52 protein-coding genes and 4 tRNA genes (1 of these 56 cut by a window edge) are annotated in these 56,443 nt (G+C 58.4%); 28 read left to right on the top strand and 28 right to left on the bottom strand.

Features of this window, described 5'->3' with window-relative positions; all coding sequences use genetic code 11:
- From ACP7BO_RS01655 to ACP7BO_RS01635, 5 genes are all read left to right on the top strand, one after another.
- Positions 1-547 carry the final stretch of an ABC transporter substrate-binding protein gene (locus ACP7BO_RS01655; protein ID WP_397455760.1) on the top strand. The gene continues 1,049 nt to the left of window position 1, outside the view, so only the last 547 of its 1,596 coding nucleotides appear in the window; its start codon lies beyond the left edge, outside the window; its stop codon occupies positions 545-547.
- Positions 548-622: 75 nt separating this feature from the next.
- Positions 623-1,633 carry an ABC transporter permease subunit gene (locus ACP7BO_RS01650; protein ID WP_003443789.1) on the top strand — a complete coding sequence of 337 codons (1,011 nt, stop codon included), beginning with the start codon at positions 623-625 and terminating at the stop codon, positions 1,631-1,633.
- Positions 1,634-1,643: 10 nt separating this feature from the next.
- Entirely contained in the window at positions 1,644-2,555 is a 912-nt protein-coding gene (locus ACP7BO_RS01645; protein ID WP_003443791.1) for an ABC transporter permease subunit, read from the top strand.
- A 10-nt stretch (positions 2,556-2,565) separates the two neighbouring features.
- Positions 2,566-3,534: an ABC transporter ATP-binding protein gene (locus ACP7BO_RS01640; protein WP_060690709.1), complete on the top strand. Its 969-nt coding sequence runs from the start codon at positions 2,566-2,568 to the stop codon at positions 3,532-3,534.
- On the top strand, positions 3,534-4,508 hold the full coding sequence (locus tag ACP7BO_RS01635) for a peptide ABC transporter ATP-binding protein (protein WP_397455759.1): 975 nt from the start codon (positions 3,534-3,536) through the stop codon (positions 4,506-4,508). The genes ACP7BO_RS01640 and ACP7BO_RS01635 overlap by 1 nt, the downstream gene beginning before the upstream one ends.
- A gap of 219 nt (positions 4,509-4,727) precedes the next feature.
- Here ACP7BO_RS01635 and ACP7BO_RS01630 read toward each other — a convergent pair whose 3' ends face one another.
- Positions 4,728-5,021, bottom strand: coding sequence for a hypothetical protein (locus ACP7BO_RS01630; RefSeq protein ID WP_426208295.1), 294 nt, complete (start codon positions 5,019-5,021; stop codon positions 4,728-4,730).
- A 217-nt stretch (positions 5,022-5,238) separates the two neighbouring features.
- Positions 5,239-6,822: a peptide chain release factor 3 gene (locus tag ACP7BO_RS01625; protein WP_060690705.1), complete on the bottom strand. Its 1,584-nt coding sequence runs from the start codon at positions 6,820-6,822 to the stop codon at positions 5,239-5,241.
- 342 nt (positions 6,823-7,164) lie between these two features.
- Between ACP7BO_RS01625 and ACP7BO_RS01620 the strand changes: the two genes are divergently transcribed.
- From ACP7BO_RS01620 to ACP7BO_RS01600, 5 genes are all read left to right on the top strand, one after another.
- Entirely contained in the window at positions 7,165-7,881 is a 717-nt protein-coding gene (locus ACP7BO_RS01620) for an ABC transporter permease (protein WP_029612199.1), read from the top strand.
- Positions 7,882-7,906: 25 nt separating this feature from the next.
- Positions 7,907-8,809, top strand: coding sequence for a glycine betaine ABC transporter substrate-binding protein (locus ACP7BO_RS01615; RefSeq protein ID WP_397455758.1), 903 nt, complete (start codon positions 7,907-7,909; stop codon positions 8,807-8,809).
- A 15-nt stretch (positions 8,810-8,824) separates the two neighbouring features.
- Complete coding sequence (locus tag ACP7BO_RS01610; RefSeq protein WP_003443798.1) at positions 8,825-9,478, top strand: ABC transporter permease; 654 nt, start codon at positions 8,825-8,827, stop codon at positions 9,476-9,478.
- A complete protein-coding gene (locus tag ACP7BO_RS01605) occupies positions 9,475-10,632 on the top strand; it encodes a betaine/proline/choline family ABC transporter ATP-binding protein (RefSeq protein ID WP_397455757.1) in 1,158 nt (385 codons plus the stop codon). Before ACP7BO_RS01610 ends, ACP7BO_RS01605 begins: the two co-directional genes overlap by 4 nt.
- Positions 10,633-11,077: 445 nt before the next feature.
- On the top strand, positions 11,078-12,241 hold the full coding sequence (locus ACP7BO_RS01600; protein ID WP_060690702.1) for a type III PLP-dependent enzyme: 1,164 nt from the start codon (positions 11,078-11,080) through the stop codon (positions 12,239-12,241).
- Between the two features lie 109 nt (positions 12,242-12,350).
- Here the strand turns inward: ACP7BO_RS01600 and ACP7BO_RS01595 are convergent, their stop codons facing one another.
- Both ACP7BO_RS01595 and ACP7BO_RS01590 read right to left on the bottom strand, forming a co-directional pair.
- Entirely contained in the window at positions 12,351-13,100 is a 750-nt protein-coding gene (locus ACP7BO_RS01595; protein WP_426208290.1) for a tetratricopeptide repeat protein, read from the bottom strand.
- A 2-nt stretch (positions 13,101-13,102) separates the two neighbouring features.
- The gene (locus ACP7BO_RS01590; protein WP_426208288.1) at positions 13,103-13,783 is read right to left on the bottom strand and encodes a Fe2+-dependent dioxygenase; all 681 of its coding nucleotides are present in this window, start codon (positions 13,781-13,783) and stop codon (positions 13,103-13,105) included.
- Positions 13,784-14,001: 218 nt separating this feature from the next.
- On the opposite strand from ACP7BO_RS01590, the gene ACP7BO_RS01585 reads away from it, so the two are divergent.
- Together ACP7BO_RS01585 and ACP7BO_RS01580 are read left to right on the top strand one after the other, a co-directional pair.
- Complete coding sequence (locus ACP7BO_RS01585; protein WP_426208286.1) at positions 14,002-16,305, top strand: TonB-dependent receptor; 2,304 nt, start codon at positions 14,002-14,004, stop codon at positions 16,303-16,305.
- Positions 16,306-16,587: 282 nt separating this feature from the next.
- On the top strand, positions 16,588-19,122 hold the full coding sequence (locus ACP7BO_RS01580; protein ID WP_426208284.1) for a PepSY domain-containing protein: 2,535 nt from the start codon (positions 16,588-16,590) through the stop codon (positions 19,120-19,122).
- A gap of 90 nt (positions 19,123-19,212) precedes the next feature.
- Here ACP7BO_RS01580 and ACP7BO_RS01575 read toward each other — a convergent pair whose 3' ends face one another.
- From ACP7BO_RS01575 to ptsP, 3 genes are read right to left on the bottom strand one after another with little or no spacing between them, the layout of a single operon-like run.
- On the bottom strand, positions 19,213-20,949 hold the full coding sequence (locus ACP7BO_RS01575; RefSeq protein WP_397455752.1) for a PTS fructose-like transporter subunit IIB: 1,737 nt from the start codon (positions 20,947-20,949) through the stop codon (positions 19,213-19,215).
- Between the two features lie 11 nt (positions 20,950-20,960).
- Complete coding sequence (gene pfkB / locus ACP7BO_RS01570) at positions 20,961-21,902, bottom strand: 1-phosphofructokinase (protein ID WP_426208282.1); 942 nt, start codon at positions 21,900-21,902, stop codon at positions 20,961-20,963.
- A complete protein-coding gene (gene ptsP / locus ACP7BO_RS01565) occupies positions 21,902-24,763 on the bottom strand; it encodes a phosphoenolpyruvate--protein phosphotransferase (RefSeq protein WP_426208280.1) in 2,862 nt (953 codons plus the stop codon). The genes pfkB and ptsP overlap by 1 nt, the downstream gene beginning before the upstream one ends.
- Positions 24,764-25,107: 344 nt before the next feature.
- On the opposite strand from ptsP, the gene cra reads away from it, so the two are divergent.
- Positions 25,108-26,103, top strand: coding sequence for a catabolite repressor/activator (gene cra / locus ACP7BO_RS01560; RefSeq protein WP_397455750.1), 996 nt, complete (start codon positions 25,108-25,110; stop codon positions 26,101-26,103).
- 2 nt (positions 26,104-26,105) lie between these two features.
- The gene (locus ACP7BO_RS01555; RefSeq protein WP_397455749.1) at positions 26,106-26,894 is read left to right on the top strand and encodes a TatD family hydrolase; all 789 of its coding nucleotides are present in this window, start codon (positions 26,106-26,108) and stop codon (positions 26,892-26,894) included.
- Positions 26,895-26,933: 39 nt separating this feature from the next.
- Here the strand turns inward: ACP7BO_RS01555 and ampE are convergent, their stop codons facing one another.
- The 3 genes from ampE to ACP7BO_RS01540 form a co-directional block, all read right to left on the bottom strand.
- A complete protein-coding gene (ampE, locus tag ACP7BO_RS01550) occupies positions 26,934-27,770 on the bottom strand; it encodes a regulatory signaling modulator protein AmpE (protein WP_060690693.1) in 837 nt (278 codons plus the stop codon).
- A complete protein-coding gene (gene ampD, locus ACP7BO_RS01545) occupies positions 27,767-28,330 on the bottom strand; it encodes a 1,6-anhydro-N-acetylmuramyl-L-alanine amidase AmpD (protein ID WP_397455748.1) in 564 nt (187 codons plus the stop codon). The genes ampE and ampD overlap by 4 nt, the downstream gene beginning before the upstream one ends.
- A gap of 98 nt (positions 28,331-28,428) precedes the next feature.
- A complete protein-coding gene (locus tag ACP7BO_RS01540) occupies positions 28,429-29,910 on the bottom strand; it encodes a DUF1631 family protein (protein ID WP_426208276.1) in 1,482 nt (493 codons plus the stop codon).
- A gap of 234 nt (positions 29,911-30,144) precedes the next feature.
- On the opposite strand from ACP7BO_RS01540, the gene nadC reads away from it, so the two are divergent.
- Entirely contained in the window at positions 30,145-30,993 is an 849-nt protein-coding gene (gene nadC / locus ACP7BO_RS01535; RefSeq protein ID WP_426208274.1) for a carboxylating nicotinate-nucleotide diphosphorylase, read from the top strand.
- Positions 30,994-31,103: 110 nt separating this feature from the next.
- Here nadC and ACP7BO_RS01530 read toward each other — a convergent pair whose 3' ends face one another.
- From ACP7BO_RS01530 to ACP7BO_RS01520, 3 genes are all read right to left on the bottom strand, one after another.
- Positions 31,104-31,601 (bottom strand): methylated-DNA--[protein]-cysteine S-methyltransferase, encoded by a 498-nt coding sequence (locus tag ACP7BO_RS01530; protein WP_426208272.1) that lies wholly within the window; start codon positions 31,599-31,601, stop codon positions 31,104-31,106.
- Positions 31,598-33,094 (bottom strand): AlkA N-terminal domain-containing protein, encoded by a 1,497-nt coding sequence (locus ACP7BO_RS01525; protein ID WP_426208270.1) that lies wholly within the window; start codon positions 33,092-33,094, stop codon positions 31,598-31,600. Before ACP7BO_RS01525 ends, ACP7BO_RS01530 begins: the two co-directional genes overlap by 4 nt.
- Before the next feature lie 160 nt (positions 33,095-33,254).
- The gene (locus ACP7BO_RS01520; RefSeq protein WP_073509470.1) at positions 33,255-33,656 is read right to left on the bottom strand and encodes a pilin; all 402 of its coding nucleotides are present in this window, start codon (positions 33,654-33,656) and stop codon (positions 33,255-33,257) included.
- Positions 33,657-33,866: 210 nt separating this feature from the next.
- Here ACP7BO_RS01520 and ACP7BO_RS01515 point away from each other — a divergent pair, with 210 nt between their 5' ends.
- From ACP7BO_RS01515 to yacG, 4 genes are read left to right on the top strand one after another with little or no spacing between them, the layout of a single operon-like run.
- Positions 33,867-35,084 (top strand): type II secretion system F family protein, encoded by a 1,218-nt coding sequence (locus tag ACP7BO_RS01515; protein WP_426208268.1) that lies wholly within the window; start codon positions 33,867-33,869, stop codon positions 35,082-35,084.
- A gap of 2 nt (positions 35,085-35,086) precedes the next feature.
- Complete coding sequence (locus ACP7BO_RS01510) at positions 35,087-35,935, top strand: prepilin peptidase (protein ID WP_426208266.1); 849 nt, start codon at positions 35,087-35,089, stop codon at positions 35,933-35,935.
- A 13-nt stretch (positions 35,936-35,948) separates the two neighbouring features.
- On the top strand, positions 35,949-36,572 hold the full coding sequence (gene coaE, locus ACP7BO_RS01505; protein ID WP_397455741.1) for a dephospho-CoA kinase: 624 nt from the start codon (positions 35,949-35,951) through the stop codon (positions 36,570-36,572).
- Positions 36,569-36,772: a DNA gyrase inhibitor YacG gene (gene yacG, locus ACP7BO_RS01500; protein WP_003443840.1), complete on the top strand. Its 204-nt coding sequence runs from the start codon at positions 36,569-36,571 to the stop codon at positions 36,770-36,772. Before coaE ends, yacG begins: the two co-directional genes overlap by 4 nt.
- A gap of 58 nt (positions 36,773-36,830) precedes the next feature.
- Here the strand turns inward: yacG and ACP7BO_RS01495 are convergent, their stop codons facing one another.
- On the bottom strand, positions 36,831-37,517 hold the full coding sequence (locus tag ACP7BO_RS01495; protein WP_073509466.1) for an energy-coupling factor ABC transporter permease: 687 nt from the start codon (positions 37,515-37,517) through the stop codon (positions 36,831-36,833).
- A 125-nt stretch (positions 37,518-37,642) separates the two neighbouring features.
- Between ACP7BO_RS01495 and ACP7BO_RS01490 the strand changes: the two genes are divergently transcribed.
- The 4 genes from ACP7BO_RS01490 to ACP7BO_RS01475 all read left to right on the top strand — a co-directional run bounded on the left by ACP7BO_RS01490 (position 37,643) and on the right by ACP7BO_RS01475 (position 40,390).
- Positions 37,643-38,272, top strand: coding sequence for a DUF1780 domain-containing protein (locus ACP7BO_RS01490; RefSeq protein ID WP_060690683.1), 630 nt, complete (start codon positions 37,643-37,645; stop codon positions 38,270-38,272).
- Positions 38,269-38,796, top strand: coding sequence for an MOSC domain-containing protein (locus tag ACP7BO_RS01485; RefSeq protein ID WP_426208262.1), 528 nt, complete (start codon positions 38,269-38,271; stop codon positions 38,794-38,796). Before ACP7BO_RS01490 ends, ACP7BO_RS01485 begins: the two co-directional genes overlap by 4 nt.
- 55 nt (positions 38,797-38,851) lie before the next feature.
- A complete protein-coding gene (locus ACP7BO_RS01480; RefSeq protein ID WP_060690681.1) occupies positions 38,852-39,025 on the top strand; it encodes a DUF3094 family protein in 174 nt (57 codons plus the stop codon).
- A gap of 63 nt (positions 39,026-39,088) precedes the next feature.
- Positions 39,089-40,390, top strand: coding sequence for an NAD(P)/FAD-dependent oxidoreductase (locus ACP7BO_RS01475; RefSeq protein ID WP_426208260.1), 1,302 nt, complete (start codon positions 39,089-39,091; stop codon positions 40,388-40,390).
- A 73-nt stretch (positions 40,391-40,463) separates the two neighbouring features.
- On the opposite strand, the gene ACP7BO_RS01470 is transcribed toward ACP7BO_RS01475, so the two are convergent.
- Positions 40,464-41,861, bottom strand: coding sequence for a glutamate decarboxylase (locus tag ACP7BO_RS01470; RefSeq protein ID WP_426208258.1), 1,398 nt, complete (start codon positions 41,859-41,861; stop codon positions 40,464-40,466).
- Positions 41,862-42,035: 174 nt separating this feature from the next.
- Here ACP7BO_RS01470 and glsA point away from each other — a divergent pair, with 174 nt between their 5' ends.
- Together glsA and ACP7BO_RS01460 are read left to right on the top strand one after the other, a co-directional pair.
- A complete protein-coding gene (glsA, locus tag ACP7BO_RS01465; RefSeq protein ID WP_426208256.1) occupies positions 42,036-42,980 on the top strand; it encodes a glutaminase A in 945 nt (314 codons plus the stop codon).
- Positions 42,981-43,008: 28 nt separating this feature from the next.
- Entirely contained in the window at positions 43,009-44,538 is a 1,530-nt protein-coding gene (locus ACP7BO_RS01460; RefSeq protein ID WP_426208254.1) for an amino acid permease, read from the top strand.
- Positions 44,539-44,751: 213 nt separating this feature from the next.
- Here ACP7BO_RS01460 and ACP7BO_RS01455 read toward each other — a convergent pair.
- From ACP7BO_RS01455 to rluD, 7 genes are all read right to left on the bottom strand, one after another.
- A tRNA-Pro gene (locus ACP7BO_RS01455) sits at positions 44,752-44,828 on the bottom strand.
- Between the two features lie 95 nt (positions 44,829-44,923).
- Positions 44,924-44,999 (bottom strand) — tRNA-Lys (locus ACP7BO_RS01450).
- A gap of 5 nt (positions 45,000-45,004) precedes the next feature.
- A tRNA-Pro gene (locus ACP7BO_RS01445) sits at positions 45,005-45,081 on the bottom strand.
- Positions 45,082-45,090: 9 nt separating this feature from the next.
- Positions 45,091-45,166: transfer RNA gene (locus tag ACP7BO_RS01440), tRNA-Asn, on the bottom strand.
- 301 nt (positions 45,167-45,467) lie between these two features.
- Positions 45,468-48,035, bottom strand: coding sequence for an ATP-dependent chaperone ClpB (clpB, locus tag ACP7BO_RS01435; protein ID WP_060690676.1), 2,568 nt, complete (start codon positions 48,033-48,035; stop codon positions 45,468-45,470).
- Between the two features lie 124 nt (positions 48,036-48,159).
- Positions 48,160-48,891, bottom strand: coding sequence for a peptidoglycan editing factor PgeF (pgeF, locus tag ACP7BO_RS01430; RefSeq protein ID WP_426208252.1), 732 nt, complete (start codon positions 48,889-48,891; stop codon positions 48,160-48,162).
- Entirely contained in the window at positions 48,888-49,850 is a 963-nt protein-coding gene (rluD, locus tag ACP7BO_RS01425) for a 23S rRNA pseudouridine(1911/1915/1917) synthase RluD (protein WP_003443864.1), read from the bottom strand. The genes pgeF and rluD overlap by 4 nt, the downstream gene beginning before the upstream one ends.
- A gap of 148 nt (positions 49,851-49,998) precedes the next feature.
- Between rluD and ACP7BO_RS01420 the strand changes: the two genes are divergently transcribed.
- Both ACP7BO_RS01420 and ACP7BO_RS01415 read left to right on the top strand, forming a co-directional pair.
- A complete protein-coding gene (locus ACP7BO_RS01420) occupies positions 49,999-51,012 on the top strand; it encodes an outer membrane protein assembly factor BamD (protein ID WP_060690674.1) in 1,014 nt (337 codons plus the stop codon).
- Positions 51,013-51,131: 119 nt separating this feature from the next.
- The gene (locus ACP7BO_RS01415; RefSeq protein ID WP_397455737.1) at positions 51,132-51,362 is read left to right on the top strand and encodes a PP0621 family protein; all 231 of its coding nucleotides are present in this window, start codon (positions 51,132-51,134) and stop codon (positions 51,360-51,362) included.
- A 62-nt stretch (positions 51,363-51,424) separates the two neighbouring features.
- On the opposite strand, the gene thiO is transcribed toward ACP7BO_RS01415, so the two are convergent.
- Genes thiO through pilV form a run of 5 tightly spaced genes read right to left on the bottom strand, consistent with a single transcriptional unit; the run spans position 51,425 to position 54,689 of the window.
- A complete protein-coding gene (gene thiO, locus ACP7BO_RS01410) occupies positions 51,425-52,537 on the bottom strand; it encodes a glycine oxidase ThiO (protein WP_426208249.1) in 1,113 nt (370 codons plus the stop codon).
- 32 nt (positions 52,538-52,569) lie between these two features.
- A complete protein-coding gene (locus ACP7BO_RS01405) occupies positions 52,570-52,971 on the bottom strand; it encodes a type IV pilin protein (protein WP_426208247.1) in 402 nt (133 codons plus the stop codon).
- A gap of 10 nt (positions 52,972-52,981) precedes the next feature.
- Positions 52,982-53,524 (bottom strand): pilus assembly PilX family protein, encoded by a 543-nt coding sequence (locus ACP7BO_RS01400; protein ID WP_426208245.1) that lies wholly within the window; start codon positions 53,522-53,524, stop codon positions 52,982-52,984.
- 8 nt (positions 53,525-53,532) lie between these two features.
- Entirely contained in the window at positions 53,533-54,228 is a 696-nt protein-coding gene (locus tag ACP7BO_RS01395; RefSeq protein WP_426208243.1) for a PilW family protein, read from the bottom strand.
- Entirely contained in the window at positions 54,225-54,689 is a 465-nt protein-coding gene (pilV, locus tag ACP7BO_RS01390; RefSeq protein ID WP_426208241.1) for a type IV pilus modification protein PilV, read from the bottom strand. The genes ACP7BO_RS01395 and pilV overlap by 4 nt, the downstream gene beginning before the upstream one ends.
- 241 nt (positions 54,690-54,930) lie before the next feature.
- Between pilV and ACP7BO_RS01385 the strand changes: the two genes are divergently transcribed.
- Positions 54,931-55,446 carry a GspH/FimT family pseudopilin gene (locus ACP7BO_RS01385; protein WP_426208239.1) on the top strand — a complete coding sequence of 172 codons (516 nt, stop codon included), beginning with the start codon at positions 54,931-54,933 and terminating at the stop codon, positions 55,444-55,446.
- On the opposite strand, the gene ispH is transcribed toward ACP7BO_RS01385, so the two are convergent.
- Positions 55,443-56,390 carry a 4-hydroxy-3-methylbut-2-enyl diphosphate reductase gene (gene ispH / locus ACP7BO_RS01380; protein ID WP_073509460.1) on the bottom strand — a complete coding sequence of 316 codons (948 nt, stop codon included), beginning with the start codon at positions 56,388-56,390 and terminating at the stop codon, positions 55,443-55,445. The two genes, ACP7BO_RS01385 and ispH, sit on opposite strands and share 4 nt — an antisense overlap.
- Positions 56,391-56,443: the final 53 nt, after the last annotated feature.

The raw sequence follows: 56,443 nt of genomic DNA, 5'->3' as shown, positions 1-56,443 counted from the left end.
GGACCTGGACAAGGCCCGTGCACTGCTCAAGGAAGCCGGTGTTCCCGAAGGTACGGTACTCACCCTCTTCACTCGTAATGGCGGCGGTCCGACCAACCCCAACCCGATGCTCGGAGCCCAGCTGCTACAGTCCGACCTGCAGAAGATCGGGATCAAACTCGACATCCGGGTCATGGAATGGGGCGAAATGCTCAAGCGCGCAAAAAGTGGCGAACATGATCTGGTCTCCACCGGATGGGGCGGCGACAACGGTGATCCGGACAATTTCCTGACCCCGCTGCTCAGCTGCGAAGCGGCCAAAAACGGCGAGAACTACGCCCGCTGGTGCAGCAAGGACTTCGAAGATCTGATCACCCGGGCACGCAATATCACTGAACCCGCCGAGCGGGCTGCACTCTATGAGCAGGCACAGGTGATTTTCCATCAGGATCAACCCTGGATTAACGTGGTACACCCTATGCTCTTTGCCGCCATGCGCAAAAACGTCGAGGGCTACACCCTTAGCCCCCTGACCAACAACAACTTCGCCACCACCCAGGTGAAGTAGAACAATAAAACACCCGCCAGTGCTCACCCGGGCTCTGGCGGACCTGCCTAACCGGCTGATGAGGTACACCACACGATGTTTAGTTTTATTGCCCGCCGAGTGGGGTTGTTGATACCCACTTTCTTCGGCATCACCTTGCTGACCTTTGCCCTGATTCGCATGATCCCGGGCGATCCGGTCGAAGTCATGATGGGTGAACGTCGGGTTGACCCTGAGATGCACGCCCAGGCCATGGAACGCCTTGGCCTGAACAAACCGCTCTATGAGCAGTACTTTGACTACATCGGCAAGCTCGCCCACGGTGACCTGGGTGAGTCACTGAGAACCCGTGAAAGCGTATGGACCGAGTTCTCGGCGCTGTTCCCTGCCACCCTTGAACTGTCGATGGCCGCGCTGTTGTTCGCCGGCATCCTCGGGCTTCTGGCGGGGGTCATTGCAGCACTCAAGCGAGGCTCGCTGTTTGACCACGGAGTGATGGGCATCTCCCTGGCGGGATATTCGATGCCGATCTTCTGGTGGGGCCTGATCCTGATCATGTTCTTCTCGGTAACCCTGGGCTGGACCCCGGTTTCCGGGCGCATCGACTTGCTGTACGACATTGAGCCCAGAACCGGCTTCATGCTGATCGACACCTTGCTCAGCGACGAGCCAGAAGCCTTCTGGGACGCGCTGCACCACATGATTCTGCCGGCCATTGTGCTCGGCACCATTCCATTGGCCGTGATCGCCCGAATGACCCGCTCATCCATGCTCGAAGTGCTGCGCGAAGATTACATCCGTACCGCCCGCGCCAAAGGCCTGTCGCCTGCTCGCGTGGTGTTCGTGCACGGCCTGCGCAATGCGCTGATCCCGGTACTGACCGTCGTGGGCCTGCAAGTCGGCACCCTGCTGGCCGGCGCTGTACTGACCGAAACCATCTTCTCCTGGCCCGGCATCGGCAAGTGGCTGATCGAAGCCATTGGCGCCCGGGACTATCCCGTGGTGCAAAACGGCATCCTGTTAATCGCCTGCCTGGTGATTCTGGTCAACTTCGTAGTGGACATCCTCTACGGCTTTGCCAACCCACGCATTCGCCACCAGCGCTGAGATCCTGACCATGAGCACATCTACCAACGCTACCGAAGTGGATCAAAGCCTGCTTTATCCCTCGCCTTACAAAGAGTTCTGGCACGCCTTTTCCAGGAACAAGGGGGCCGTTGCCGGCCTGATGTTCATGTGCCTGATTGTGTTTTGCGCCCTGTTTGCCCCGTGGGTCGCACCCCATAACCCGAGCGAACAATACCGCGACTTCCTGCTGACCCCGCCGGTGTGGCTAGAAGGCGGTCAATGGCAGTTTCTGCTGGGCACCGACGAACTGGGCCGTGACCTGCTGTCACGCCTGATCGAAGGTTCGCGGCTGTCGCTGCTGATCGGCTTGTCCTCGGTGGTCATTTCCCTGATCCCCGGTGTGATTCTGGGCCTGTTTGCCGGATTCTTCCCGCGCATCCTCGGCCCGGGCATCATGCGCCTGATGGACATCATGCTGGCCCTGCCGTCTTTGCTGCTGGCAGTGGCGATCGTCGCCATCCTTGGCCCTGGCCTGATCAATACCGTCATCGCCATTGCCGTGGTTTCGTTGCCCTCCTATGTGCGTCTGACCCGTGCTGCTGTGATGGGCGAACTGAACCGCGACTACGTGACCGCTGCCCGCCTGGCCGGTGCCAGCTTGCCGCGCCTGATGTTCGTCACTGTTTTGCCCAACTGCATGGCCCCCTTGATCGTTCAGGCCACCCTGAGCTTTTCCTCGGCGATTCTCGACGCTGCGGCACTGGGCTTCCTGGGGTTGGGCGTACAACCGCCAACACCTGAATGGGGCACCATGCTGGCCTCGGCCCGGGACTATATCGAACGCGCCTGGTGGGTCGTCAGCCTGCCTGGTTTGACCATTTTGCTCAGCGTGCTGGCAATCAACTTGATGGGCGACGGTCTGCGCGATGCGCTGGACCCGAAACTCAAGAATGCCGCCTGAGGAGATTCGCATGTCACTTTTAGAAATCAAGAATCTCAATGTCCGTTTTGGCGACGCCAAGGCTGTTCCCGTGGTCGACGGTTTGAGCCTGTCTGTGGATAAAGGCGAAGTCCTGGCCATAGTCGGCGAATCAGGTTCCGGTAAATCCGTGACCATGATGGCGCTGATGGGCCTGATCGAGCACCCCGGCATCGTCACCGCCGACGCGCTGAACTTCGACGGTAAAAACATGCTGACCCTGAGCCCCCGTCAGCGTCGCCAAATCGTCGGCAAGGACATGGCCATGGTCTTCCAGGACCCGATGACCGCGCTCAACCCCAGCTACACCGTGGGCTTCCAGATCGAAGAAGTCCTGCGCCTGCACCTGAAGATGTCGAAAAAAGAGGCGCGTAAACGCGCTATCGAGCTGCTGGAAAAGGTCGAAATCCCCGGCGCTGCCAGCCGCATGGAAGCCTACCCGCACCAACTGTCGGGCGGTATGAGCCAGCGCGTAGCCATCGCCATGGCGATTGCCGGCGAACCGAAACTGCTGATCGCCGATGAGCCGACCACCGCGCTGGACGTGACTATTCAAGCCCAGATCATGGATTTGCTGCTTAATCTGCAACGCGAACAGAACATGGGCTTGGTACTGATTACCCACGACCTGGCGGTAGTGGCCGAAACTGCGCAACGCGTGTGCGTGATGTATGCAGGCCAGGCAGTCGAAGTCGGCAACGTGCCGGGTCTGTTTGACGTGCCGGCGCACCCTTACAGCGAAGCCCTGCTGGCTGCGATCCCGGAGCACAGCATGGGTGCTGCCCGCCTGGCGACCTTGCCCGGTATCGTCCCGGGGCGTTACGACCGCCCGCAAGGCTGCCTGCTGTCGCCGCGTTGCCCGTATGTGCAAGACACTTGCCGCCAGCAACGTCCCGCGCTGGAGCCCAGGGCTCACAGCCAGGTGCGCTGCTTCTTCCCCTTGAACCAGGAGGTGGCGTAATGACTGTCGTTCTTACCGCCCGTGACCTTACCCGTCACTACGAAGTGTCCCGTGGCATGTTCAAAGGCCACGCCCTGGTGCGCGCACTCAACGGCGTATCGTTTGAACTGGAAGCGGGTAAAACCCTAGCTGTGGTTGGCGAGTCGGGCTGCGGCAAGTCCACCCTGGCGCGCGCACTGACCCTGATTGAAGAGCCGTCTTCAGGCTCATTGAAAATCGCCGGTCAGGAAGTCACCGGGGCCAACAAGGCTGAACGCAAGCAATTGCGTAAAGACGTACAGATGGTGTTCCAGAGCCCTTACGCCTCGCTCAACCCACGGCAAAAAGTCGGTGACCAGTTGGCCGAGCCGTTACTGATCAACACCACCCTGAGCGCCGGCGAACGCCGAGATAAAGTGCAGGCGATGATGAAGCAAGTGGGGTTGCGCCCTGAGCACTACCATCGCTACCCGCACATGTTCTCGGGCGGCCAGCGCCAGCGGATCGCGCTTGCGCGCGCCATGATGCTGCAACCCAAAGTGCTGGTGGCCGACGAACCGACCTCTGCGCTCGACGTCTCGATTCAGGCGCAGGTACTCAACCTGTTCATGGATTTGCAGCAGGAGTTCAACACCGCCTACGTGTTTATCTCGCACAACCTGGCCGTGGTAAGGCATGTCGCCGATCAGGTATTGGTGATGTATCTCGGTCGACCGGTAGAAATGGGGCCCAAGGAAGAGATCTACACTCGCCCGTTGCACCCCTACACCCAGGCGCTGCTGTCGGCCACCCCGACCATCCACCCGGACCCGAACAAGCCGAAAATCAAAATCGTCGGTGAACTGCCCAACCCGCTGAACCCGCCTTCAGGCTGCGCCTTCCACAAGCGCTGCCCCTATGCGACCGAGCTGTGCAGCACTGAAGAACCTGCCCTGCGCCTGCTGGACAACCGCCAGGTTGCCTGCCATCACGCCGAGCAGTTCTTGAGCGTTTAACACCGGCCAACAACCTGTGGGAGCCGGGGCAACCTTATCGCTGGCAAGCCAGCTCCCACGGGCTATGTAACATCCAACACATAACCCTGTAGGAGCGAGCTTGCTCGCGAGCTTCTCAAGTATGCAGCGCTCGATAAAAAGCTCGCGAGCAAGCTCGCTCCTACATCATGTCACCGCGTCGCCGGGACGGGGTGCAGGGACAAAGCCAGATTCTGACTGTCAGGTCTGGCTATCCCCATCGTCGCCTTCATCACCGTTATCGCCGTTGCCATCGCCATCTGCGCCGCCGTCGCCGTCCGTTTGATCATCATCCCCCGAACTACCACCCTGCCCCTGATCACCAGGCTCCGAATCTGACTTGTAGATGGCATGCACCACCGGGCCAGCAACGCCCGTGGCTGAAACCCCTGCTCCCGGAAGCGTCAGTGGATTGCTTGCCCAAGCGGCTGAAGCACTCACCGTCAGCAAGACCAATACTTTGAGCAACAACACTATGCGTTGAAAAAGTCTCATTGCGAACTCCACTTTGTCGTAGGAAAGACACGATTTAAAACTAGTTCGCCTGCGTCGTTTTTTCCCTGAATCCTTTGGCCGACAATAGACTCATTTGGACTAATGCCTGCCGAAAACCCCTTTGGTTTTGGCGTAGCTGGCGCAGCGGTTACAGGGTTTTCGGGCAAAAAAAAGCGAAACCCTAAGGCTTCGCTTTTTTTACCAGAGCCCTGAGGCCTTAGTGATGTTCACGCGTGGCGCGGAATTTCACATCTGGCCAACGCTCTTCCATCAGTGCCAGGTTAACCCGGGTCGGGGCCAGGTAAGTCAAGTGACCACCGCCGTCAATTGCCAGGTTTTCCACAGCCTTGATCTTGAACTCTTCAAGCTTCTTCTTATCGTCGCAATCAATCCAGCGCGCCGAGTACACGGTGATCGGCTCGTAGGAGCATTCCACCTTGTATTCGCCTTTGAGGCGGCTGGCGACCACGTCGAACTGAAGCACACCAACGGCGCCCAGAATGATGTCGTTGCTGCGCTCCGGGAAGAACACCTGGGTGGCGCCTTCTTCGGCCAGTTGCTGCAAACCCTGACGCAATTGCTTGGACTTGAGCGGATCGCGCAGACGTACGCGACGGAACAGCTCCGGGGCGAAGTGCGGAATACCGGTAAAGCTCAGGCCTTCACCTTCGGTGAAGGTATCGCCGATCTGGATCGTACCGTGGTTGTGCAGACCGATGATGTCGCCTGCATAGGCCTCTTCCAGCTGCTCGCGCTCAGAGGAGAAGAACGTCAGGGCGTCACCGATGCGGATGTCTTTGCCGGTGCGCACGTGGCGCATTTTCATGCCCTTCTCGTATTTGCCCGAGCAAATACGCATAAAGGCGATACGGTCACGGTGTTTAGGGTCCATGTTCGCCTGGATCTTGAACACGAAGCCGCTGAATTTCTCTTCAGTCGGTTCAACCGTGCGCTCGTTGGCAACCCGGGGCAGCGGCTCTGGCGCCCAGTTGACCACGGCGTCGAGCACGTGATCGACACCAAAGTTGCCCAATGCCGTACCGAAGAACACAGGTGTCAACTGGCCATCGAGAAACTCCTGCTGGTTGAATTCATGGCAGGCGCCCTGGACCAGTTCCAGCTGATCGACAAAGCGCTGGTACTCGTCACCCAGGTGCGCGCGCGCTTCATCGGAATCGAGCTTCTCGATGATTTTGACTTCAGTGCGCTCATGGCCATGACCGGCGGTGTACACAATGATGTAGTCATCGGCCAGGTGGTAAACACCCTTGAAATCGCGGTAGCAACCAATCGGCCAGGTGATCGGCGCGGCCTTGATCTTGAGGACGGCTTCAATCTCGTCCAGCAATTCGATCGGGTCACGGATATCGCGGTCGAGTTTGTTGATAAAGCTGACAATTGGGGTGTCACGCAGGCGACAAACGTCCATCAGCGCGATGGTCCGTGGCTCAACACCCTTACCGCCATCGAGCACCATCAAGGCCGAGTCGACCGCGGTCAGAGTGCGGTAGGTATCTTCCGAGAAGTCTTCGTGGCCCGGGGTGTCGAGCAGGTTGATCATGTGGTCGCGATACGGGAACTGCATGACCGACGTGGTAATCGAAATACCCCGTTGCTTCTCCATTTCCATCCAGTCGGAGGTGGCATGGCGGTCGGACTTTCGCGATTTCACCGTACCGGCGATCGCAATCGCCTTACCCATCAGCAACAGCTTTTCGGTGATGGTGGTCTTACCCGCATCGGGGTGGGAAATAATAGCGAAAGTGCGGCGTTTCGCGACTTCGGCGGCCTGGTTGGTCATGGGAAATCGCCTGACGATTGATTCAAAAAAGGGCGCGGATTATAGCTCAAATTAGGCCCATGCAGCCACCGTTGGTGCCATGGCTCGTCGGACAAGGGTGGCAATCTGCCGTAAAAAATGTGAACCTTTTAGGCAGTGGAGGCGTCCACTCTCCTGATACGACAAACCGTCAGGTGCTGAAATATCAGCAAGTTAGCCTGACGAGGCTGCGCTAATGACAGGTGATGGCGGCGCATTTTCGCCCCCCACCCGTTGCTCTTCGCGAACTCATCGTCGGCAGCCAGGAATGGCATTGCCACACGACCATGTGTTCGCCGACCAAGAAAAAAAAGGAGTCCGCCTGTGGCTAATCGCTATGGAAAAGGGCTTATAGGAGGTGTGATTGTTCTCGCACTTCTGGCCCTGTTGGTCCACTGGATCGGCATCAGCACTATCGAACACTATCAAGATGATCTGTTGTTCTACCTGCAAGCCCATCTGTACCTCGTACTCGTTTCAATGTTTGCCGCCCTCCTTGTAGGGATCCCCGCGGGCATTTTCCTCAGCCGACCAAGCATGGCCGGACGTGCGGAACGCTTCATGCAAGTCTTCAACATCGGCAACACCGTGCCACCGCTGGCCGTACTGGCCATTGCGCTTGGTTTTCTGGGGATCGGCAGCGGTCCTGCCATCTTCGCCCTGTTTCTCGCCTCGTTGCTGCCTATTGTGCGCAACACCTATGAAGGCCTGAAAAACGTTCAGGGTTCACTCAAAGAAGCCGCCGTCGGCATCGGCATGACCCCGCGCCAAGTACTCTGGCGGGTCGAAATGCCCAACGCCGTGCCCATCATCATGGGTGGCGTGCGGGTCGCACTGGCGATCAACGTCGGCACCGCCCCCCTGGCGTTCCTGATCGGCGCCAACAGCCTGGGCAGCCTGATTTTCCCTGGCATCGCCCTCAACAATCAGCCGCAACTCATCCTCGGCGCAGCCTGTACCGCGCTGCTGGCATTGCTGCTCGACGGCCTGGTGATCTTCATCAGCCGCCGCTGGCTGGAACGCGGTCTACGACCTGCATAAGGTCTGGCTGAGCAAAGGAATACGCATGAAAAAATTAAGCTTGTTTTTAGGCTGCATCCTGCTGTTCGCAGGAATTGCCCAGGCCGCAGAAAAACCCCTGGTCCGGATTGGGGCGCGGGTTTTTACCGAGCAAACCCTGCTCGCTGAAATCACCTCGCAGTACCTCAACAACAAGGGCTACAACGCTCAGGTAACCGGCGGGCTGGGCAGCAGCCTGGCACGCAGCGCCCAGGAGTCCGGGCAGCTGGACCTGATCTGGGAATACACCGGCGTGTCACTGGTGGCTTATAACCACGTGACCGAAAAACTCGACAGCGAGCAATCCTTCGAGCGGGTCAAAGAGCTCGACGGTAAAAAAGGCCTGGTCTGGCTGCACCCGTCCAAGTTCAGCAACACCTATGCCCTGGCGCTGCCAGAAAATGTGGCCAAGGAACACCCGGAGATCAACAGCATCAGCGATCTGAACAAGGCCCTGCGCGACCCGGCGAATAAAAACGCCCTGGTGTCACTGGATACCGAGTTCGCCAATCGCTCCGACGGTTTGATTGGCATGGCCGAGCTGTATGACATGGACCTGACCCGCAAAAACATTCGGCAAATGGACGCAGGCCTGGTCTATACCTCGCTGAAAAACGGCCAGGTGTTTGCCGGGCTGGTTTACACCACTGACGGTCGCCTGAGCGCTTTCAACCTCAAGCTGCTCGACGACGACAAGCATTACTTCCCGGATTACACCGCCGCTCCCGTGGTACGCAAAGCCTACCTGGACCAGCACCCGGACCTGGCTGAGCTGCTCAAGCCACTGGCGGAACTGTTTGACGACGAGACCATGCGCCAGCTCAACGCCCGGGTTGACGTTGACCACGAAAGCCCGTCCCGGGTAGCCGCAGACTTCCTGCGCCAGCACCCACAGCTTTTAGCTAACTGACCCGGAGGAAAAGACATGGAATTTCTAAACGCCTTTTCCAACATGGACTGGAATCAGGTCATGCACCTGACCCTGCAACACATTGCGCTGGTCGGGATCGCCGTAACCCTGGCCATTGTGGTTGGCGTACCGCTGGGCGTACTGATGACGCGTTTCCCGTCACTGGCCGGTCCCATGCAAGCCAGCGCCACCGTGTTGCTGACCATCCCCTCGATTGCCCTGTTCGGCCTGCTGCTGCCGTTCTATTCCAAGTTCGGCCAGGGCCTGGGCCCGATGCCCGCCATCACCGCAGTGTTCCTGTACTCACTGCTGCCGATCATGCGTAACACCTTCCTTGCCCTGACCGGCGTGGAACCGGGCATACGTGAAGCCGCCCGCGGTATCGGCATGACCTTCGCCCAACGCCTGCGCATGGTTGAACTGCCAATCGCAGTACCGGTGATCCTGGCCGGTGTGCGCACCGCCGTGGTGATGAACATTGGTGTAATGACGATTGCCGCCACCATCGGTGCCGGCGGTCTGGGTGTACTTATTCTTGCTGCAATCAGCCGTAGCGACATGTCGATGCTGATCGTCGGCGCGGTACTGGTCAGCCTTCTGGCCATCTTCGCCGACCTGCTTTTGCAATGGCTGCAACGCACGCTGACTCCAAAAGGATTACTCAAATGATCGAACTTCAAAACCTCAGCAAGACCTTCCAAAGCAACGGCAAAGATGTAAAAGCCGTGGACTCGGTAAGCCTGACCGTCAACGAAGGCGAAATCTGCGTGTTCCTCGGGCCTTCGGGTTGCGGTAAAAGCACCACGCTGAAAATGATCAACCGCCTGATCAAGCCAACCTCCGGCAAGATCCTGATCAACGGCGAAGACACCACCGACCTCGACCCGGTCACCCTGCGCCGCAACATCGGTTATGTGATCCAGCAGATCGGTCTGTTCCCGAACATGACCATCGAGGAGAACATCACCATCGTTCCGCGCCTGCTGGGCTGGGACAAGCAAAAGTGCCATGACCGTGCCCGCGAACTGATGAGCATGATCAAACTTGAGCCCAAGCAGTACCTGACCCGCTACCCGCGTGAATTGTCGGGTGGTCAGCAACAGCGTATCGGCGTGATTCGCGCCCTGGCCGCCGACGCACCGCTGCTATTAATGGATGAGCCGTTTGGTGCGGTCGACCCGATCAACCGCGAGATGATCCAGAACGAGTTCTTCGAGATGCAGCGCGCGCTGAACAAGACCGTGATCATGGTCAGCCACGACATCGATGAAGCGATCAAGCTGGGCGATAAGATCGCCATCTTCCGCGGCGGCAAGCTGCTGCAGATGGATCACCCGGACACCCTCCTCGCCCACCCGGCCGACGACTTTGTCAGTAACTTTGTCGGTCAGGACAGCACGCTCAAACGCCTGTTGCTGGTCAAGGCCGAAGACGCGGCAGACAACGCTCCGTCGGTCAGCCCGGAAACACCGGTGGCCGAAGCACTGGAGTTGATGGACGAACTGGACCGTCGCTACGTGGTAGTCACCTGCGCCGACAACAAGGCCATGGGCTACGTACGCCGTCGCGACCTGCATCGCCAGACCGGCACGTGCGGCCAGTTCCTGCGCGAATTCACCGCCACCGCCGCATCGGACGAACACTTGCGCATCCTGCTGTCGCGCATGTACGAGTTCAACCGCTCGTGGTTGCCGGTAATGGATGCAGAACGGGTATTCCTCGGCGAAGTGACCCAGGAATCCATCGCGGCCTACTTGAGCTCCGGCCGCTCGCGCGGGGCCAAGACCAGCATTGTTTCGCCGGCTGATATTGCCACAGCCTAGACAACCGATCCTGTGGGAGCAGGCTTGCCGGCGATGCAAACAACGCGGTTTTACTGACAGACCGTGCAGATGCCATCGCTGGCAAGCCAGGCTCCCACAGCAGGGCACAGCTCCTCGCTCCCCTCCAAATCTCCTCCTGCGGGAACATCACTCCGTCATCAAGGTCGGTTACTTAAATAGCCGATATTGAGTCCCCGACGAACTCGTGCAAAAACGCGACATTTTTTGTTGATCAATGCGCAATCACGCCCTAAAGTTCGCGCCGAACATCCATGCTGGAAACGATCCATCCGGCTCAAGTACTGACGACGAGACAGCAAGGTCCATTTACCTTATTTGCTTTCGGCGGACATGCCTTGGGAAGTAGGCGAACCAAAGTGGGGATACGGAGGATGTTCAGTTGCGCCCATTTATTTATGACGTTTGCCACTAGGAGTCCCTCAGCATGTCGATTCAGGTCGAAGACTATTACGCGCGCGATACCTTCAATAAAATGAAGGCCTTTGCCGACACCCAGGAAACCCCGTTCGTGGTGATCGACACCGCCATGATCAGCAAGGCTTACGATGACCTGCGCGCGGGCTTTGAATTTGCCAAGGTGTACTACGCGGTCAAGGCCAACCCGGCAGTCGAAATCATCGACCTGCTGCGCGACAAGGGCTCAAGCTTCGACATCGCGTCGATCTATGAACTGGACAAAGTGATGGATCGGGGCGTGTCCCCGGATCGCATCAGCTACGGCAACACCATCAAGAAGTCCAAGGACATTCGCTACTTCTACGACAAAGGCGTGCGCCTGTTCTCCACTGACTCCGAAGCTGACCTGCGCAACATTGCCAAGGCTGCCCCGGGTTCGAAAATCTACGTGCGCATCCTCACCGAAGGCTCGACGACGGCTGACTGGCCGCTGTCGCGCAAATTCGGCTGCCAGACCGATATGGCCATGGACCTGCTGATCCTGGCCCGCGACCTGGGCCTGGTGCCTTACGGTATTTCGTTCCACGTGGGCTCGCAGCAACGCGACATCAGCGTGTGGGACGCGGCTATCGCCAAGGTCAAAGTGATCTTCGAACGCCTCAAGGAAGAAGACGGCATTGTTCTCAAGCTGATCAACATGGGCGGTGGCTTCCCGGCCAACTACATCACCCGCACCAACAGCCTGGAAACCTACGCTGAAGAAATCATCCGCTTCCTGAAGGAAGACTTCGGTGACGACCTGCCGGAAATCATCCTCGAGCCGGGCCGTTCGCTGATCGCCAACGCCGGTATTCTGGTCAGTGAAGTGGTACTGGTTGCGCGTAAATCGCGTACCGCCGTCGAGCGCTGGGTTTACACCGACGTGGGCAAATTCTCGGGCCTGATCGAAACCATGGACGAAGCCATCAAGTTTCCGATCTGGACTGAAAAGAAAGGCGAGATGGAAGAAGTCGTCATTGCCGGCCCGACCTGCGACAGCGCCGACATCATGTATGAAAACTACAAATACGGCCTGCCACTGAACCTGGCTATCGGTGATCGCCTGTACTGGCTTTCTACCGGTGCTTACACCACCAGCTACAGCGCAGTTGAATTCAATGGCTTCCCGCCGCTGAAATCGTTCTACCTGTAAGACCCAGCCCATAAAAAGCCCATGACCTGTCATGGGCTTTTTTGTGCCTGTCACCTGTAGGAGCGAGCTTGCTCGCGAGCTGTTCAAGGGCTCGCGAGCAAGCTCGCTCCTACAGAATTTCGGCTGCCCGCTGCTGGTAAGCCGTGGCCAATGCCCGGATTTGCGGGTGCCGGGCATTCAACAAGGTCACGCTCGCAACCTTGAGAAACTTGAGGTTGCCTCCTGCCAGCGCGCGCTCAAACCAGAACAGTGCCTGATCAATATTCCCCGACTCGGCCAGCACCGAGGCATGGCTGAATTGACCACGAAAGTCCCCCCCTTCAGCCGAGCGCCGGTACCACAGACATGCCGCCTCTTTATCAGCGGGGCAATGCACGCCCTCCTCCAGGTAACGCCCCAGCAAGTTCATCGATTTGGCATGCCCCAACTGCGCCGCCCGGGCGTAATAACGCTGAGCCATGATCTGGTCTTGCTCCACGCCGCGCCCGGTGGCCAGCAAGTTGGCGTAGTTGTACATCGCCCAGTCCAGCCCGGCCTCAGCGGCCTGGCGATATTCCAGGCTGGCCAGGGTCAAATCAACCGGCCCGCCCCAGCCATGCTCCCAGCACCGACCCAGCATGTTGCGCGCCATCAGGTGATCCGCATTGGCGGCAATCTGGAACCAGCGCCGGGCCAGGGCCGGGTCGCGCTCAATCCCCTGACCATCGAGCAGAATCTGCCCCAGCAATGCCTGACCGTCGACGATGCCTTGGCGGGCCGCGAGCAAAATCGCCTGCGCCGCACGCGCCGGGTTCTCAGCGAGCATGGCTTTGAGTTGCTCACCGTCGAGCACTTCTTCACGACGCAATTGAAAAGGCATCCCTAGACCTCGGCCCAGCGGCGCAACAGGTTGTGATAAGTGCCCGTGAGCTGGATCAGCGAGGGGTGGTCTGGTACGTCGCGGGTCAGTTGCTGAATGGCGTTATCCATTTCAAACAGCAGCGTGCGCTGGCTGTCTTCGCGCACCAGGCTCTGGGTCCAGAAGAACGACGCATAGCGTGCGCCACGGGTGACGGCATTGACCTTGTGCAGGCTGGTTCCCGGGTACAGCACCATATCGCCTGCAGGCAATTTGACCTGCTGCACACCGTAGGTGTCCTGGATCACCAGCTCGCCACCGTCATAGTCATCGGGGTCGCTGAAAAACAGGGTGGCCGACAAGTCAGTTCGCACTCGCTCAGGGCTGCCCTTGGGCTGGCGCACGGCGTTGTCGATATGGAAGTCGAAACTGCCGCCGCCGGTATAGCAATTGACCAGCGGCGGGAAGACCTTGTGCGGCAAGGCTGCCGACATGAATAACGGGGTTTGCCACAGTCGCTCAATCATTGCCGCGCCAATCTCCTGCGCCAACGGATGCCCTTCGGGCAACTGCAGGTTGTGCTTGGCCTTGGCGGACTGGAAGCCGGCGGTGATTTTGCCGTCGGCCCACTCGGTCTGCTCCAGTGCCTCGCGGATGCGCCGCACTTCTTCACGGGAAAACAAGCCGGGAATATGCAACAGCATGGCGCGCTACCTGATAGCAAAGGGGTGGCAATGGTATTGATTCTTATTGATTGTGTAAAACCCTGTTAAGGCACGCGTAGACGAATGAGTGTGAAAAAACCGTAAAGGGTAATTGTAAAGATTGTAAATTTAGCGCTAATAGTAATTGATCTCAATTGATACAAGGAATTGTTTGCACTATATTTCGCGGCTCAAATTCTGGGGGAAGGGATCTTCACATGTCGCGCCAACTTATAAAAATACCGGTCAGCTCACCGCGTTTACTGGCTTCGGCTATCGGTGTCGCGATTACCGCGACCTCTGCAGCCCATATGGCCCAGGCCACCGAAAGCACTGACAGCAAAGCACAGGGCAACAGTATTTCCCTGGGCGCGACCACGGTTTCAGGCGAGCAAACCGAGCAGTCCTATCAGATCGAAAAAGCCGACTCCCCGAAGTACACCGCCCCCCTGATTGATACCCCCCGCTCGATCACAATCATTCCGCAACAGCTGATCAAGGACACCGCCGCGACTTCCTTGCAAGATGCGCTGCGCACTGTTCCGGGCATCACGTTCGGCGCAGGCGAAGGCGGCAACCCCCAAGGCGACCGTCCGTTCATTCGCGGCTTTGACGCCCAGGGCGACACCTACCTGGACGGCGTGCGCGATACCGGCGCCCAGACCCGCGAGATTTTCGCAGTCGAGTCCATTGAAGTCGCCAAAGGTCCTAACTCGGCCTTCGGCGGTCGCGGCGCAGCCGGCGGCACCATCAACATGGTCAGCAAAAAAGCCCACTTGGGTAATTCGTTTGACGGCGGCTACACCTGGGGCTCGGACCAGACCCAACGCTATACCCTGGACGGTAACTACCAGTTCAGCGATACCGTTGCCGGTCGTCTGAACCTGATGAGCCACGAAAGCAATGTGGCCGGTCGTGACCAGGTCAATTACGACCGCTGGGGCATCGCCCCTTCGTTGGCGTTTGGCCTGGGCACCGATACCCGCGTCAACGTCGATTACTACCACATGGAAAGCAACGACCTGCCGGACTCGGGCATTCCTTACGGTTTCTCGGTGGGTAAAACCCATACCGCAGCCAGCCCGGACAAACCCAACAACGGTGGCGACAGCAGCAATTTCTACGGCCTGAAAGATCGTGACTTCCGCAAAACCCGCGCCGACATCACGACCCTTTCTGTCGAGCATGACTTCAGCGAAGACCTGCACATCAAGAACACCCTGCGCCACGGCAACACCTTGCAGGACTACATCCTCACCCAGCCGGACGACAGCAAAGGCAACGTCAACAACGGCAGCGTCTGGCGCCGGGCCAACACCCGCGTAAGCAACACCGCCACCACCACCAACCAGACCGATCTGTTTGGTGACGTGTATATCGCCGGATTCAAAAACAGCTACTCCACCGGTATCGAACTCAGCCGCGAGACCAACAGCAAGTCGTCCTACACCGTCAACACCAGCACCACGCCGGGCACCGCTGGCGGCACTAGCTGCACCCCGGGCATGATCGGTGCTCCAAGCGACTGGAACTGCACATCGCTGGGCAACCCGAACCCGAATGACCCGTGGAACGGCTCGATCGCCCGCAACTATGCCGGCACTGACAGCGCCAACACCACGCGCGCCATTTACGCGATGGACACGCTGGAACTGACCCCCGAGTGGCTGCTGAACATGGGCCTGCGTTACGACCACTTCGAGACCAAGTACAAGTCCTATACGGCCGCTGGAGCAACCACCTACAAAGGCTCCGACACCAGCGATTTCTTCTCCGGTCAACTCGGCCTGGTGTGGAAAGTCCAGCCTAACGGCAGCATCTACGTGTCTTACGCCACCTCGGCGACCCCACCGGGCGCGATGCTGGACAGCAATGAAACCAACCCGTTGGCTGGCACCCCGGATCGCACCGGCAAGATTCTGGCCAGCGACATGGAACCGGAAGAAACCACCAACTATGAGCTCGGTACCAAGTGGGATGTGTTCAATGACCGCCTGTCCTTGACCGCCGCCATCTTCCGCACCGAAAAAGAAAACACCCGGGTGCAGACAGACGCTGACACTTACGAAAACGCCGGCAAAACCCGCGTCGACGGCATCGAGTTGTCTGCCTCCGGTAAAATCACCGAGCAATGGCAGGTATTTGCCGGCTACACCTATCTGGACGGCAAGCAGCGCGATGGCGGCCCTTTGAACAAAGCCACCGATGGCAACCAATTGCCTAACACCCCGAAAAACAGCGCCAGCCTGTGGACCACTTATGCCATCACACCCAAGCTGACCATCGGTGGCGGTGCGTTCTACGTGGATGAAGTCTTCGGTAACGTCGCCAACTCGACTTACGTTCCGGCTTACACCCGCTACGACGCAATGGCCAGCTACAAGCTGACCAAAAACGTTGATCTGCAACTGAACGTGCAAAACCTGACCGACAAGACTTACTACGACAAAGCCTTTTCGACCCACTTCGCCAACCAGGCGGCGGGCCGGACAGCCCTGTTGACCACCAGCGTTCATTTCTGATGCCAACGTAGCCATGGTCACTGGTGGGAGCTGGCTTGCCAGCGATGGAATCAATGCGATCCAGGAGCAGCACCTTGTCGCTCGCATCGCTGGCAAGCCAGCTCCCACAGAAGAGATGCAACACGCTGGCGACCGCATTCCTTGATTTGCCGGCATGAGCTAAAAGCCCCGTCCATTTATGGCCGGGGCTTTTGTGCGCAGGACCACGGGCCAAAACCCGAAATAGACGAACACGGCAAACTGCGCCGTGAAGCATTCCATTGAGCGAGCAAGGCGGTCGTCGTGTTTAAAAAAACACTGTTTCAGCTGCACTGGTTTTTCGGCATAACCGCCGGATTGATCCTGGCCCTGATGGGCTTTACCGGTGCGACGGTATCGTTTCAGGACGAACTGCTGAGTTTGCTCAACCCTTCGGTGCTCAAGGTCGAGAAACTCGACAGCGGCACCCTGCCACCGGCCGAGCTGGTGCGCAGGGTCGAGGCCACCGAGGGCAAACAGGTGTCGATGCTGTGGGTCGCAGTGGGCAGTGACGACGCCGCGCGGATCTTCTTCACCCCGCCTGCGGGCGAACGCCGTGGCCAACTGCGCTATGTCGACCCTTACACCGGCACCTATAAAGGCGATGCCAGTGGCCAGGGGTTCTTCGACCTGATGCTGCAACTGCACCGCTTCCTGGCCATCGGCCAAACCGGTCGCCAGATCACAGGCGCCTGCACCCTGATGCTGATATTTTTCTGCCTCTCGGGCTTGTACCTGCGCTGGCCGCGCCAGGCACTGAACTGGCGCACCTGGCTGACCCTGGACTGGGCAAAAAAAGGCCGCAGCTTTAACTGGGACCTGCATTCCGTAGCAGGCACCTGGTGCATGATTTTTTACCTGCTGGCCGCCCTGACCGGCTTGTCGTGGTCCTACGAGTGGTACAACAAAGGCCTGCAAAAACTGTTCTCGGACTCACCCAACAGCCAACAACGCAAAGGCGGTCGCGGTCAGCCCGGCCCCGCAGGACCGGCTCCGGTTGCTGATTACGATGCTATCTGGGCCACTATCCAGCAGGCGGCCGGGCCACAACTGAGTATGTACAACGTGCGGATGCCGCCGGTGGCCGGGCAGCCGGCCACGGTTTTTTATCTGCGCAGCGACTCACCCCATGAGCGCGCTTTCAACCAGATCGTGCTCGACCCGGTCTCTGGCGTGATCAAAAAACACGAGCGCTACGCTGACAAAAGCTACAAAGCGCAATTGCTGACCAGCATTTACGCGCTCCACGTGGGCAGTTACTGGGGCATTCCGGGGCGCATTCTGGTGACCATCGCCAGCCTTTGCATGCCGTTGTTCTTCATTACCGGCTGGTTGCTGTACCTGGACCGACGCCGTAAAAAACGTCAGATCAAACAGGCCCGTCAGGGGTTTGCCGCGCCAGGCAGCGATGCGTCGTCCTGGCTGATCGGCTTTGCCAGCCAGAGCGGTTTTGCCGAACAGTTGGCGTGGCAGACCGCCGGGCAATTACAGGCCGCCGGTTTACCGGTGCGGGTGCAACCGTTGGCGACTGTCAGCGAACAGGACTTGCAGCAGGCCAGCAATGCACTATTTGTAGTCAGCACCTTTGGTGATGGCGAAGCCCCCGACAGCGCCCGTGGCTTTGAACGCAAAATTCTGGGCCAGCCTTTAAAGCTGAGCCAGCTCAACTATTCGGTGCTGGCGCTGGGAGACAGTCAATACCCGCATTTCTGCGGCTTTGCGACCCGGGTACAGCAATGGCTGAGCCAGCGTGGCGCGCAATCGCTGTTCAGCCCGGTCCAGGTCGACAGTGGCGACCCGCAAGCGCTGCATCACTGGCAGCAGCAGCTCGGCCAACTGACCGGAGGGGCGCCAAGCGCCAACTGGCAGGCCCCGGGTTACAACAACTGGACCCTTGAGCAACGCCAACTGCTCAACCCGGGCAGCAGCGGCGCCGGGGTTTACCTGCTGGGACTCAAGCCCCCCCGTGCCAGCGACTCATGGCAGGCAGGTGATCTGGTCGAAGTCATGCCTAGGCAATCGCCTGCAGCGATTGAACATTTTCTGCAAGGTCTGGGGTTGTCCGCCGAGGCACAGGTTCAGCTTGACGGTCTGCAGGAGTCCCTGGCCCAGGCTTTGGCCGGGCGCCAGCTACCGGACAGTCGCGGGCATCTGGTGGGCATGCATGCTCAGGCCTTGGTCGACGCCCTGATCCCTTTGCAGATGCGTGAATACTCCATTGCCTCGATCCCCGAAGACGGCCTGCTGCAATTGATCGTGCGTCAGGAACGCCATGCCGATGGCAGCCTGGGCCTGGGTTCGGGCTGGCTGACGGAACATGCAAATCCGGGTTCTGCCATCAGCCTGCGGGTGCGCCGCAACAGTGGATTCCATCTGCCCGCCGAACCTTGCCCGCTGATTTTGCTGGGCAATGGCACGGGGCTGGCGGGGCTGCGCAGCTTGCTCAAGGCGCGCATTGCCAATGGCCAGCAGCGTAACTGGTTGTTGTTTGGTGAGCGCAATGCCGCCCACGACTTCTACTGTCGCGATGAACTGCAGGGCTGGCTGGCCAGTGGTGATCTGGCGCGGCTGGATCTGGCGTTTTCACGGGACCAGGCGCACAAGGTGTATGTGCAGGACCGCTTGCGCGAATCCGCAGACGAAGTACGTCGATGGCTGGCAGACGGTGCCGCTATTTATATCTGCGGCAGCATGCACGGGATGGCGGCGGGCGTGGACCAGGCCTTGATCGACATGCTGGGCGAGCAAGCGCTGCAAGCATTGATCGAGCAAGGGCGTTATCGGCGGGATGTGTATTGAACCAGGTGCCTGACACCCTGTAGGAGCGAGCTGGCTCGCGAGATGTTCAAGGGCTCGCGAGCACCTTCGCTCCTACAGGTGTTCAAGGCCTCAAGCCTTGGCTGTCTCCAGCGCCATTTCAGCCGGTTCCGGTCGTTTGATCACTGCATACACCACTGCCGTGACCAGGCTACCGGCCACAATCGCCAGCAAGTACAGCAGCGCGTGATTGATCGCATTCGGGATCAGCAGCACGAACAAGCCACCGTGCGGCGCCATCAGCTTGCAGCCGAAGTACATCGACAGTGCACCGGTCAAGGCCCCGCCCAGAATGCTCGCCGGAATCACCCGCAACGGGTCTTTGGCGGCGAACGGAATCGCACCTTCGGAGATAAAGCACAGTCCCAGCACCAGCGCGGCTTTACCCGCCTCGCGCTCGGTCTGGGCAAACTTGCGACGGGCAATGAAGGTCGCAATCCCAAGGCCGATAGGCGGCACCATACCCGCAGCCATTGTTGCCGCCATCGGGGCATAACTCTGTGAGGCCAGCAGCCCCACCGAAAAGGCGTAGGCCGCCTTGTTGATCGGGCCGCCCAGGTCGACGCACATCATTGCGCCCAGCAATACGCCCAGCAAAATGGCGTTGGTGGTGCCCATGCTGTCGAGGAAGTGGGTCAGGCCTTCGAGCATGCCGGCCACAGGTTTGCCAACCACATAGATCATTACCAACCCGGTAAACAGGCTGGCAAACAACGGAATGATCAGGATCGGCTTGAGGGCCTCAAGGCTCTGCGGCAGTCGCGCATAGCGGTTGATCGCCTTGGCGCAATAACCGGCGATAAATCCGGCAATGATCCCGCCAATAAACCCGGCACCCAGGGTGCTGGCCAGCAGTCCGCCAATCATCCCCGGTGCCAGGCCTGGACGGTCGGCAATCGAGTAGGCGATGTAGCCCGCAAGCAATGGCACCATCAGTTTGAACGCTGCGTCACCACCAATCTGCATCAGTGCCGCCGCCAGTGTTCCGGGCTCTTTATAGGCCGTAATACCGAATACAAAGGACAGGGCAATCAGCAAACCGCCCGCCACCACCATCGGCAGCATGAACGAAACGCCGGTCAGCAAGTGCTTGTAGACCCCGGTTTTCTCTTGCTTGACCGGGGCAGAACCACCCGCCGCTGCAGTCTCTTCCCGGCCTTCGCTCAAGGCTTTGTTCAGTGTGGCTTCGGCTTGCTTGAGGGCAATACCGGTGCCGCAGCGGTAAATCTTCTTGCCGGCAAAACGCTCGGTCGGCACTTCGATATCTGCCGCCAGCAATACCACGTCGGCCTCGCTGATAGCCTGCGCGCTCAGCGGGTTGCGCGCCCCCACCGAACCCTGGGTTTCAACCTGCAGCTCGTAGCCCAAACGCTTGGCCGCCTGCTGCAAGGCTTCGGCCGCCATAAAGGTGTGCGCCACCCCGGTCGGGCACGCGGTGATGGCAACGATTTTCGGTGCATGCTGCGGGCTCTGAGCCTCCATCGAGACAGGCGCCGCGACATACACCTCGGCTTCTTGTGCACCGCGCAGCAGTATCGCCTCTACATCCTGCAGGGCCTGGGCCGGAGTGCTCTGGAACACGCGTTTGCCGATAAATCGTTGCATGTCCAGCGGTGTACTGCTGACTACCAGAACCCACTGCGCTTCGTCGATGGTTGCCTTCGACAGCTGGCGTTCCGGATGTTTGGGGTCATGCACTTCAACGCTGGTGCTCCAGCCCTGACGTTGCGCCGCTGCATCCAGTAAACGGGCACACAGTACGCTGGTAACCATGCCGTTGGGGCAGCCCGTCACAATGGCTAATTTCATGTGCAGTCCTCTTATTCTTTTGTCAGGGGGCAAACGCTGACGCCGCTTTCAAGCGTCGCCAGGTGCACCGCATCGCTGATGCCAAAACCGATTTGAGTGACCGCCATCGCGCCAATGGCGGTGGCAGTGCGCAAAGTCTGTTCGGGGGAGTGGCCGCTGAGCAGGCCGTGCAGCATCCCCGCCAGCAGTGAATCGCCGGCACCCACGGTGCTGGCGACACGAACCTTGGGCGGCAGCGCCTTGAGGGCAAATGCCGGGTTGAACCAGTTCACCCCTTCAGCGCCGTGGGAAATCACCACATGCTCAACGCCCTGGGCTTGCAGTTGCTCGGCCGCAGCGACCTGCGCCTCAAGGCTGGCGATGTCGTGCCCCAGCGCGGCGCTGAGCTCTTCGGTATTGGGTTTGATCAGCCAGGGGCCCGCGCTCAAGCCTTGCTTCAAAGCTTCGCCACTGGTGTCCAGGACTACTTTCAGGCCACGGGATTTCAAACGTCGCACCAGTTCACATAACCACTGCGCACTGATGCCCCGGGGCAAGCTGCCAGCGACCACCACCGCGTCATGGCCAACGGCAATCTGATCGAGCTTGTCGAGCAAAGCTTGCTGCGCCAGCTCACTGACCAGCGGCCCCGGCCCATTGAGGTCGGTCACGCGGCCATCATCTTCGGCCAGTTTGATGTTGCTGCGGGTTTCACCGGGTACGCGGATAAATGCATCGGCAAACCCACGGCTGGCAAACAAAGCGTTGAACGCCGATTGATTGTCTTCACCGAGAAAACCGCTGACGGTGACGGTGTGGCCCAGGTCGGCCAGTACCTGGGCAACGTTCACGCCCTTGCCCGCGGCATGGGTCAGCAGAGCCTGACTGCGATTGACTTCGCCCGGGTGCAGATGCGCCAGGCGTACGGTCAAGTCCAGGGCCGGGTTAAGGGTGACGGTCAGGATTCGGGCCATCAGAGCGCCTCCACCAAGGCCCGAACTTCGTCCGGGCTGCCAACACTCAAGGCCTGAGTGGCCAGGGTCTTGAGGCGCTCCATGCTCAATTCGCGAACCCGCGCCTTGACCTCTGGAATACTGCGCGCAGACACGCTCAACTCATCCACACCCAGACCGACCAGGACCGGTACCGCCAGCGGATCGGCCGCCAGCTCGCCGCACACACCGACCCATTTGCCATGGGCATGGGCGGCACGCACGGTGATGTCGATCAGTTGCAGCACTGCCGGGTGCAGGCCGTCAGCCTGTGCCGACAGGGTCGGGTGGCCACGGTCGATGGCCAGGGTGTACTGGGTCAGGTCGTTGGTGCCGACGCTGAAAAAGTCCACTTCTTTGGCCAGTACCGGGGCCAGCAACGCGGCCGACGGCACCTCAATCATGATCCCCAGTTGCAAGTCCGCCACCGGGATTTCCAGGCGCAGACGTTCGGTCATGTCGCGGGCTGCGCGCCATTCGGCCACGCTGCCAACCATCGGAAACATGATGCGCAGCGGGCGGTTGTCGGCGGAGCGCAACAAGGCGCGCAACTGGCTTTCCATGATTTGCGGACGTTGCAACGTGAGACGAATGCCCCGCACACCGAGAAACGGGTTTTCTTCTTTCTCGATCGGCCAGTACGGCAGCGGTTTGTCGCCGCCAACGTCCAGGGTACGGACCACCAAAGGGCGTCCGTCCAGGCCATCGAGGACCCGCCGGTATTCGGCTTCCTGGGTTGCTTCGTCCGGCGCCTGGGTGTGCGCCATGAAAATCAGCTCGGTGCGCAGCAGGCCAATGCCCTCGGCGCCCTGCTCGACCGCACTGGCAACACCTTTGCTTTCGCCGATGTTGGCAAACACTTCGACCGCATGCCCGTCCAGAGTAACGGCCAGTTCGTGACGTTGCTTGGAAGCAGCCTCCAGGCGCTGTTCACGGTTGTCACGCTCAGACGTAGCGCGCTGCAAGGCGTCGGCATCCGGCGCAACATGCAGGCGACCCCGCTGGCCATCAATCAATAGTTGAGTGCCGGGCGCCAGCAGCAACACCGCTTCGCCAGCCCCGACCAAGGCCGGAATCCCCAAGGCACGGGCCACAATCGCGCTGTGTGCGGTGGCTCCGCCGCGGGCAGTCAAAATGCCTGCGACCCGCGCCGGGTCAAGGCGCGCCACATCAGACGGGCCCACTTCGTCCATTACCAGCACGTAGGGTTGATCCGGCTCGGCCGGCGTTTCCACGCCACACAACTGCGCCAGTACACGGCGGCCAATGTCACGCAGATCCGCCGCGCGCTCGGCCAGCAATGCATCCTGCAATGACTCTTGCTGACGTGCCGCCGCCTCGATCACCGCCATCCAGGCCGCTTCGGCGCTTTCGCCCTGCTTGAGCCGGGTATCGACTTCGTCGGTCAGTTCCGGGTCGTCGAGCATTTCCTGATGGGTGATGAAAATTTCCCGAATCGCCTTGGACTGGCTGCGCTGAATCAGGCCTTCGATATCCTGGCGCACTTCGCCCAGGGCTTTTTGCAGACGTTCTCGTTCAATCGCCGCCGATTCGCCACGCAGTGGGTAGTCGAGGATTTGCAGCACTTGAATGTGCGCCGGGCCGATGGCGATCCCGGGCGCAGCGGCGATAGCCTGGATCACGCTACCGTCAGCGGGTGCGGTGATCAGCGTGGCGATTTCGGCCACCACTGGCGCTGACTCGGCCAGGATCGGCAACGGCTCGACCTCTTCGCCCAAGCCTTCTTCAATGGCCGCCAATATGGCCGGCAATGCATCGCCGGCAATGCCCGGTTCGGCGACAAATTCCAGTACCTGGCCACGACGTGCACCCAGGCTGAGCAATTTACTCAGGCTCTTGGCCGAAACCGCCGACTCCTCGCCATCAACAATTCGTACGCGAATTTCGCCATCAAAGCTTTTCGCCAATTGCGCCAGTATTTTGGCCGGGCGCGCATGCAAACCGTGGGCGTTGGCCAGGGTGATGCGGGCACTCGGCCAGTCGGCAGGCAACTCGCCACCCAGGGCTTCCAGTACTGCACGACTGCTGGTAGCACGCCCCAGTTCATGGCCACGACCTTCAATCAGCAGCGCGCACAAACGCTCAAGCAATGCCTGATGGGCCTCCCCCAGGCTGGCCAGGCAGAACAGCCCGCTGAGGGGCTGGCCCAGATAGCGCATCGGTTTGTCCGGGGTAACGAACGCCAGGCCCGGACGCTTGACGGTCTGCTCGCTGTGCAACCACCACAGGCCATCGCCCAGCGGCAATGCATCCACTTGTTGCAGCACCGCAGCAAAGCCATTGCTCACGCAATCGGCCTGACGCAACAGACGTGCACCACGCCATACCAGTTCTTCGAAGTCATCAGCGGACACGCCGAGGCTGATCATTTGGGCATCCAGTGCCAGTTCTTGTGGCGCCCCCTGGAGCAGCTTGAGCAAGGCTTCGGCGGAGCTGGCCCGGCGCAATGCCTGGCCCAGATCGGTTTCGCCCAGTGCCCGGGTCAGCAATTGCAGCAAGCGCAAATGCTCGTCGGACTTGGCCGCAATGCCAATCGCCAGGTACACGATTTGACCATCGCCCCAGTCGACTCCCTCCGGGAACTGCAACAAACGCACGCCCGTGGCATGCACCAGGTCGCGGGTTTCAGGTGTGCCGTGGGGGATAGCAATACCCTGACCCAAGAAGGTCGAGCCCTGAGCCTCACGCGCCTGCAAGCCCTTCAGATAACCTTCGGCGACCAAACCGTCAGCGACCAGCTTATCGGCGAGCAGTTGCAGCGCTGCAGACTTGTCCACAGCCGTTTGGCCCATGGAAATCTGCTCTATGGTGAGCTCGAGCATGCGTTCTCCTTTTCCGGCGCTCTATGGCACCAGGTATTGTTTTGAATTAAGTCAGCGTAGATCGCTCCCCCCCGTGAGGCGTGAGTCAATGTATGGCAAGCACATTGCACTCAGGGGTAGAGGTCCATTAAAAACGCTTGCTGAAACGTTTAATCAAGAATGCCCGGCACGTTACTGCATAATCGCTCGCGCTTGAAGCCCCAACCTGTCGCATTGATCAATGCACGGAGGGCGATATTGCAAATAAACCAGCTGCAAACAAGGCAGACGAAGATCGACTGCCTTTATCGGTTAGGATTGGCCAAAATGTCGACATGTACTACAAAAAATAAGGAATTTTCGGCGTGAAGCTCAGTGATATCGCTCATCTGGCAGGTGTTTCCGTGACCACCGCCAGCTACGTCATCAATGGTAAGGCCGAACAGCAGCGCATCAGCAGCAGCACGGTCGAGCGCGTCCGCGCGGTAGTCGAGGAGCATGGCTTTACTCCCAACCCGCAAGCCGCCGGGTTGCGTAGCCGTCACACGCGCACCCTGGGCTTTATCCTTCCGGACCTCGAAAACCCGAGTTATGCGCGCCTGGCCAAGCAACTCGAACAAGGGGCGCGTGCCCGCGGCTATCAATTGCTGATTGCCAGCTCGGACGATGCCCCGGACAGTGAGCGCCAGTTGCTCAAGCTGTTTCGTGCGCGCCGTTGCGACGCCCTGTTTGTCGCCAGTTGCTTGCCCGCCGCCGATGACAGTTATCGCAAGTTGCAAGACCTGGGGATTCCGATCATTGCGATTGACCGGACCCTGGAGCCCTCGCGGTTTTGCTCGGTCATCAGCGATGACTGCGAAGCCAGTCTGCAATTGACCCGCAGCTTGTTGCAGCCCATACCGCGGCAGATTGCCTTGATCGGCGCACGCCCCGAGCTGAGTATCAGCCAGGCCCGGGCAGCCGGTTTCAAGCAGGCCCTTGAGGATTTCGACGGCGAAATCCTGATTGAGCACGGCGCCGCCTTCAGCCGCGAATGCGGCCGCGGGATCATCGATGACCTGCTGGCCCGTCAGGGGCACTTTCCCGAGGCGCTGATCACCACCTCCTACGTTCTGCTGCAAGGGATGTTCGATGCATTGCTGGAGCACCCGACCCAGCGTCCGCCGCTGCGCCTGGCCACTTTTGGCGACACTCAACTGCTGGACTTCCTGCCATTGCCGGTCAATGCAATGGGTCAGCAACATAAACTGATTGCTGAAAAAGCCCTGGACCTGGCCGTGGCGGCCATTGAACAGCAGCTGTATGAACCCGGCATTCATGCCATTGCCCGCGTGTTTAAACAGCGCATTCATCAGGCCTGAGCATGCAGTTGATTGACAGCCATACCCACCTCGACTTCCCGGACTTTGATGCCGACCGCGTGCAGTTACTGGCACGCAGCCGAGCAATGGGGGTTGAGCGGATGGTGGTGCTTGGGGTCTATCAGAGTAATTGGCAGCGATTGTGGGATCTGGTGCAAACCGACAGCCAGCTATATGCAGCCTTTGGTTTGCATCCGGTGTACGTCGACCAGCATCGACCTGAACACGTGAGTGAACTGGGGGAATGGTTGAACCGCCTTGCGGGGCACCCCCAGCTATGCGCGGTGGGCGAAATCGGCCTCGACTTCTTCCTCCCCGAACTCGACCGTGACGCTCAACAACAGCTGTTTGAAGCGCAGTTGAAACTGGCGTCCGACTTTCAGCTGCCCGCCCTGCTCCATGTTCGACGCAGCCATGCGCAGGTGATTGCCACCCTCAAGCGTTTTCGGCTGCAACGCGGCGGAATCATTCATGCGTTTGCGGGTAGTCGCGAAGAAGCCCGTGAATACATCAAGCTGGGGTTCAAGCTGGGTCTGGGCGGCGCGGCGACATGGCCACAGGCATTGCGCCTGCGCAAAGTGATTGCCGACCTGACGCTGGACTCAATCGTGCTGGAAACCGACTCGCCCGACATGGCCCCTGCCATGTACCCCAACCAGCGCAACAGCCCTGAGCATTTGCCGGATATTTGCCGGGCACTGGCCGACGTGATGAACCTGCGCCCGGAGCAGCTGGCCGAGGCTTCTACGGCCAATGCCTGTGAGGTGTTTGGCTGGGCACTGCCTCTGTAGGAGCGAGTTTGCCCGCTCCTGCAGAATGTTGAGCGGGTATCAGAGCAACAACGTCCATACCGCAAAACCTGCATACCACAGCACGGCAGCCCGTAGCAGCAACGCCCACAGGGTGTCGAGGCTGGCGACGCCTTCGGGCCCGGCCTGGGGAGCAGGAATTTCGGCGGCGGCACAACCGGCCTTATTGATCAACTGTTGGGCGCTGATGTCCCAGCTCAGCAGCTCATGCAGCATTACCCGGGTGACAGCGGCAAAGTTGCCCACCAGTGCAAAGCTCGCCCCCAGCAACCGAACCGGCAACCAGTCAAATGCGTGACGCAGTTGCTGTGCCCGCTCGACCAGTTCCGGGTTCCTGCCATGCTCGGCAGCCAGCGCCAGCAAGCGGTAGCTCAAGGCCGCCACCGGCCCCAGCAGGAAGTACCAGAAAATCACGGCGAAGAAGCTTTGATACGCTTGCCACAACAAATGACTCTGCACCTTTTCGAGCAGTTGCTCGCCACTGTCGGCCGTTTCGCCTAGGTCGCGCTCGGCAACATGGGCGCAGGCCTGTAAATCGCCACGGCGCCAGGCATCACGAAAGGGTCCGAGCCCGGCCAGCAAGTCCCCTCGCCCCAGGCTGTAAATCACCACCAGCAGGTGCACCGGCAGTGCCAGCAAACCATAAGCCACAGGTTGCAGTACCCACAGCAACAGCCCCAGTACGGCTACCGGGAACAGAATCAGGATCGCCAGGACCCACCACGGCTTGTGACCAAGCGTCGGGCCGGACTCCAGCTTGTGCAGTTCGCGCAACCAGCCGCTATCTCTCTGAAGACGCTGACGCAAGCCCGAGAGTTTCTCGACCAGGATCGCCAGCAGTAACACCACAAAACTCATTGCATCTCTCCTGTGTGCTGCAACGCGCCGCGAAAACGCGTCCAGTCAAAAGCCGGGCCCGGGTCAGTCTTGCGCCCGGGAGCCACGTCACTGTGACCACATATGCGCTGCAGGGTTATGGCAGGGAAAGCCGCCTGCAATTGCCGGGTTAACCCGATCAGCGCCTGATATTGCGCATCACTGAACGGGAGGTCATCGGTGCCTTCAAGCTCAATCCCCAACGAAAAATCATTGCAGGCCTCACGTCCCTCGAAGCTCGAGACACCTGCATGCCATGCACGATCAAGACAGGACACAAACTGAGTGATTTTGCCGTCACGTTCAATCAGAAAGTGCGCACTTACCCGTAGTTCGATGATGCCTTCAAAGTAGGGATGTTCAGTGACGTCCAGGCGATTTTGGAAAAACTCCTGAACCTTGCCGGTTGCGAACTGCCCCGGCGGCAAGCTGATGTTGTGGATAACCAGCAAGGAGATTTCGCCATGAGGGCGCGCATTGAAGTTGGGTGACGGACAGTGAGACACGCCTTGGCACCAACCGCTCGCGGGGTCCAGCTGCATACAGGCTCCTTCAACGACCAAAACGAAAGGCCCAGTATGCCGCGATGCGCAAACCTGTGTGGAGCAATCTGTAGTGCGACGCTCTGCTGCGCGCCGGATTAACCCAGGCTATCAATGACCGAAGCCAGCGCCCGGTCGAACAACAGGCTGTCATCGAGCAGCAAAATCGTGCCGCAGCGCAGCTGGCGAATTAAATCGGCACGGCTTATTTCCAGGGTTCTTATGCCGCTTCGATTGGCAAAAACATACCTGCCCTCAGGCTCCACTATCACGATCAGCTTGCAGCGCAGGTGCAAGCCATCTTGCTGATCGATCCAGGTGCCGATACGCAACTGGCTGACCAGCAGCAGGCCCAAATGGTCCTGCTCGTCGAACACCGCCAGAGGCAGTGACGGCGCCAGCCATGGCCGGATTGCCTGCATCTGGCGGCTAAGCGCCCGCTCGTCTTTGCGGATGTGTTGTTCAAGCAACTCAACTTGCTCTTGTTCGGCCTGGGTGAACGTCAAAAAATCGTGCAGCAAGGACTCAAGCAGACCGGGGTGGTGGCCCGAGTAACCGGCCAGCTGCTGAACTACGTGACTGATCTGCAGGTGCAGCGGATCACTGGCGCAATCGACACTGGAATCCCAACCGATGGCGGCAGTTGCGATGACATTGAGCAAGCGGCGCGCCGGGTGGCTATCACAGCTGAAAAAGTTCTGATCCAGCTGCGCAATCTTGAGCATCGGTTGCTGTAACTGCCCGATGAGCTTTTTTAACGGCGTCGACAGGTTGCGATCGCCGCCAATGTATTCAAATAACAGCCCCACCAGGTTGCTCGCGTACTCACTTTGCGCCGGCAGTTCCCGGGTATCGTCCGTCTGTTTTGGGGAGCAGCAGGAAGTTGCGGATGACAGCTCGGGCAGCACCCCGGTGGCGATCAGCAACTGGTTGGCATCGGCATACAGTTGTTCGGTATGACTGAGCAGATACTTTTCAAACAGTTGCAGCATGATCAGCTTGACCTTGATCTCCATGCCCTGATCACGCTCGGCCTGCAAAAAATATTCGCACAGCATCGCTGGCCCAAGAGGGTTGTTCTGCTCATTGAGCGCTACCCGGCTCAAAGTAGTGAGGCGAGCACTGAGGTGACACAGAGCCAGCTGATCGCGGATCAATACCTGGGCCACCATGGCATTGATTGACTGGGCGCGTTCAAGGTCGTTGCCCAACAACGAAAACACGCCCTGCGCGGGCGTTGCCATGAGCAGCGTGGAGTCACTGACATCGGCTTGGGTCAACCTGATAAACGCGTACAGCAACCGCTCAAGAAAACCGCGCTCGATGTTTTTGCGCTTCAGGCGCACATCGCGCATGGCTTCAAAGAACAGGCTTTGCTCTGCGTCGCTGCGGGCCTTGTCGGCCATGTCGAACAGGGTCGCGTCAGCGTTGTCGAACAGCACTTGCAACTGGGATTTGAGCTGCTGCGCGGCCTTGTCATGCACCTGCAGCAGGATCACAGGCAGGCGGGCGAGAGGCGAGTGAATCGCGAGCTCGGCTGAGGGTCTGTGTACGCCCCCCGCTTTCCCGTCATTTTGCATCCTGGCCTCCAGTGATGGACGTCAAAGTCATGACGCCAAATAGAAGGCGGATTATCTTGTAAAAGATGTCGCTTGTGCCAGCAGACTCTGCATTTACGCCGCCAGGCCGCCGAATTAATCGCCAAAGTGCTAAAAGACGCACAATTGCAGGCAAAGACCCGGGACGCAGTGCACACCTTGGGTTCCCCCGCGGCATGCCTCTATAATCGGCGCACTTTGTTTGTGGAGCTCGTTATGCCGAATTTACGCCTGGCCGACCTCACCGCCGAAATCGAAGCCAACGTACGCCGTGCGTTAGCCGAAGACATTGGCAGCGGCGACATCACTGCACAGCTGATCCCGGCCGAACGTCTGGCCAAAGCAACAATCATTACCCGTCAGGCTGCTGTCATCAGTGGTACGGCCTGGGTCGACACTGTGTTTCGCCAGCTTGATCCGCGTGTTGCAGTGCACTGGCAAGTGGCTGATGGCGATCGCGTTAGCCCCGATCAAGTGCTGTTTCATCTCGAAGGCCCTGCCCGCTCGTTGCTCAGCGGTGAACGCAGTGCGCTGAATTTCCTGCAACTGCTATCCGGCGTAGCCACCCACGCGCAGTCACTGGCCGATCAAGTAGCCGACACTCAGGTCAAGTTGCTGGACACCCGCAAAACCCTTCCGGGGCTGCGTCTGGCGCAAAAATACGCGGTGACCTGCGGCGGTTGCCACAACCACCGCATTGGCCTGTACGACGCGTTCCTGATCAAAGAAAACCATATTGCAGCCTGCGGCGGTATTGCCCAGGCGATCAGTGCTGCGCACAAGATTGCCCCTGGAAAGCCGGTGGAAATCGAAGTTGAGAGCCTGTCCGAACTCAAGGAAGCGCTGGCGGCCGGCGCCGACATCATCATGCTCGACGAACTGAGCATGGATGACATGCGTGAAGCGGTGCGCCTGAACGCAGGCAAGGCCAGGCTGGAAGCCAGCGGCGGCATCAACGAGGCCACCTTGCGCCCGATCGCCGAAACCGGCGTGGACTACATCTCGATCGGCGCCATGACCAAGGATGTCAAAGCGCTGGATCTGTCGATGCGCTTGAGCCTGTAGAAATCGTACAAACCTGTAGGAGCGAGCTTGCTCGCGATGGCATCAGCGCAGTCAGACCAGAACTGCACGTTGTCTGAATCGCGAGCAAGCTCGCTCCCACAGGGCTGGAGTCAAGACAACACAAACCCCTGACACTTCACCTCATGCTCCAGCAGCCATTGCTTGGCCGCCAGCCCGCCGGCAAAACCGGTCAGCGTGCCATTGCTGCCAATCACGCGATGACACGGGATGATGATCGGGATTGGGTTACGACCATTCGCCGCGCCCACCGCCCGCGAGGCCTTGGGCCGGTCAATTTGTTGCGAGATCTGCCCGTAACTGGTGGTGGCCGCATAGGGAATGGTTGTCAGCGCCCCCCATACCGACTGTTGAAACTCTGTGCCCAGTGGCTTGAGCGACAGATCGAAAACCAGGCGTGTTCCCGAAAAGTACTCCTCAAGCTGACGCCGCACTTGCGCCAGCTTTTGCGCTGAATGCACCCAGCCTTCCAGCGGCGCATGGGGCCGACGATCCAGCTCAAAACGCACTTCGCGCAACCCTTCGTCATCTGCAACCAGAAACAGCGGGCCAATGGGTGATGGCATTTGATCGTAGTAAATCTGCATCATGTCGACTCCTTGCGGGCGGCAGCCGAATCGGTGGCTGCACGCCATAAATACATGACTGAATAAGCCCGCCATGGACGCCAGCTTTCAGCCAGGGCCTGCAGCGCGCGGGTACTCAACGGCGCATCGCGGGGGTTGGCTTCGCGGCGCAATATCAAGTCTGCCGCCGGGAAGGCATCGGGGTGTTTGAGCACCCGCATGGCGATGTAATGTGCGGTCCACTCGCCTATCCCCGGCAGTTGTACCCAACGCTGGATAAAGGTTTGCAGCGGTTGCTCCACGGCGAAATCCACACGTCCTTCGATCAGGGCCCGGGCGATGCCCTTGATGGTATCTATCCGTGCCTGGGTTATGCCCATCTGCCCCAGATCGGCCTCTGCCAATTGCTCGGGCCCGGGAAATAAACAATCAAGCCCCACGCCTGCCGGGCTCTCAATCGCTATGCCATAACGGTGCACGATGCGGCTGGCCAGGGTCCGTGCAGCCGCCACGCTGACCTGCTGGCCCAACACCGCCCGCACTGCCACTTCAAATCCATCCCAGCCGCCGGGTAAACGCAGGCCCGGGTAGCGTTCGACAAGCGGCGCCAGCAGCGGGCTGGCATTTAAGGTGTGAGCGATCGCAAGAGGATCGGCATCCAGATCAAACATCCGCCGGATCCGCGTGACCACACCCAGCATCTGGCTCGGCGGCACATTCAGCAGCTCCAGCTGCAGCGCGTGCTGCTCACCTGGCCAGGCACTTACCCGCAGCCAGCCCGGTGCATCGCCGGTAGCAAACACCCGTTGATAACTGTGGGCTTGGACCTGTTCGATGCCTGGCAAGGCGCGGGTCTGCAGAAAGCCCAGCAACGCGCTGAAATCATAGGGCGGGCGATACCCCAGACGCAGCACCAATGCCTTGTCTGCCCGGGCTTTAGGGCTGCGCCTGAAGTCTCGGGGTTGAGCGTGATTGGCTTCGGCAAACGCCGCATTAAAGCGCCGCAAACTGCCGAAACCCGAAGCCATCGCCACGTCGGTAATCGAAAGACTGGTCTCGCTCAGCAGTTGCTTGGCGAACAGCAGACGCTGGGTGGCATGTACCGCCATCGGCGGTGCGCCCAGGTGCTTGACGAACAGTCGACGCAATTGCCGGGCACCGATGTCCAGGCGTTCGGCAAGCATCTCCAGTGAGTGATCGGCCAGGTAACCTTCGTTAATCAATTTCAAGCCTCGGGACACCAAATGCTCGCCCTGCTGCCATAGTTGATTGCCCGGTGCCAGTTCTGGCCGACAGCGTAAACATGGCCTGAAGCCCTGTGCCTGAGCGGCGGCTGCGCTGGGGTAATACACCACGTTTTCGGGTTTTGGCGGGCGCGCCGGGCAGACGGGGCGGCAGTAGATCCGGGTGCTGAGCACGGCAGTGAAAAACACCCCGTCAAAACGCGCATCGCGGCTTAATCGCGCGATTTCGCAGACGGCGGTACTGGGTTCAAGAAGGCTTGTTGGTGTGTTCATGGATCGAACAATAGCACTGGGTCCTGGCTGGTTTTCGCCATTTTCGGACCTCAATGTTGGCCGCCGATCAGAGCGTTTTTGGCATGCGAAGGTGTCGCTGAGGCTCTGGCCAGGCATCACCCTGCAGGAGCCAGGCTGGCTCGCCCCTGCAGAACCGCGACTATTTACACGCGCCGCTCTCAAGGCATGTGCCGGTTTGAGTCCACACCAGCGTGCTGGCGCTCAATGCGGGGGTCATCACGCTGGTCCAGCCACCCGCGGCCTGGGTGCCGGTCATGGTAATTACGCCATCTACCACGGTCATGCCCGCTGCCAGGTTGTCAGTGGCCGCTGCCGGGGCCGGAATGCCGTGGCTGCCCGCATCGCAGACAGTCAAATCATTGCTTTCGCTGTAACACAGGGCGACGGCCGTTTTGTAAGTGTTGCTGATGGAGTTCACCTCGGCAAAACGCGCCTTCATGGTGTGCTCGTTGTAAGCCGGCAATGCAAACGAAGCGATCAGACCAATGATCGCAACCACAATCATCAACTCGATCAGGGTGAAGCCTTTTTGTTGTTTCACGTGAAGTCTCCAAAAGTGGGACGTGGCCCAGTGGCCAAACGCCAATGCAGTACTGAGCCGCCCAAAAAGTGCGCACAGGCTATCAAGGTTAGCGGGCCGTTGCTCCACAACTGCATGGCAGACACCTTTGGACACGCTCCAGTGGCTGTCCCGGACGCGGGGCATCTAGTCTTTGAGGCTTGGCAAACAACCATTCAGGGGCGAACAAAAATGCCGGTACGGGCGCTTAAAACCAGTGTTTATCGATGGCACGGCACTGATCGTCACGGGACTCGACTCAGTGGTGAAACCACCGCAGGCAACATGGCCATGATCCGGGTTCAGCTACGTCGACAAGGTATTACCGTTAGTAAAATCCGCCGACATTCAGACCGCGCGCCCTGCACTGGCGCAGCAATCAAAGCCCTGCAAATCACCCTTTTCACCCGCCAGCTGGCCACGCTGACCAGAGCCGGCATCCCGCTGCTGCAAGCACTGGAAGTCATTGCCAACGGCTTCGAACATCTCGCCATGCGCAAATTGGTGAGGGCGCTGCAACAGGACATCAATGCAGGTATCAGCCTGGCCAGTGCGCTGCGAAAAAACCCGGCACATTTCGATGCGCTGTTTTGCAATCTCATAGAAGCAGGCGAACAGGCTGGAGCCCTGGAGGTGTTGCTCGACAGGGTCGCGACTTACAAGGAAAAAACCGAAACCCTGAAAAAGAAAATCAAAAAGGCCATGACCTACCCCATCACCGTGCTGGTGGTGGCATTAGCGGTTTGCGGGATTTTGTTGATTGAAGTGGTGCCGCAATTCCAGAACGTATTCGATTCATTTGACGCCCAACTGCCGGTGTTCACTTTATGGGTGATCGCCGTCTCGCAGGCGCTGCAACAGTTCGGTCTGTGGCTGCTTGGCGGTGGATGCCTGGGGATTGCGGGGTTGCGCTATCGCTACAAACACTCCCCGGCACTGCGCCAGCGACTTGATCGGTGGTTATTAAAACTACCGGTGCTGGGCCACCTGCTGCATTTTTCGGCCACTGCCCGTTTTGCCCGCACCCTGTCCACCACCGTTGCTGCCGGAGTCCCATTGCTTGAAGCGCTGAATGCTGTCGCCGGGGCCACGGGCAATGACCTGTTCGAGCAAGCGGTGCTGCAACTCAGGCAGCAGGTCGCCACAGGCAGTCAGATCCATGTCGCCATGGGCGCTGTCGGGGTGTTTCCGGGTATGGCGATTCAGATGACAGCAATTGGAGAAGAATCCGGCACATTGGACGAGATGCTCAACCACGTAGCCACCTATTATGAGAACGAAGTCGACACTCTGGTCGATAACCTGACAGCATTGATGGAGCCCGCAATCATGGTGGTACTCGGTGTCATGGTGGGCGGGCTGGTAATTGCCATGTATTTACCGATTTTCAAATTGGGCCAAGTGATTTGAGCATGATTGAGTTTTTTAACCGCCATCCAGACGCTTTTATCGTCTGCGCCCTGATCCTCGGCTTGTTGACGGGCAGCTTTATCAATGTCCTGGTATGGCGCTTGCCCAAAATGCTCGAGCAAGACTGGCGAGCACAGGCCAGGGAATTGCTGGAGTTGCCGCCAGCCGAAAAAATGCCTGTGTATAACTTGATGCTGCCCCGCTCCCATTGCCCGAAATGCCAGCACCCCTTACGCCTATGGGAAAAGATTCCGCTGCTCAGCTACCTGTTGTTGCGCGGCAGGTGCTCGCAGTGCCGTACCCTCATCAGCCCGCGCTACCCTTTGACCGAACTGGCCTGCGGATTATTGTCGGGGTTTGTGGCCTGGCATTTCGGTTTTACCCTCCAGGCAGGCTGGATGCTCCTACTGACATGGGGGCTGCTGGCTATTTGCCTGATCGATGCTGAACATCTGATCGTGCCCGATGTGCTGGTGCTACCCCTGCTCTGGACGGGACTGCTGCTCAATAGTTTCGATACGTTTACCGGTCTGTCACAAGCGGTATGGGGCGCGGCGCTGGGTTATGCCAGCCTGTGGTCAATCTTCTGGATCTTCAAACTGCTCACTGGCAAGGACGGCATGGGCTACGGCGACTTCAAGTTATTGGCCATGTTCGGGGCCTGGGGCGGGATTGCCGTTCTCCCCCTGACCATTGTGCTCTCGTCACTGATGGGGGCGATCGTCGGCCTGATCCTGCTGGCTGTGCGCCGTGCCAAACCCTGTACTGCAATTCCCTTTGCACCCTATCTGGCAATTGGCGGCTGGATCGGATTGCTCTGGGGTGGTCAAATAACCGCCTTCTATTGGTAGCTTTCGGTTTGAAATGAATACCTCATCTTCCAAACCCTGGATTCTCGGCCTGACCGGCGGCATTGGCAGTGGTAAAAGTGCCGCTGCCGAGCACTTCGCCGCGCTGGGCATACATGTAGTGGACGCCGACCATGCCGCGCGCTGGGTGGTAGAGCCCGGACGCCCGGCGCTGGCCAAAATCGCAGAGCACTTTGGCGATGCGGTGCTGCAGGCCGATGGACAGCTCAATCGCAGCGCGTTGCGCAGCCTGATCTTCAGTGATCCTGAACTTCGGCGCTGGCTGGAAGCCCTGTTGCACCCATTGATTCGTGAAGAAATCGCGCACAACCTGGCGCAGGCGCAATCGCCTTATGCCATTCTGGTTTCGCCGCTGCTGATCGAGTCCGGCCAGTACGCCACGACCCAGCGCGTGCTGGTGATCGATGCCCCGCAGGCCTTGCAGATTGAGCGCACGTTATTGCGCGACAACACCAGCGAGCAGCAGGTGCAGGCGATTCTCAAGGCCCAAGCCAGCCGCGAGGAGCGCCTCAGTCACGCTGATGACGTGCTGGTCAACGACCGCGACCTGAAGGCACTCAAGACTGAAGTCGAGCGCCTGCATCACTTTTATTTAACTTTGCGTGGAGGCCAACCATGACCAAACCTATGACCGTAGACTGCCCGACCTGTGGCACCGCCGTGGAATGGAAAACCACCAACGCGTTCCGCCCTTTTTGCTCGGACCGCTGCAAACTGATCGACTTGGGCGCCTGGGCCAGCGAAGAACACAAAATCCCGGTGAGCCCTGATGCCGAGGACGACCTGTTTTCCGAGGACTTGCCAGACCGCCTGCATTAAAACCATTCCCCCCACCTCTGCAGGAGCTGGCTTGCCAGCTCCTGCAAGCGGTAAACCGTTACTTGGGCTCTTCATCCTTCCAGGGAGCTGCCAGATACCGGGTGCGGTTGAAGGTTTCAAGCCATTCGGGGCAGAACACGACCAACGCGGTGACCAGCATCCCGTTGATGAACGCTTCGGGGAAAATGATTAGCCACAGGTAGCCGACAAAGTCTTCAAGCCACTGCGGCATGACGAATAACCCGTCCAGCCACAACACGCCTAGCACCGCCAGCACACACAGCAACGCCACCAGCGCAGCAGCGAAGAAGCCCGAGCAAAAGATATACACGAATGGATTGCGCGGCTGTGCGCGCTCGACCAGATGCGCGCAACCCTCGGTCACTGCCACGGGCAACACAATCAACAGCATGCCATTGACGCCCATCGCGGCCAGATCCTGACGCCCCAAAAGTACCAGCCCCACTTGCGCCATCAGCGCACCGACCATTGCCAGCGGCCAATCGAGCAATAACGTGACGACCGTCAGCCCAATAAAGTGATACGACACCCCCGTATCGAAATCACGCCGCACCAGCCACAGCAAGAACAGCGCGAACACCGTGCCGAATAGCAGGTGCTGGCGTCGCGAGTCGGCAAACAGCTCCACCCAGGGCGCACGCCAGATCGCCCACATCACAACAGGTACATACAGTAACCAGCCGATCAACAACGTTGCTGTGGATAACACTGCGGCGCTGATCATGTCTGTGTCCCGACCTTGTTAAAGCACACCGCCCAACCCTCCATGTCTGATGCCAGTGATTGTGATGCGCCTCAGTCTACACCGCAGGCTTTCGGTAACACCTGTTTCAAGGCTAAGCTGCGTCCATGGACGACTCTGACTATCTGCGCCTGCTCACCATCCAGGCCGAACAAGCCAATGCCTTTTTATCCAATGCCCGCAAGTGGGAGCGTGAGCGTTGGGTATGCCAGCGCCTGCTCCAGGGCTTGAATATCCCTTACCACACCGAGGATTTCACCCAGGCCAGCCAGGAGCCTCCGGACGTATTGTTTGGTGAGGCGCGCTTTGAAGTGTTCTTCGTACTCGATGAAGGTCGCCGCTTGAATGATGAGTGGCGCGAAGAGCTGCAGCGCCGCCGCAGCGCCTATTCGCTGAGCCAGCTGGTACGCCGTGAAGCACGCCCCAAGCGAATCCCGGCGAGCAAACTGCTGCAGCGCCTGGGCCCTACCCTGCACAAAAAAGCGACCAACTACCGCGAGCGCGATATCGATTTAGGCCAACTGGACATCATTGCCTTTTCCAGCCTCAAGCGCGAAGTACTGGACCTTAACAGCCACTTCCCGCCCCCTACCGAATACTTGCGCATGGGTTGGCGCTCACTGTCACTGGTCGGCCCGACCTTTGCCCGGGTGTTGTTTGCACAGCCGGATGCGCCGGACTTTTTGCGCAATAACCTGGGCCGCAGCATTATTTTCGATGTCGGGATCAGCCTGTGAGCCCGCTGCAGGAACTGCTTGCCGACGTACCGCAAACCGGCCACGTGCGCTGGATCGGCGTACGCCCCGAGTCCCGCGCAGACATGCTGGAACTCGACGCCGTGGAAGCCCGCCGCGAAGCCGGGCTGACTGGCGATCATGCACGCCCCGGGCCCCGCAATGCCCGGCAAGTGACGCTGATTCAGTGGGAACATCTGGCCGTTATCAACTCGTTGATGGGGCGCCCGCAAGACCAACCGGTACTGGCCCGGGATCTGCGGCGCAACCTGATGGTCAGCGGGATCAATCTGTTCAGCCTCAAAGGCCGGCGCTTCAGGATTGGCCAGGCCATTTTCGAGACCACCGGCTGGTGCCAGCCCTGTGCCCGGCTGGAACAACGTCTGGGCCCTGGCACTTTTCAGGCAGTGCGTGGCCACGGCGGGATCACCGCCCGGGTAATCGAAAGCGGGATCATTCGTCTAGACGACGAACTGCGGGTCGAGCCATTGCTGCCCAGCGGCTATGCTCCTTTTAATCCCGGTTGATTCACCGCTGTAGCTTTTACACCTCCCGCAACGTCTATCTGACGAGGCCACAAATATGTCCAGCCGCCTGAACCCGGATGATCAAAAGCATGTCGAAGAGTATCTGCTGCTGCCACAAAACCAGGTTGAGCGCCGGCCTTTCCGGCCCTTGCTGCTCCTTGGGGTGGTGGTGATCGTGGTGATTGGCATGGGCCTTTTGAGCCGCCTCCTGAGTTATCTGGTGCTTTGAGCTGCCTTGCGCTCGCCCGGGTCACTGAACTACAGAATTTTTTAAGCCTTGTGAGTGATACCTATGACCCATCGTATTGTTATCGTCGGCGGCGGCGCCGGCGGTCTGGAGTTGGCGACCCGCCTGGGCAAAACTCTGGGCAAACGCGGTAAAGCCAGCGTGATGCTGGTCGATGCCAACCTGACCCATATCTGGAAACCGCTGCTGCATGAGGTCGCGGCCGGATCGCTGAACTCTTCGGAAGACGAACTCAATTACGTCGCCCAGGCCAAATGGAACCACTTCGAGTTTCAGCTGGGCCGCATGAGCGGGCTGGATCGTGAAGGGAAAAAGATCTCATTGTCGGCAACCCTCGATGAAGATGGCCAGGAACTGGTACCTGCACGAGAGCTGGGCTACGACACGCTGGTGATTGCAGTGGGCAGCACCACCAACGATTTCGGGACCAAGGGCGCGGCTGAGCATTGCCTGTTTCTGGACACCCGCAAGCAAGCCGAGCGCTTTCATCAGCAATTGCTTAACCACTATCTGCGTGCACATGCCGGACAAACCGACGTGGTCGAGCAGATCAGCGTGGCCATCGTCGGCGCAGGTGCGACCGGGGTTGAGCTGGCCGCCGAACTGCATAACGCTGCACACGAATTGGCGGCTTACGGCCTGGACCGCATCAAGCCCGAAAACATGCACATCACCCTGATCGAAGCCGGACCACGGGTTTTACCCGCATTGCCGGAACGCATTGGCGGACCTGTGCATAAAACCCTGGAGAAGCTCGGGGTTACCGTTCTGACCAACTCAGCGGTGAGCGAAGTGACTGCTGACAGCTTGATTACCAAGGATGGTCAGGTGATTCCTGCAAGCCTGAAGGTTTGGGCCGCAGGTATTCGCGCTCCAGGCTTTCTGCATGAGATTGCCGGGCTTGAAACCAACCGCATCAACCAGCTGGTGGTTCGCCCCACGCTACAAACCAGCCGCGATGACAACATTTTCGCCTTTGGCGATTGCGCTGCCTGCCCGCAATCCGGTACCGACAAGATGGTTCCGCCACGTGCCCAAGCGGCTCATCAACAAGCTTCGCTGCTGGCCAAGTCGTTAAAACTGCGGATTGAAGGCAACTCACAGCTGTCTGATTACCACTACCGCGATTACGGCTCGCTCATTTCACTGTCGAGCTTTTCGGCTGTGGGTAACTTGATGGGCAGCCTGATGGGAACCGTGATGCTGGAAGGCTGGCTGGCCCGGATGTTTTACATCTCGCTGTACCGCATGCACCAAATGGCGCTGTACGGGACGTTCCGCACCTTGATGCTGATGCTCGGCAGCAGGATCGGACGCGGTACCGAGCCACGCCTGAAACTGCACTGACCTCCACAAATCCTGCAGGAGCGAGCTTGCTCTAGAGCATTTTCGAACAGCTCGCTCCTACAGTGGCCAGGGTTTAGCGCCCGGCGTGATTACCTGCTTCAGCCTCACGGCCTTTAAAGCCGTGGGGCTGATGCTCATCGAAGAACTGAATATCACGCGTAAAGTCGGCCAACAGTAATTTGGCCATGTCGATCGACATCCCCTGCTTCACCAAAATTCGCTGCACCACGACGTTTTCTACGTTGGCAGGCAAGCTATAGGCTGGCACCAACCAACCGCGTATGCGCAGGCGATCTGCCAGGTCATAGAGTGAGTAATTGGTTTTTGCACCGGGCTTCAAACGCCAGGTCAGGGCCGGAATTCCCAACTGCGGATCACCGTTGTAGAGCATCTCGAACGGACCGACCTTGACCAGCTCCCGGGCCAGAAATTGCGCTGTCTCGTAACACGCCGAATGAATACGCTCATAACCCTCACGCCCCAGGCGCAAGAAGTTGTAGTACTGGGCAATAATCTGCCCGGCCGGCCGGGAGAAGTTCAGGGCGAAAGTGGGCATGTCGCCACCCAGGTAGTTGACGTGAAAAATCAGGCCTTCCGGTAATTCCTTCGCATCGCGCCAAACGACCCAACCCGCGCCCAGCGGGGCCAGCCCGAACTTGTGGCCGGAGGTGCTGATGGACTTGACCCGCGCTACACGGAAGTCCCACAAAATATCAGGGGCACAGAACGGCGCCAGCATCGCGCCACTGGCACCGTCAACGTGAATATCAACGCTCAGGCCGGTGCGTTTTTCCAGATCATCCAGAGCATCGGACAGCGGCAGTACCGTTTCATACAGACCGGTAAAGGTCTGACCGAAGGTCGGCACCACCACGATGGTATTGTCATCGACCCGCTCAAGCATGTCTTCGGGAGTCATAAACCAATGACCTTCCGACATCGGCACTTCACGGATCTCAATGTCCCAATAACGGGCGAATTTATGCCAGCAGACCTGCACCGGGCCGCACACCATATTTGGGGTTGAAGTCGGCTTGCCGGCGGCTTTGCGTACTGCACGCCAGCGCCACAGCGCAGCCAGGCCACTGAGCATGCAGGCCTCGCTGGAACCGACGGTCGAGGTGCCCAGGGTGCTGGCCGCAGCAGGCGAATGCCACAGGTCGGCCAGCATGTGGATGCATCGGTTCTCCAGCTCGGCCGACTGCGGATACTCATCCTTGTCGATCATGTTCTTGTCGATGGACAGGTCCATCAGCTTGTGGACTTCGTCTTCCTCCCAGGTCTGGCAGAAGGTGGCGAGGTTCTGGCGGGCGTTGCCGTCCAGATACAACTCGTCATGGACCAGCTGGTAAACCTCCCGCGCCGCCTGCTCGGACTCCGGGAAGAGCTTGATCGCGGCAGCGTGGGCCAGGGCCGAAGAGCCAAAGACTGGATCGGTATCCTTGTTACGTTTGATGCGGTGCAGTGCCATGTGAACTCTCCTTGAGTAATGAAACAGCTACTGGGTCGACCTCCCTTTCGACTGACTCAGCAATGACCCAGCCAGCATAGACAAGCATTCGGGTTTCGCCTCTGCGGGTCGGGCGGGTCTCAAGTTTCCGTCCTATAGTCCCTCGTTCCATAAAGCACTCACGGAGCGAGCGCGATGAAACACACACCCACGACCGTCGACAGCAATGTCAAACAGGCGGTAAACGAGGCCCTGCAGCGATTTGCCAGCAACCACCACGGCAAGAACGCCAGCTACATCCCCTACCTGGCGGGTGTTCCATCCCATTTATTCGGTATCAGCATCATGTTTTGTGATGGCTCCCATGCCGAGGCGGGAGACACCGGTTACGCGTTCGCCATCGAATCGATTTCCAAGGTTTTCACCCTAGCCCATGTGCTGGATGAGGTGGGGCCCCAAGCCTTGCGCAGCAAAATCGGTTGCGATCCGACGGGCGAGCCCTTCAACTCGGTTGTCGCTCTGGAACTGCATAAAGGTCGACCGCTCAACCCCTTTGTAAATGCCGGGGCGATGGCCACGGTCAGCCTGATCAAGGCCGATACGGCACAGGCTCGCTGGGATCACATCCAGGCGACTTACAACGCTTTTGCCGGACGCGATCTGACGGTCAACGAAGAGGTTTACACGTCCGAGGCCAACTCCAATCAACACAACCGTGGCATTGCGTGGCTGCTGCAAAGTTACGGCTACATGCATGCCGACCCCATGGAGGTGTGCGATGTCTACACCCGTCAATGCTCGGTCGCGATTACCTGCCATGACCTAGTGACGATGGGCGTGGCACTGGCCAACGGCGGGGTTAATCCGCTCTCCGGGAAACGGGTGGTAGCCGCCAAAAACGTAGCCCCCATCCTCAGCGAAATGACCCTGAACGGTCTGTATGACACCACTGGTGACTGGTATTACAAGGTCGGTCTGCCGGGTAAAAGCGGGGTTGGCGGCGGCATTCTGGCCGTGGTGCCCGGGGTCTGCGCCATTGCCGCCTTTGCTCCGCCGCTGGATGTGGCGGGGAATAGCGTTCGCGGTCAACTGGCCGCTGAATACCTCAGCCGCACGCTCAATCTGAGCCTGCTGCACTAATACTCGCTTGAATAGCAGGGAGGCACTTATGGCTGCCAGTAACGCTAAAACTTATATTTCATGGCTCACTATCTGTTTCATGATGGTCGCGGCCGTCGCCAGCATCCGTTCACTGCCCAGCATGGCTGTTTATGGCCTGGGTTCGATTTTTCTCTACGTCATTCCGGCACTTTTGTTTTTCATCCCGGTGTCACTGGTGGCCTCCGAGCTGGGCACCGGATGGAACGGCGGCATCTATGGCTGGGTGCGCCAGGCATATGGCGACCGCTCCGGGTTCTTCATCATGTGGTTCATGTGGGTGCAGGTGGTGGTCTGGTATCCGATCGTTCTGGGGTTCGGCGCGAGTACCCTGGCCTATCTGATTAACCCGGAACTGGCCAAAAGCGGGGTCTTTACCGCCGCAGTCATCATTGTGCTGTATTGGCTGTCGACCTTTATCACGCTCAACGGGATGACCACCCTGTCCAAGTTGACGTCCTGGTTTATGTTGCTGGGAACCGCATTGCCCGCAGCCTTGCTGGTCATTTTGGGTGTGGCGTGGCTGGTACTGGGGCACAAGTCCGCTACCCCGCTGACGTGGGACGCCTTGATTCCGGCGATTTTTGACACCCACAGCACGGTTAAAACCGGCTCGCATAACCTGCACGGTGATTTGTGGCGCGAGTTCACAGGTTCAATTTCCGGGCTGGTACTGATTGTGGGTAACTTTCTGGCATTCGCCGGTATCGAGATGAACGCGATTCACGCGAGAGAGCTGCGTAACCCGCAAAAAGAAATGCCCCGCGCAATTTTGTTGGCGTTCGTGCTGATCCTGCTGGTGTTCATTCCGCCGACAGTGGCGATATCTCTGGTGGTTCCTGCCGACTCAACCAGTCTGACAGCCGGTGTGATTCAAGCCTATGCCGCCTTTTTTGAAGGCTTCGGCATGCCATGGGCAACTAAAATCATGGCCATCATGCTGGTGATTGGCGCGCTGGGGGGAGTACTTGCCTGGACCGGAGGGCCATCGACAGGCCTGTTGTTTGTCGGCAAGGCGGGCATGCTTCCGCCCTCACTGCAAAAAGTGAACAGCAAGGGAGTACAGAAAAACATTCTGTACCTGCAGGCAGTGATCGTGACCCTGCTGTCGAGCATCTACATTTTTATCGACAACGTGTCGGATGCGTTCTGGATGATTAGTGCGATGGCGGCACTGATGTACCTGATCATCTACGTCTTTATGTTTATGGCGGCCATGAAGCTGCGCAAAACCCAACCCAACGTTAAACGCGGCTATGTGCTCAAGGGGCTGCATGGGTGGTGCTATCTGGGGCTGTTCTCGACCTGCGTGGCACTGATCTTTGGCTTTATTCCGCCAAATAACTTCAGCAGCATGCCGTTTTTCGAATACGCGGGGGTCTTGCTCACCGGGCTGGTGATTGCCGGCGTACCGCCCTTTATTTTCTATGCGCTGCGCAAACCGTCATGGCAGATGGTGCCAAAGGCTGAAGCCGATCAATATTCTGCGGCTCTGCAGGACCTGCAAGACGCCGACAACAAGGCGAAAAGCGCTTCATAGGCTTGGGGCAAGAAAGGTTCGCCGTTGTGATGCGGGAGGTCGCTGATAAGGTGTCTTCATCGCTGGGAAGCCAGCTCCCGCAAAGAACGATGCCAACCCGTCCAGTTTTCTACAGGCATAAAAAAAGCGACCCGAAGGTCGCTTTTTTTATTGGCTGCCGATGAGAATGTCATCAGTGCCTTATTTTCGCACCCGCTACTGCTGGGCTGAAAATGGTCGGGGTAAGGGGATTCGAACTCCTGACATCCTGCTCCCAAAGCAGGCGCGCTACCGGACTGCGCTATACCCCGGTAAAAAAAAGGCACCTTCAAGAGGCGCCTTCTGCGATCAGTGCTTTTGGCCTCTGATCTTAAGATCTAGCCCCAGAATTAACTGAAGCCAAAAATGGTGGGTCGTGTGGGATTCGAACCTACGACCAATTGGTTAAAAGCCAACTGCTCTACCAACTGAGCTAACGACCCAAAAATGGTCGGGGTAAGGGGATTCGAACTCCTGACATCCTGCTCCCAAAGCAGGCGCGCTACCGGACTGCGCTATACCCCGGCTTGAAAATGGCTCCACGACCTGGACTCGAACCAGGGACCCAATGATTAACAGTCATTTGCTCTACCAACTGAGCTATCGCGGAACTACATATTTCAATCTACAACTTTGTAACTCTTTACAACTCTCGTTGACTTCACCGCATCTCTACGTTGGCGTCTCTGAGGCGGGCCATTTTACAACCTTTCAAACCCTTGTCAACCCTTATTTTTCGTTAGAAGACAATGATTTAGCTCTTCTAGCGGGCTTCTCGGTTTGGGCCAAGTTGCCGTTGCGGGTGACTTACTGCGGGGCGCATCTTACAAGCGTTTTCCTTACAGATCAACACCCTAAGAAAAAAAAGGCCTCGCAATGCGAGGCCTTCCTTAAATCACTGGTGCCAAGGCTTACGAAAAGACGATTTCGTCGTCTTTCACGCTCGCTGTCACGGTAGTGCCAGGCATGAACTGACCCGAAAGAATCAGCTGTGCCAAAGGGTTTTCGATCCAGCGCTGGATCGCACGTTTCAGTGGCCGTGCGCCATATACCGGGTCGTAACCAACCGCGATCAGTTTTTCCAGTGCATCCTTGTCCAGTTCCAGGCTCAGGTCGCGTTCTGCCAGACGGCTGCGCAGACGACTCAACTGGATCTCGGCAATGCCGGCGATCTGATCACGGGCCAGAGGCTCGAAGATCACCACTTCGTCGATCCGGTTCACAAACTCCGGACGGAAGTGCGTACTGACCGCATCCATTACCGCAGCGCGCTGCGCCTCGCGATCGCCGACCAGTTCCTGGATCTGTGCAGAGCCCAGGTTGGAAGTCATCACGATCACCGTGTTGCGGAAGTCCACAGTGCGACCGTGACTGTCAGTCAGGCGACCGTCTTCGAGTACTTGCAGCAGCACGTTGAACACATCCGGGTGCGCCTTCTCGACCTCGTCCAGGAGGATTACCGAATAAGGCTTACGCCGTACGGCTTCGGTCAAGTAACCGCCCTCTTCGTAGCCTACATAGCCTGGTGGCGCGCCAATCAGTCGAGCCACGGAATGTTTCTCCATGAACTCGGACATATCGATTCGCACCATCGCCTCTTCAGTATCAAAGAGGAATTCGGCCAGCGCCTTGCACAACTCGGTTTTACCCACACCGGTTGGGCCCAGGAACATGAACGAGCCGCTTGGGCGGTTTGGATCGCTCAGACCTGCACGTGAGCGACGGACCGCATTGGACACGGCAACAACCGCCTCGTCCTGCCCGATAACACGCTCATGCAGCAAGCTTTCCATCTTCATCAGCTTGTCGCGTTCGCCCTCGAGCATCTTGGAGACCGGAATACCGGTCCACTTGGACACCACTTCTGCGATTTCCTCTTCGGTCACTTTGCTGCGCAACAACTGATTCTCAGTTTTGTTGCTGTGCTCGTCGACCATCTGCAGGCTGCGCTCCAGGTCGGGGATTACCCCGTACTGCAACTCGGCCATGCGGTTAAGGTTGCCACTGCGGCGTGCCACTTCGAGTTCCTGACGGGCTTGCTCGATCTGTTGCTGGATCTGGGCAGAACCCTGCACTTCGGCTTTTTCCGAGGTCCAGATTTCTTCCAGGTCGGAATACTCACGCTCAAGGCGCCCGATTTCTTCCTGCAATTTCTCGAGACGTTTTTTCGCCGCCTCATCCTCTTCTTTCTTCAGCGCCTGCGCTTCAACTTTCAGTTGAATCAAGCGACGCTCCAGACGGTCCAGCACTTCAGGCTTGGAATCGATCTCCATGCGGATGCGGCTGGCAGCCTCGTCGATCAGGTCAATCGCCTTGTCCGGCAACTGGCGATCAGTGATGTAGCGATGGCTGAGCTTGGCCGCGGCGATGATTGCACCGTCGGTGATCGCCACCTTGTGGTGAACTTCATAGCGCTCTTTCAGGCCCCGCAAGATAGCGATGGTGTCTTCCTCGGACGGCTCTTCCACCAACACTTTCTGGAAGCGGCGCTCAAGCGCAGCATCCTTCTCTATATATTGGCGATACTCGTTGAGCGTGGTTGCACCGACACAGTGCAACTCGCCACGGGCAAGCGCAGGCTTGAGCATGTTGCCCGCGTCCATCGCGCCTTCGCCCTTACCGGCACCGACCATGACGTGCAGTTCATCGATAAACAGGATGATTTGCCCTTCCTGTTTCGATAGCTCGTTGAGCAACGCTTTCAGACGTTCCTCAAATTCACCGCGGAATTTGGCACCGGCAATCAACGCACCAATGTCCAGCGATAGCAGGCGTTTGCCTTTAAGACCGTCAGGCACTTCGCCATTGATGATCCGCTGCGCCAAACCTTCGGCAATCGCAGTTTTACCCACACCAGGCTCGCCGATCAGGACTGGGTTGTTTTTAGTCCGGCGCTGCAATACTTGAATGGTGCGACGGATTTCATCGTCACGCCCAATCACAGGGTCGAGCTTGCCTTCTTCGGCACGCTTGGTCAGGTCGATGGTGTATTTATCCAGCGCCTGACGCGACTCCTCGACGTTAGGGTCGTTGACCGCCTCGCCACCGCGCAGGTTATTGATGGCATTTTCCAGAGCTTTTTTGCTCACACCCTGGCCCAACAGCAATTTACCCAGCTTGCTGTTGTCATCCATCGCCGCCAGCAACACCATTTCACTGGTGATGAACTGGTCGCCTTTTTGCTGTGCCAAACGGTCTGCCTGATTAAGCAGACGAGCCAAATCCTGCGACATATTCACATCGCCAGTAGGATTCTGGATTTTTGGCAGTTGATCGAGCTCTTTGGTCAGTTCTTTGCGCAGGCTGTTTACATCAAAGCCAACCTGCATCAGCAGTGGTTTGATCGAACCGCCCTGCTGATCCAGCAATGCCTGCATCAAGTGCGCTGGTTCAATGGCCGGGTGGTCGTGACCGACGGCCAATGACTGAGCATCGGACAAGGCCAATTGCAACTTACTGGTTAATCTATCTATACGCATTCGTCACCTTCCTTATGAGCAGGCCGGAGGGATGGAAACTCCTGAATGAAGAAACCTGCCAGATACCATAGTAGATGCGGGCAATTCCGGGAGTTTCAAGCCAGCAAGAAATGACGCAGATCAGCTAGGCGGTCTTTTCGATCCAGACCAGCGATGCGAAACGGCCAGTACGAGGACTGCGCCGATAAGAATAGAAGCGCGGATCGGTTACGGTGCAGAAACCGCCACCATAGACCGCTGTAATACCCATGCGAGCCAGACGCAGGCGCGCCAGTTCATAGATATCAGCCATAAAGCGCCTTGGATTGATGCTGGGAACAAAGGCGGCATCAGCCTCAGGCATGTCCTTGATAAAGACTTCCCGCACCTCGGCCCCGACTTCAAAGGCCTTGGGACCAATAGCCGGGCCCAGCCACACCAGAATATCCCGGGGCTCAACATTGAGGTTTTGAGCCGTCGCTTCAAGGACGCCAGCCGCCAGCCCGCGCCAACCGGCATGGGCGGCAGCAACACGGGTTCCGGCACGATTGCAGAACAGAGCAGGCAAACAGTCTGCCGTCATCGCCGTACAGGCGATACCGGGCGTATCTGTCCAGCTACCGTCGGCTTCATCGATCCGTGCGGGATTGGCAGGCACGACCACAACCCCGTGAACCTGGCTAAGCCAAGCGGGCTGCACATCGAAAATATGGGTCAGGCGCTGGCGGTTATGTGCGACGGCAACGGGATCGTCGTCGACATGATCGCCCAGATTGAAGCTGTCGAACGGCGCCAGACTGACGCCGCCCGCACGGGTGGTCACACAGGCCCTGATGCCTGCCGGCGCTGGCCAGTCAGGAATCAGGAAGGTATTCACCCGACAAATGCCTCACGGTCTTGCTTGAGCAACGTCAACAACCAGACAAAATCATCCGGAAGTGGCGATTCCCAGCTCATGCGCTTACCGGTCGTCGGATGATCCAACTCAAGGAAGCGCGCATGCAGAGCCTGACGCGGAAAGTTTTTCAGGGATTCGACCATCGTCACACTGGCTGCCGGCGGGATACGGAAGCGACCGCCGTAGGCAGGGTCTCCGACCAACGGGAAGTTGATGTGGGACATATGCACACGAATCTGGTGCGTACGACCGGTTTCCAGCTTGACCCGCACATGGGTGTGGGAACGGAAACGCTCAAGCACGCGGTAATGACTCACCGCCTGCTTGCCGCCTTCCATTACCGCCATACGCTGACGTTGCTGGCCGTGACGGCCGATGGGCGCATCAATCTTGCCCCCGGCAGTAACGACACCAATAACAATGCACTCATATATCCGGCTGACACTGCGGCTCTGCAACTGGGTAACCAGCTGCGTCTGCGCCTGGATGGTCTTGGCGACCACCATCAGACCGGTGGTGTCTTTGTCCAGACGGTGCACGATCCCCGCACGCGGCACATTAATAATGTCCGGTACGTGATGCAGCAGCGCATTGAGCAAAGTGCCGTCGGCATGCCCGGCAGCCGGGTGTACCACCAAGCCTGCAGGCTTGTTGATAACCAGAATGTCATCGTCTTCGTAAACGATATCCAGAGGGATGTCTTGGGCGACCCACTCACCCTGGGCTTCCTGCTCGGCAGTCAACTCCAGGATGGCGCCACCATGCACAATGTCACGGGGGCGTATGACCGCTCCGTCCACAGTGAGGCGGCCGTCTTTGATCCAGGCGGAAAGGCGCGAGCGCGAGTGCTCAGCGAATAATTGTGCGGCGACTTGATCGAGGCGTTGGCCACCCAGTTCGGACGGCACCTCTTCGCGAAGTTGAATTTTCTCGGACATGCTCATCAGGACCGCGCCAAGCCTTTGGTTTCGGCTGCGCGCTTGTGGTTAAATACGGCGTCTTTTGCCCCGAGGCTTTTCACGGGGCGCTCATCATAACAGGACGGACCCGCCCAAGACAGCGGCCGTCATAGGGACGCAAGCCGCCATGCAAGTGAGACACCTGCTGCTGATCGCCATCCTCGCACTGACCGCCGCCTGCTCGTCGACTAAAGAAGTCGTTGACGACAACCTGAGCGAAGTCGAGCTGTACCAGCAGGCGCAGGCCGACCTGGATAACCACAGCTATACCAGTGCTACCGCCAAGCTGAAGGCTTTAGAGTCGCGCTATCCGTTCGGACGCTATGCCGATCAGGCCCAGCTCGAACTGATCTACGCCTACTATAAAAACTCCGAACCGGAAGCCGCCAAGTCCGCTGCCGAGCGATTCATTCGCCTGCATCCGCAGCATCCAAACGTTGATTACGCCTACTACCTCAAAGGGCTGACCTCGTTTGACCAGGACGTGGGCCTGCTGGCGCGCTTCCTGCCGCTGGACATGACCAAGCGGGACCCGGGCGCAGCACGCGACTCCTACAATGAATTCGCGCAGCTCACCAGCCGCTTTCCGAATAGCCGCTACGCCCCTGACGCCAAGCAACGCATGATCTATCTGCGTAACCTGCTGGCGGCATATGAAATCCACGTAGCCGATTACTACCTGACCCGTCAGGCATATGTAGCCGCCGCAAACCGTGGTCGCTATGTTGTCGAAAACTTCCAGGAAACCCCTTCGGTCGGCGACGGCCTCGCGGTGATGGTCGAGTCTTATCAGCGCATGCACCTCGACGAACTGGCCAACACCAGCCTCGAAGTGTTGAAAGACAACTACCCGAACCACCCAAGCCTGGTTGACGGTCAGTTTGTGCCACAGGTTTCCGACTCGGATAACCGCTCATGGCTGAGCAAGGCCACACTGGGCATGATTGAATCCAGCACACCGCTGCCACCGGGTGAAACCCGTGCCAACCTGGATATCAAGAAACAGTATCAGGACGCCAAAGACGCAATCCCGGCTGACCTGAAGCCTAAAGATGCTGACGGCAATGTAATTCCAGAACCAGAGCCGGAAGATAAAAGCCGCTCATGGTTCAGCTACATGACCCTTGGCCTGTTCGATTGATCATTCAGTCCACGTAAAAAAGAGCCCTGAGGGGCTCTTTTTTTATGTTTGATTTGACCCTGTGCGCCTGCCAATACCTTGGCTAAACTGGCGCAACTTTTCTCGAATAGCGGATAACCATGCTTCGTTTACTGATCTGGGCTGCTCTGATTGCTGCTGGCGTATGGTTTTGGCGCAAGTACAAGGCCGGGCTGGCAGCAACTAAAAAGCCGGTCGACCCGGGCGCTCAACCCATGGTGCGTTGCGCCCACTGCGGCGTACATCTGCCCCGAGACCGGGCTCTGAGCCAACAGCAAGAGTGGTATTGCACCCAAAACCATCTGGAGCAAGGGCCGAAGCCCCGGGGATAACGTCGACATGCCGGACTTGTGGGGCCGGCTTGCCGACGCTAGCTACCAGCCACCCACAGGCTTTAAGCCATGCTCTGGATACGCCCTTGTGGCGCATAAGGCACCGGATCGATGATCGGTTTACGCCCCAACAACAGATCGGCGAACAGCTGACAGGATGCCGGAGCCAGTACCAGCCCATTGCGATAGTGCCCACAGTTGAGCCACAACCCGCCAAAACCTGCGACCCGCCCGATATAGGGAATACCTTCAGGTGAGCCCGGGCGCAACCCGGCCCAGTGCCCAGCAGGCTGCGCATCAGCCAAAGCCGGAATCAACTCAATCGCGGACGCCTTCAGGCTCTCAAGGGCGGTTTGAGTCGGGGTTTTATCGAAGCCTTCGTGCTCGAGCGTGCTGCCAATCAAGACGTGACCGTCACGCCGAGGAATCGCATAGCGCCCTTTAGCCAGCACCATGCAAGACAAAAAATCAGGCTCGCACTTATACAGAATCATCTGCCCTTTGACGGGGACCACGGGCAATTCAAGGCCCAGGCTATTGAGCAGCTCACCACTCCAGGCTCCCGCCGCCAACACCACCTCATCACCGCGCATTTCACCCTGAACCGTGTTCACTCCGCAGATACTCTCACCCTCACGGATAAACCCCAGCACCTCGCATTGCTCGTGAATCGTGACATTGGGCATTGCTTGCAACGCAGCCTTGAGTGACTTCACAAGCCGGGGATTACGCACATTGGCTACGTCTGCCATGTAAATAGCCCTCGAATAGCCGGCCCCCAATACAGGTACCGCCTCGTTAACTGCCGCAATTTCAACCGTGCGCAACGGGCGCCCCTCGCGCTTGGCCCACGCCAGTGCTTGCGCCTCGTCTTCAAGGTCAAGCCAGTACAAGCCGGTGGTGTGAACTTCGGGATCTATGCCTGTCGAGGCGAATAATCGCTCTGCCAACTGTGGATAAAAGTCCTGTGACCAGTGAGCCAGGGCTGTAACGGCGGGGTTGTAGCGCCACGGATAAAGTGGAGAAACAATCCCGCCACCTGCCCAGGAAGACTCTTGTCCGACAGCACTCTGATCAACCAGCGTTACCTGCCCGACTTCAGTTGCCAGATTGAACGCTGTCAGCAGCCCGATAACGCCGCCCCCCACAATCACCACTCGTTGTTGCTTAGCCATCTATCAACTCAGCCCGAAATAAAAATAAATTATTAACGCCCCCAACACTGCTGCACTGTCAGGTCCGGAGCGGCCTGGGATATCGCTTTAACACCGGTGTGGGCCAAGGAGAAGTTCCCGCACGCATCGCCCGCCATGGATGAACCCTCTCTGCGGGTAGCCGTCAGCAAGAAGGCATGATCCGCGAGATCATGGGTAATCAGATACTGCTCATTGCCCGAACCAAGGTTTTGCGCCCCACTGTATAAACCTTTTTCCGTATAAAAACGCTCCAGACTTTGGGATTGCTCCGACAGCAAGACCACGATTTTAGAGCGATAGGCACGCTTTACCGAGTCGCTGTAAGCCGGATAAACCAATCCACCAAGAATGCCGACGACGGCTACCACCACAATCAGTTCGATCAAGGTAAAGCCTGCTCCATGCCTGGACATCACTGACTCCCTACTGGATTTGCCGCCACATGACCCTGTTCAATCGCCGGGGGCCTGTCTCTGCGTCTTCGCCATCCAGGTCCTGATAATGAGCAAGAATACTTTCCAGGACAGTGCGTGACTGGCCATGCATACCAATGCCCGTTACACGGTACAAGCGGGTCGAAGTCGTTACGGGCAAGTGGGTCGCAGTGATACTCAAACCAAGGCTCTGCACGCCGTAAAGGCCATCCACAACCGGTAGCCAGTGAATTCCGGATATCGGGTGCATGCCGGACGATTTCTGAGTGCGCACCTCTGCCGGCGGGGCACATCGAACAGGCGAACGACAGTCGGACACGCCCGACCAATGCACAGAAACCCATGACTCACCGCTACGCAGGGCAGTTTCTGCAGCCTGGAATGAGTGATTGGCGTGCAGGACACTGCCGGTCATTTTTTCCTGCTGTACTGCACTGTCCATTGAGGCCAGACCAAGCAGACTGAGTAACAGCAAGAAAACCAGGCTGACCAATAGCGCCATGCCGCTCTGAGTACTCGAAGAAACAGGCATAGCGCGCCCTAAACCAGTCGATTACGCAGAGCCACCATCAGGTGATAGCCCTGATCTTTTACTCGCCCCCCGGGATCTCGCAATGTCAGGGCAATACGCACGCTACGGATACTGGCGACATCGCCCGGACTGTCTTCATAGCGCGTGACTGAATGCGGGCTAGAGGGATCGGCTACACCAAAGCTCACATCAAACGCAGCTACATTATCGAGTAACACGGTTTTATTGGGCCCTGACTTTAACTGCCCGTTTTCGAAACGGTAAAACAGTTCACGCACAGGAAAGGCTATTTCTCCGGGAGCCAATGACGATCGCGTACCGCTGTACGCCTGCGCCGAAGTTGTACAGTCAGACACGACAGTCCAGTCAGGCTTCCCCCCTTGAAGCCCTACGTCTGCACTCACCATATGTAACGACCGGGAGCCTGGAGGGCCCTGCCAGGAGATAGGTCGCTGGAATGCTGAAGGTGCATCAATGATGCGATCACTGGGCAGACAGCCGAACATGCCGACCATCCGAATTTCCTGAGCGATCTTGCTGAGCACGTAACGCGCATCTTCCTGTAGTAGCGCCGATGATTGCTGGGTGCTGTAAGTAGCGCGAGCACTTAAAAAAACTTCGGTAAGGCCCAGCACCACCAGCATGCCCAGGACCAGTGACACCATCAGTTCAATCAGGCCCAGCCCCGCCTCAGAACGTCTCATGACGCGCTACCGGCAACGTGCGGGGCAATTTGACTGATCAGCGTAAAAGTCCGAAACGAACCGGGCCGATGGGTCGCGCGCGAGTCATCCCACTCCAGGGTAATACTCACTTGATTACCACTGAGCGCGATATCGCCTTTGGCGCTGGCACCGCCGAACTGTCGGATATGGCGCTTGAAATCGCTCAGGTCCTGCCCCTGCACACCACTCATGCTTATAGCGCCCGTGCGCTGATCCAGCCCTGAAAAGCTGTAGTTCGCGGCAGAATTTGCACGAACCCGATCAAGCATGTCGTAGGCAATAAAACTGGCCTGGGTCGTCATCAATGCACTGTCGGTGTGCTTGAGAGCATTGAGTTGAACACCAGCCAGCCCTAACACACCGACGGACAGGATCAACGTCGCAATCAGCACCTCGATCAAGGTCATTCCGGCCTGGTGGTTTTTTTCAGATCGATACATGGCGCCATCCTTAAGCGTTGCTTGGCGACACGTCCTGCGTCGCCATACTCAAAGACTAGCCTCGCGAAACAGCTCTACGAGTAGGAATATGCTGTGAAAGCAAAGGGATTGTTCATTGAATCGGGTGCGCAACGGGATACGTATTAAGGCTAAAACATGATGAAACTGTTGCCATGCACGACCGCCCTCTTCCCGATCTATACATCAAAAGGCGCATGCACGGCGCATCAGGGAGGACATCATGAATCAACAAGGGATGAGTCTGATCCAGCTTTTATTCGCCCTGCTGATTGTTGCGCTAACCACTCAAGTCGCGAGCCCGGCTTACAACGCACTGGTAGAACAGCAACGGCGTCTAAGTGTGGCTGAGCAATTGGCAAGCAGCCTGCGCAATGCTCGCGCGGAGGCACTGTTACGTCATCAATATGTGATCGTGCATGCGATGGAAGAAGACTGGAGCAGAGGCTGGAAGGTGACTCTGGATCTAAGCGGTCGGGGCTATCTCGACCCGGACAACCCGGTGCTGTCCGAAAGGCAAGGCAACATACGCATACCGATTGCCGGTAATACGCCCGTAAAGAATTATGTTCGGTTTAACCCACTGGGTGAGCCTTTGCTCACCGGTGGCGCGTTTCAGGCCGGGACGTTGCATATTTGCCAGGCCCGGACCGCGATGAGCCATTATCAGGTGGTACTGGCCAAAAGTGGGCGTATCAGCTTGCGCCGCGATCAGGCGGCGCAAGCGTTATGTGCTTAAAGCAGCGAGCGAACGCGCAGCTCTTTTGGCATGGAGAATGTGATGTTCTCCTCCCGGCCGGCCAATTCATCAGCACCCGTTGCGCCCCAGGCGTGCAATTGGCGAATCACACCCCGTACCAGCACTTCAGGCGCCGAAGCACCAGCAGTGATACCAATGGATTCAACGCCTTCAAACCAGCTTTGTTGCAGGTCTTCAGCGCCATCGATCAGGTAGGCCGGTGTTGCCATACGCTCGGCAAGCTCACGCAAGCGGTTGGAGTTGGAACTGTTAGGGCTGCCCACCACCAGCACCACATCACATTCATCAGCCAGCTGTTTGACGGCATCCTGACGATTTTGCGTGGCGTAGCAGATGTCATCCTTGCGCGGCCCGCCAATAGCCGGGAAACGGGCACGCAGAGCATCAATGACCCGGCTGGTATCGTCCATCGACAAGGTGGTTTGAGTCACAAACGCCAGTTTTTCCGGGTTGATGACATTCAGGTTGGCAACATCCTTTTCATCTTCGACCAGGTAAATAGCGCCGCCATTGCTGGCATCGTACTGACCCATTGTGCCTTCGACTTCAGGGTGACCGGCATGGCCGATCAGAATGCACTCGCGACCGTCACGGCTATAGCGCGCAACTTCGATGTGCACCTTGGTAACCAGCGGACAGGTAGCGTCGAACACTTTAAGGCCACGGCCTGCAGCCTCGGTACGCACGGCCTGGGAAACACCGTGGGCACTGAAGATGACGATAACGTCGTCCGGTACCTGATCCAGTTCTTCGACAAAGATCGCGCCACGGGAGCGCAGGTCTTCAACGACAAATTTGTTGTGCACCACTTCATGGCGAACATAGATAGGCGGACCGAATACTTCCAGAGCGCGATTGACGATTTCAATCGCTCGATCCACCCCAGCACAGAAGCCACGGGGGTTGGCGAGTTTGATATGCATGCTAGGCCTCGTGGGACGCGCAGAAAAATAATGCCAATCAGGCCCGGCTTTCG

Origin of the sequence: Pseudomonas sp. TWR2-1-1 (assembly GCF_049897045.1) — a bacterium.
Lineage (GTDB): Bacteria > Pseudomonadota > Gammaproteobacteria > Pseudomonadales > Pseudomonadaceae > Aquipseudomonas > Aquipseudomonas versuta.
The sequence above is the reverse complement of the archived record's forward strand: the minus strand, read 5'-3'. Positions and strand labels throughout refer to the sequence as shown.

Bases quoted from the DNA above. Each gene is read 5' to 3' on its own strand.
- ampD (WP_397455748.1), bottom strand. From the start codon at position 28,330: ATGCAGCTGGACCCCGCGAGCGGTTGGTGCCAAGGCGTGTCTCACTGT.
- ACP7BO_RS01555 (WP_397455749.1), top strand. From the start codon at position 26,106: ATGCAGTTGATTGACAGCCATACCCACCTCGACTTCCCGGACTTTGAT.
- ACP7BO_RS01405 (WP_426208247.1), bottom strand. From the start codon at position 52,971: ATGTCCAGGCATGGAGCAGGCTTTACCTTGATCGAACTGATTGTGGTG.
- ACP7BO_RS01640 (WP_060690709.1), top strand. From the start codon at position 2,566: ATGTCACTTTTAGAAATCAAGAATCTCAATGTCCGTTTTGGCGACGCC.
- coaE (WP_397455741.1), top strand. From the start codon at position 35,949: ATGAATACCTCATCTTCCAAACCCTGGATTCTCGGCCTGACCGGCGGC.
- ACP7BO_RS01600 (WP_060690702.1), top strand. From the start codon at position 11,078: ATGTCGATTCAGGTCGAAGACTATTACGCGCGCGATACCTTCAATAAA.
- ACP7BO_RS01635 (WP_397455759.1), top strand. From the start codon at position 3,534: ATGACTGTCGTTCTTACCGCCCGTGACCTTACCCGTCACTACGAAGTG.
- ptsP (WP_426208280.1), bottom strand. From the start codon at position 24,763: ATGCTCGAGCTCACCATAGAGCAGATTTCCATGGGCCAAACGGCTGTG.
- ACP7BO_RS01615 (WP_397455758.1), top strand. From the start codon at position 7,907: ATGAAAAAATTAAGCTTGTTTTTAGGCTGCATCCTGCTGTTCGCAGGA.
- ACP7BO_RS01420 (WP_060690674.1), top strand. From the start codon at position 49,999: ATGCAAGTGAGACACCTGCTGCTGATCGCCATCCTCGCACTGACCGCC.
- ACP7BO_RS01630 (WP_426208295.1), bottom strand. From the start codon at position 5,021: ATGAGACTTTTTCAACGCATAGTGTTGTTGCTCAAAGTATTGGTCTTG.
- pfkB (WP_426208282.1), bottom strand. From the start codon at position 21,902: ATGGCCCGAATCCTGACCGTCACCCTTAACCCGGCCCTGGACTTGACC.
- ACP7BO_RS01480 (WP_060690681.1), top strand. From the start codon at position 38,852: ATGTCCAGCCGCCTGAACCCGGATGATCAAAAGCATGTCGAAGAGTAT.
- ACP7BO_RS01645 (WP_003443791.1), top strand. From the start codon at position 1,644: ATGAGCACATCTACCAACGCTACCGAAGTGGATCAAAGCCTGCTTTAT.
- ACP7BO_RS01650 (WP_003443789.1), top strand. From the start codon at position 623: ATGTTTAGTTTTATTGCCCGCCGAGTGGGGTTGTTGATACCCACTTTC.
- ACP7BO_RS01415 (WP_397455737.1), top strand. From the start codon at position 51,132: ATGCTTCGTTTACTGATCTGGGCTGCTCTGATTGCTGCTGGCGTATGG.
- glsA (WP_426208256.1), top strand. From the start codon at position 42,036: ATGAAACACACACCCACGACCGTCGACAGCAATGTCAAACAGGCGGTA.
- ACP7BO_RS01400 (WP_426208245.1), bottom strand. From the start codon at position 53,524: ATGCCTGTTTCTTCGAGTACTCAGAGCGGCATGGCGCTATTGGTCAGC.
- ACP7BO_RS01385 (WP_426208239.1), top strand. From the start codon at position 54,931: ATGAATCAACAAGGGATGAGTCTGATCCAGCTTTTATTCGCCCTGCTG.
- ACP7BO_RS01585 (WP_426208286.1), top strand. From the start codon at position 14,002: ATGTCGCGCCAACTTATAAAAATACCGGTCAGCTCACCGCGTTTACTG.
- ACP7BO_RS01395 (WP_426208243.1), bottom strand. From the start codon at position 54,228: ATGAGACGTTCTGAGGCGGGGCTGGGCCTGATTGAACTGATGGTGTCA.
- ACP7BO_RS01625 (WP_060690705.1), bottom strand. From the start codon at position 6,822: ATGACCAACCAGGCCGCCGAAGTCGCGAAACGCCGCACTTTCGCTATT.
- ACP7BO_RS01460 (WP_426208254.1), top strand. From the start codon at position 43,009: ATGGCTGCCAGTAACGCTAAAACTTATATTTCATGGCTCACTATCTGT.
- ACP7BO_RS01590 (WP_426208288.1), bottom strand. From the start codon at position 13,783: ATGCTGTTGCATATTCCCGGCTTGTTTTCCCGTGAAGAAGTGCGGCGC.
- ampE (WP_060690693.1), bottom strand. From the start codon at position 27,770: ATGAGTTTTGTGGTGTTACTGCTGGCGATCCTGGTCGAGAAACTCTCG.
- yacG (WP_003443840.1), top strand. From the start codon at position 36,569: ATGACCAAACCTATGACCGTAGACTGCCCGACCTGTGGCACCGCCGTG.
- nadC (WP_426208274.1), top strand. From the start codon at position 30,145: ATGCCGAATTTACGCCTGGCCGACCTCACCGCCGAAATCGAAGCCAAC.
- ACP7BO_RS01610 (WP_003443798.1), top strand. From the start codon at position 8,825: ATGGAATTTCTAAACGCCTTTTCCAACATGGACTGGAATCAGGTCATG.
- ACP7BO_RS01495 (WP_073509466.1), bottom strand. From the start codon at position 37,517: ATGATCAGCGCCGCAGTGTTATCCACAGCAACGTTGTTGATCGGCTGG.
- rluD (WP_003443864.1), bottom strand. From the start codon at position 49,850: ATGTCCGAGAAAATTCAACTTCGCGAAGAGGTGCCGTCCGAACTGGGT.
- clpB (WP_060690676.1), bottom strand. From the start codon at position 48,035: ATGCGTATAGATAGATTAACCAGTAAGTTGCAATTGGCCTTGTCCGAT.
- ACP7BO_RS01510 (WP_426208266.1), top strand. From the start codon at position 35,087: ATGATTGAGTTTTTTAACCGCCATCCAGACGCTTTTATCGTCTGCGCC.
- ACP7BO_RS01605 (WP_397455757.1), top strand. From the start codon at position 9,475: ATGATCGAACTTCAAAACCTCAGCAAGACCTTCCAAAGCAACGGCAAA.
- ACP7BO_RS01530 (WP_426208272.1), bottom strand. From the start codon at position 31,601: ATGATGCAGATTTACTACGATCAAATGCCATCACCCATTGGCCCGCTG.
- ACP7BO_RS01490 (WP_060690683.1), top strand. From the start codon at position 37,643: ATGGACGACTCTGACTATCTGCGCCTGCTCACCATCCAGGCCGAACAA.
- thiO (WP_426208249.1), bottom strand. From the start codon at position 52,537: ATGGCTAAGCAACAACGAGTGGTGATTGTGGGGGGCGGCGTTATCGGG.
- ACP7BO_RS01595 (WP_426208290.1), bottom strand. From the start codon at position 13,100: ATGCCTTTTCAATTGCGTCGTGAAGAAGTGCTCGACGGTGAGCAACTC.
- ACP7BO_RS01475 (WP_426208260.1), top strand. From the start codon at position 39,089: ATGACCCATCGTATTGTTATCGTCGGCGGCGGCGCCGGCGGTCTGGAG.
- ACP7BO_RS01525 (WP_426208270.1), bottom strand. From the start codon at position 33,094: ATGAACACACCAACAAGCCTTCTTGAACCCAGTACCGCCGTCTGCGAA.
- ACP7BO_RS01575 (WP_397455752.1), bottom strand. From the start codon at position 20,949: ATGAAATTAGCCATTGTGACGGGCTGCCCCAACGGCATGGTTACCAGC.
- ACP7BO_RS01540 (WP_426208276.1), bottom strand. From the start codon at position 29,910: ATGCAAAATGACGGGAAAGCGGGGGGCGTACACAGACCCTCAGCCGAG.
- ACP7BO_RS01515 (WP_426208268.1), top strand. From the start codon at position 33,867: ATGCCGGTACGGGCGCTTAAAACCAGTGTTTATCGATGGCACGGCACT.
- pilV (WP_426208241.1), bottom strand. From the start codon at position 54,689: ATGTATCGATCTGAAAAAAACCACCAGGCCGGAATGACCTTGATCGAG.
- ACP7BO_RS01470 (WP_426208258.1), bottom strand. From the start codon at position 41,861: ATGGCACTGCACCGCATCAAACGTAACAAGGATACCGATCCAGTCTTT.
- ispH (WP_073509460.1), bottom strand. From the start codon at position 56,390: ATGCATATCAAACTCGCCAACCCCCGTGGCTTCTGTGCTGGGGTGGAT.